We start from the raw sequence: 56,741 nt of genomic DNA on the forward strand, positions 1-56,741 counted from the left end.
CTGATTTCGGACTTCTTTTGGACATATGAAAACTCCCTCTATAGTTTCTAGTGAATTTTTGTTTTTTCACTGTCCACTATAGGGGGAGTATATCATGTTCTTCGGTGGGTTATTTTATCGTTCTGAAAACCACTCTTCTCGCAAGATGCCATATTTGACGCTATCATAGTAAATCCCCTGCCAATAGCGCACTTTGCGGATGCAAGCTTCCTGGGTCATACCGAGTTTGGTCGCCAGTTTCATCATGCCAGGATTGCAAGACCAGCTGGTCAAGCCCACCCGCTCAATCTCTGGAAAATCGTCAAAGCATTTCTCAATCCATTGAGACAGAGCTGTGGAGCCAATCCCTGCTGACCAGAGGTTCTCGTCATAAATGACTAAACCGATTTCCAACCAGCGAGTGGCCTTATTTTCCCAGTAGCGACCAAGGGTACCAACGACTTGACCATCCACAAAAATCCCCCAGGTCTTGTCAGGATTGGTCAAAGACGGGTCATCAGCTAAAAGTTCCTCAACTGTCTGACAGGGCTTGTATTCTTCAAAGTAGGGAGCGTTGAAGTCTGCCCACTTGGGCTTGTCTTGGGTGAAACCGATTTGCCGAATGATGTCGATATGATCTAGAGTTAAGGGGGCTATGGTGATTTGGGACATGCTAATCTTCTCTCAGTTTTAATTGGAAATCCAAGTACCCCAGCACAAAGAGGGACAGTTGGTGGTATTGGTCGTCGGTCAGGTAGGTGCGGGAGCTGGTTTCGCTAAAGATGATAAAATCACTAAAAGCAGACACTGGCAAGGGCTGGGTCAAACGGCGGAAATCGGAAACCTTGGCATACCAGGGATTGCTCCAGGCCGCAAAAGCATAGCCAGGCGACTCCCGCTGAAAGGGCGGACTGGCCAGTCGCCCAACTGCTAGCAGCTGACCAGCATAGGTCTCATAGAGATTTTGCTGGTTTTTAGCGTAAGCCAAAACCTGGTCAAAATCCTCCACCTGACCCTCAAAGGAAGCAATCTCTGCCACCAAGCGCGCCATGTGGGCCACCGCATTTTCCGCACAGGTAAAAAAGATGGTATCGCCCATCTGGCTGTCCTCGTCCACTGTCCAGACCTGAGGCGTTTCCTCAAAGTGCAGAATGTGGTCGATGTTGGTCAAACCGTCCGAGTAGTAACGGTCAATCAAATCCTCCAAGGTCATGGGGGAAGTAAAGGTCATGATAAGGGGCATGGAGTGGTCCTTTCATTTTTCTATACTTATAATATGTCACATCTAATATGTCACATCATCACGGTAATGATAATATCGTTTAATAGGATAGAAGAAAAGTTAACAAACCTTCCACTACCAATCAGGTACACTGGTACCATAATGGACGACCTTATCATCTTCAAAATCTAGATAAAAAACACGCCAGTCAAATACCAAATCAATCACAACCTTATACTCAAAAGCGTTTCTTGTGACAGTATCAGGTTCTCCGAGCAACTCTTGGACCTCTTCTCTTGTCATTCCTTCTAACGAATAGTCACTTACCAAGCTGTCGACAAAGGTATATCTCTGTTGCCACTTTGTCTGTTCCCACGCTTCAGGTGTAAAAGATTGCTGAGGGCGAAACCATACATTTACAATCCAAGCACCCAAAAGGAGTATAGACAATAGCAATATCGCTTTAATCCACTTTGACTTCATTGGTTAACTCCTCACCCCATCGCTTTCAACTCTAGCACCATATCTCGGATTTGGGCGGCCAGTTCGAAGTCGAGGAGTTCTGCGGCGGCTTGCATTTCTTTTTCCAGTTTCTTGATGGCGGCGGTCCGTTCGGTCTTATTCATAGCCGAGTAGTCAACCGTTTCTTCTGCCACTTCGGACTTGCTGGACTTGGTGATGGCAATGAGGTCACGGATTTCTTTCTTGATGGTTTGTGGGACGATGCCGTGTTCTTCGTTATAGGCCATCTGGATAGCCCGACGGCGGGCGGTTTCGTCCATGGCCCGTTGCATGGAATCGGTCACCTTGTCAGCATACATAATCACATGGCCTTCCGAGTTCCGAGCCGCCCGACCGATGGTCTGAATCAGCCCACGCTCGTTGCGGAGGAAACCTTCCTTATCCGCATCGAGAATGGCGACCAGACTAACTTCTGGCACGTCAATCCCCTCACGGAGCAGGTTAATCCCAATCAGCACATCAAAGACACCCAGTCGCAAGTCACGGATAATCTTCGTCCGCTCCAAGGTCTTGATGTCGCTGTGCATGTACTTGACCTTGACGCCCATTTCCTTAAGGTAGTCGGTCAGGTCTTCTGCCATTTTCTTGGTCAGCGTGGTGACAAAGACCCGCTCGCCTTTTTCTGCTCTGCTATTGATTTCGCCCAAAAGATCATCCATCTGCCCCATGGTCGGACGGACCTCAACTTCAGGATCCAGCAATCCTGTCGGCCGGATAATCTGCTCGACCACGGTCTCGGTCTGTTCCATCTCATAGTCACCGGGGGTCGCCGACACATAGACAATCTGATGGACGTGGCTCTCAAATTCCTCACGGCGAAGCGGGCGGTTGTCCAAAGCCGATGGTAGGCGGAAGCCATAGTCGACCAGCATCTGCTTGCGGCTTCGGTCGCCGTTGTACATGCCCTTGATCTGGCCCATGGTCATGTGGCTCTCGTCGATCATGATAAGGAAGTCCTCTGGGAAAAAGTCCAACAGGGTATAAGGCGGTTCGCCCTCTGCTCGTCCATCCATGTGACGAGAATAGTTCTCCACGCCATTAGTGTAGCCCATCTCCCGCAACATTTCGATGTCGTAGTCTGTCCGCTGCTTGAGCCGCTGGGCTTCTAGGAGTTTGCCTTCTTTTTCAAACAGTTTGAGCTGGTCTTCCAGTTCGGCTTGGATTTTAGAGATAGCGTGTTCCATGTGGTCTTCATTGGTCACGAAGTGGGTGGCAGGAAAGATAGCCAAATGTTCCACTTCTCCTAAAACCCGGCCTGTCAGGCTCTCAATCTCACGGATGCGGTCAATCTCATCCCCAAAAAACTCCACCCGAAAGGCATGCTCGTCTCGGCTGGCAGGGAAAACTTCCACCACATCACCCCGCACACGGAACCGTCCCCGCTGAAAGTCGATATCGTTGCGCTCAAACTGGATATCCACCAGAGCGTTAAGCAGATCATCACGGGACATCTCCTGACCAGGACGCAGGCTGACCACGCTGTCTGAATATTCCTTGGGCGACCCCAAACCATAGATGCAGGACACCGAAGCCACCACGATGACATCATTGCGCTCCAAGAGACTTGACGTAGCTGAGTGGCGGAGCTTGTCAATCTCGTCATTGACCGAGCTGTCCTTCTCGATGTAGGTGTCGCTGGAAGGCACATAAGCCTCAGGCTGATAGTAATCATAGTAGGATACGAAATACTCCACCGCATTATCAGGGAAAAATTCCTTGAACTCGCCGTAGAGTTGACCAGCTAAGGTCTTGTTGTGGGCGATGACCAGGGTCGGCTTGTTGACACGGGCGATGACCTGACTCATGGTATAGGTCTTCCCTGTCCCTGTCGCCCCCAAGAGAATCTGGGCTTTCTCACCGCCCTCGATGTTGTCCACCAATTGCTCGATGGCCTGGGGCTGATCGCCAGAGGGAGAGTATTTGGAGACTAATTTGAATTGGTTACTTGTTTTACGGTCAATCATAGTGCATTTCCTTTTTTAACTTTCTTTTATTGTATCACAGAGTAATGTAAAGAACCTTGAAAAATGAATCTTCCTAACCTCTGAGTAAGCTATTTTTCTCAAATATTAGAATTTTCATCAAAATTTGTCGTTATCTGTTAAAATAATGCTTAGAGTTAGGCCCAAAGGGAATACCTCTATGTAGGAAAACAATCAGACAAGGAAAACTTAATGTTAGAAGAAAAATTCATAATTGTAGAAAAATCTCCAGCTCTAGAAAGGAAGGTAGTCACTATTCAAGGTTCAAAAAACAGTGCCTTAGGCATTGTGGCTGCCGCTTGTTTAAATGATGCTGAGGTCCAGTTAAATAATGTTCCAGATTTAAGAGATTTTAGAATAATACGAGAAATGCTTAGAAAAAATGGCATCAAATTTGAAATGAAAGAAGATTACTGCCTGGTAGATTCTTCTAATTGCAGCAGCTATCAGCTAGACTACGCCATAACAGCGGATTTCAGAGCTTCCTATTATTTTATTGCTCCTATTCTGAAGAAATTTAAAAAAGTTTCTCTGGCTTTCCCCGGTGGAGATGATTTCGTCTCAAGACCAATAGACCAACATTTTAAAGGAATTAAAAAGTTAGGAGGCATTATTGAAGAATCTAAAGATCAGTATACCGTTTATGCAGACAAACTAATTGGAAACGATATTCATTTTGATTTGATAACGTCAGGTGGTACAATGAACATCATGCTTATATCTACTTTAGCAGAAGGAAGAACCGTAATGACTAATTGTGCAACTGATCCTGAAGTGGTTGATTTAGCTAAACTACTGAACAAAATGGGACACAGAATTGTTGGAGCAGGTACACATAAAATTACAATTTATCCATCTAAAACAAAAGTAAACAAAAAAATTGTTCATACTGTTATTCCAGATAGGCTTATTGCAGGAACTTTTTTAATGCTCCCAGGAATTGTAGGGGGGGAAATCACCATTTCAAATGCTGTTCCTGAGCATCTCGAATCACTCATTTATACTTTAGAAGAAATGGGACTGCAAATATCTTACTCAAAAGAAGGGCTAACATCCAAAAAAATCGGACCTCTTACGGGCCATAGATGCGTTACAGGTATGTATCCATTATTTGCAACTGATCTTCAACAACCGCTCACAGCATTAATGTTGTATTCAAATACAGATAGTTCCGTCCAGGATAACGTCTATTATCATAGATTTAGTCACGTTGAAGAATTATCAAAACTTGGTGTAGACTTAGTGAGAAAAGATAACATCGCCTATGTAAAAGGAAATAGTTTTCAGAAATTGAAAAAGGGAGTTAGCGTCAATTGTCGCGACGTAAGAGCTGGTACTTGTTTATTACTAACCGCTTTAGGAATCGATGGCGAAACCCGACTATACGATATTAAACACTTATTAAGAGGTTATGAAGATATTGTAGGAGAATTAAGCAACCTAGGTATGAAAATACGATTCTCTTCATAAACTATATCTGTTGAAACAAGCAAATACACCTTATATTTTGAAAGAAAGAAGTTAGAAAAATGCTTCCTAATTACGGTCAAATTTTTAAAGAATTTCGAATAAATCGCCACTTCACATTAAAACAAGTTGCTAATGAGCATGTTTCGCTAGCTCAGTTGTCAAAATTCGAGAGAGGAGAAACAGACTTATCTCTAACAAAATTTATTTCAGCGTTAGATGCTATAAATGTACGGGTAACCGAATTTATGGATAGAGTTAATAATTACCAACGCATTCAGCAAGCAGAAACAATGAATAAGATGCTATCCTATTTTTATAGAGGAGATATTGATGGATTAAATAATTTAATTGCTATCGAAAAAGAAAAATCCGAAAAAAACTTAACAACTTATCGCCATAGACTAAATGCGATCATGTTTAAGGGAGCAATTGCTCAATTAGAGAACCATCATCAGATGGAGTCCTCGGATTTAGAATTTGTTTCAGATTACTTGTTTAGTGTTGAAAACTGGGGTGTAGATGAAGTTTTATTAGTTATCAATCTAGCTAGCTTTTATCCGACAGAATTGGTAGTTATGCGAACAAGAAAAATAATTGAGAATAAAACATTCTATCAAGAACTCCCTAAGAATCAAAAATTAGTTGAAGAGGTTTTAATTGATACTGTTTTACTTTGCTTATCAAGGAAGGAGCTAAAGTATGTACCAGAATTTATAGACCACCTCTCATCAATGCTAGAAGGTGAAAACAGCGCTTATCGTCGGATTATATTCCACTATATAAAAGGCTTTTATAACTATTTAAAGGGTGATAATTCTGGACTAGCATTAATTGAAGAAGCTATCGCAATGTTAGAAACATTGAATTATCCTCTTAGGGCTAAATACTACAGAGAATTCTTTAAGCGCAATCAGTCATAGATTTATTCTTGATTCTAAATTGTTCAAATTACTTTTGAAAGGAAATATTATGAAACCAATCATTTCAAAGACTCCCGCTGTTCCTAAGATGAGTCAAAAAGATATTGAATACCTAACAGACCTTATTTTTGGTCCAGGATGTGAACCAGCTTTATGTGATGCCTTATTCATATTTAGCGGTACACATCATGGACATTGGCAAAAAGCAATTGAAGCATATAAGAAGGGCTATTGTCAAACAATTATTGTAACAGGTGGAAAAAGTTTGACAGGAAAACCTCATCCAGATTGGAAGGGAAATACTGAAGCGGATGTTATTGTCTCGCACTTACTTAAAGCAGGTGTTCCCCAAAATTGCATTGTGTCCGAAAACCGATCGACTAATAGTCTCGAAAATGTTATCCATGCTAAGGAAATATTTAATTTTAACTCTATTCAATCGCTAATGGTTATTTGTAAATCACACGCTACAGGTCGCCAATTACGAACATTAGACAGGCATTTACCTAAAGATATAAAATTCATTCCATATTCTTTTGATACAACTTATCAGGATGTAAAAATAACCCGACACAATTGGATGTTATCCGAAGTTGGAAAATCTCGTGTGTGGGGCGAGTATCTAAGGATTAAATTATACGGCGAAAGAGGAGATATCACCTCCCCAGAATCTTATTTATTCTAAAGATTCAAGCTAGTCATTTTTTAATTGAAAGAAAGAAGCGACTCTGTACAGTTGATTTGTTTTACGTTTAGTTTAACTTCAATCCCACTACAGCTCACCATCAGCATGCTATTTCTTGAATCTAGTACTTCTTCACAATTGGCTGAAAGTCGGCCCAAAAAATAAGGACGACCAGCACCAATATGGTAAGAGTTGAGACAACTTCTTCAAAGACGATAATCTCATAGAATTTACTTTATGGACATCAACTATTCTGCCGGTTACAACAGTCATAACATTTCCTCCTTATGAAAAACAGCATATAATCATCCTTTCGTTCTCATTGGAGCTACTAAACTCTAAGACTAGAACAACATTATGTCATATCTTCTAACATAAAGAAAGGTTTTGATTTGCCTTTATTTTCAGAATTTGATATAATAGACCACATGTTCACAAAAAGGAGTTCACTATGAAGAAAAGATTACTAGCAGTTATACTAACCCTATTCCCCATATGGAGCCTGTTTTTAGGCCAATCCGTTCAGGCAGAAGATACCATTGATATCGTTTTCGACTCTACTTATGCCCCCTTTGAATTTCAAGATGCTAATGGAGAGTATAAGGGGATCGATGTTGCTATTATCCAAGAGGTCGCCAAACGCTCTGGCTGGAAGACTGAGCAGACCTATCCTGGTTTTGATGCAGCTGTTAATGCCGTTCAAGCAGGACAGGCCGACGCCATCATGGCGGGTATGACGATCACCGAGGCCCGCAAGGAGGTGTTTAGCTTCTCTGACCCTTATTTTGATACTTCTATCGTTGTTGCCACCCTATCCAAAAACAAGGTGACTGCTTATTCTGATTTAAAAGGTAAGACCGTCGGTGTCAAAAACGGGACCGTTTCACAGACTTTCCTAGAAGACTTGAAAGATAAGCACGGGTTTACCATCAAGACCTTTGACACTGGAACAGAGATGTATAATAGCCTCAGCGCGGGTGCTATTGATGCTGTAATGGATGATACCGCTGTTATTCAGTACGCCATTAACCGAGGACAAAATTTAGCCATCAATATGGAAGCCGAATCCGTTGGTTCTTTTGGTTTCGCCGTCAAAAAAGGGAGCGCCAATGAAAGCTTGATTGCAGATTTCAATAAAGCCTTGAAAGAAATGAAGGCCGATGGCACTTATGACAAAATCTTGGCAGAGTACATTGGAGACAGCGACAGCGCTTCAAAAATCCCTGCCTCAGCAACACTTGCCTTGACTGGCAATGCCCTCAACAAGGCCAAACCAGTCAAAGCTACCTACACCATTGTCAGCGATTCATCCTTTGCTCCTTTTGAATTCCAAGACGATTCCAACACCTATGTTGGCATTGATATGGACATCATCAAGGCCATTGCTGACCACCAGGACTTTAAGATTGAGATTCAGAATCCTGGCTTCGATGCGGCACTCAATGCCATCCAATCCGGACAGGCGGACGGTATGATTGCAGGGATGTCTATCACAGACGAACGTAAGGAAACCTTTGATTTCTCAGATGCCTACTATACTGCAAATGCGATTTTAGCTGTTCCTAAAAATAGTGATATTAAAACCTATGAAGATCTCAAAGGCAAAACAGTCGGGGTCAAAAACGGAACTGCTTCTCAAAGTTTTCTAGAAGAAAACAAGGACCAGTACGGCTACAGCATCAAGACCTTCTCAGAAGCGTCAGCCATGTACGATTCCCTCAACACCGGGGCCTTAGCCGCTGTCATGGACGATGAGCCTATTGTCAAATACGCCATCAACCAGGGACAAAATTTGGCAACGCCAATTCCAGGAACCCCAATTGGCCAATACGGCTTTGCCGTTAAAAAGGGAAGCAACCCTGAGCTGATCGAGATGTTCAACAATGGTCTCGCAGCCCTTGTGGAGTCCGGTGAATACGATCAAATCCTGGCTAAATATTTCGCTGAAACAGAAACAAGCACAGGCAAGGGCGTGGATGAAACAACCATTCCTGGCCTTCTCAAAAACAACTGGCAACAGCTGTTACAGGGACTCGGCATCACACTTGCACTAGCCCTGATCTCCTTTGCCATCGCCATCCTCATCGGGATTATCTTTGGTCTCATGGCTGCCAGTCCCTTTAAAATTCTACGCGTGATTGCGTCCTTCTTTGTCGATGTGGTCCGTGGCATCCCTCTGATGATTGTGGCCGCCTTCATCTTCTGGGGCATTCCAAACTTGATAGAAAGTCTGACCGGCCAACAAAGCCCAATCAATGATTTTGTGGCGGGTGTCATCGCCCTCTCCCTCAACTCAGGCGCCTATATCGCAGAGATTGTCCGAGGAGGAATCGAAGCGGTGCCTGCTGGCCAGATGGAAGCCAGCCGCAGCTTAGGGATCCCTTATGGCAAGACCATGAAGCGAATTATCTTACCTCAGGCAACTAAAATCATGTTGCCAAACTTCATCAACCAGTTTGTCATCACCTTAAAAGACACCACCATCATCTCCGCTATCGGTTTGGTCGAACTCTTCCAAACAGGTAAAATTATCATTGCACGAAACTACCAATCTTTCCGTATGTATGCTATACTAGCAGTATTGTATCTCATCATCATTACCTTGCTAACACGTTTAGCCAAAGGTTTAGAAAAGAGGAATAAGTAATGCCAAAACTAAAAATTGATGTTCAAGATTTGCATAAATACTATGGTGAAAATGAAGTCCTGAAAGGCATTACTGCCCAGTTCTACGAAGGCGATGTGGTCTGTATCATCGGCCCTTCTGGCTCTGGTAAATCAACCTTCTTGCGTAGCCTCAATCTTTTAGAAACAGCGACCAGTGGCCATATCATTGTCAACGGCTACGATCTGACCGATAAAAAAACCAAGGTTGATGAAGTTCGTGAGAATATCGGCATGGTTTTCCAGCACTTCAACCTCTTTCCACATATGAGCGTCTTGGACAACATTACCTTCGCTCCTATCGAGCACAAGCTTATGACCAAAAAAGAGGCTGAGGAATATGCCCTAGAACTTCTCGACAAGGTCGGCCTCTCAGACAAACGAGATGCTCGGCCAGAGAGCCTCTCTGGTGGCCAAAAACAGCGTGTTGCTATCGCCCGTGCCTTGGCCATGAAACCTGACATCATGCTCTTTGACGAACCGACTTCAGCCCTTGATCCAGAGATGGTCGGCGACGTGCTCAATGTCATGAAAGACCTCGCCCAGCAAGGCATGACCATGCTGATTGTGACCCACGAGATGGGCTTTGCTAGGAAGGTGGCCAACCGTGTCATCTTTACAGACGGTGGCGAATTCCTAGAGGATAACTCGCCAGATCAGATTTTTGATCATCCGCAACACCCGCGTTTGAAGGACTTCTTGGACAAGGTCCTCAACGTTTAAAACTTAAAACTCCCCCTCTTATTCCAGGTCTTCCTAAAAAGAGTAGGGAGTTTTCTATTGTCCAAGGAGAGGTCTGGCAAACTTTAACCCTATCATTAAGAAAGTCAAGCACACCAACGAACATCCGCTAATACTCAAAGAAAATCAATCTTGCTAAGAAGAAACCACATTGATAAGAGAACTGGACTTCATCGGAGCGAGTTGGCAAAAGCTATCTTTTATTTTCAAAGAGTATAAATCCTCTATCTTTCACACAGGTAAAGGGAGCTAAGCTCCTCGATCAGTCCATTTTCACACGTAACTCCACACAAAACCACCACACCATGCGCCGATCTGATCCTACACATCATGTGGTGGTTATTTCTAGTCTAAAGTGGTGGATTCAAGTCGTTATCAGTGACATCTTTTGCTTCAATCACCTCAACCGCTTTATTGCTAGTGTCTTTTGATAGGAAACGATCTAGCAATTGCTTGCCTTTTTGCTGGAGGGCTTGCTTGTCTTCCTTGCTCAAGGAATTGTAGGCGATCCCTGCCATTGTTGCCATCGTCAATATCTTTTGGAGTCCATTGGCTCCTTTTTTGGCGCCTTTTGCCATAAGATTACTTCCTTTCTCTTTTTTCTGCCTTGTAATCCTCAATCATGCCTCTAACGACCTGAATGGCCGGCAGTACAACTGTCACGATTTGGATTAAACGTGTTAATTTACTTGTTCTAGGTGCCCTTTTTACCATGGCTTTCCTCTTTTCTTACGTCTCTTTAAGGGATGGCGACAATTTTTGTGTCAACTGTCCCACCAAGTGTTTTAGCTTGTCCAAGTCTGATTCTTGCTGATGAATCATCTCAGAAATTTCGCTATAAATGGCTCTAATTTCTGTTTGTTGCCGAAAATCATCCAAGAAGGCTATTGCACATTCTCTGGAAATTACAACTGCTCCCTTGCCATGATGAAGGGAGACAACACCTCCATCCGCCAACAATTTCAAACCATTTCTAACGGTCTCACGCGAAACACCGTAACGCCTTCCCAGCTTAACCATTGAGTCCAGCTTAGCACCGACGTTTATCTCTTGACGGTGAATCAAACGGGCAATAGATACTGCTATCGTCTCATAGCTTGAAACCTTATGTTTATCATGCAGAATAATCACCACCTCAACTTTGTTTTGACCATTTGACCTGGAGGAACTAGAGCCTCCAGGATAGATGTTGATTAAATTCTGCTGTCTTTAGCGAGATCTTCCGAGCAAGAAAGAAACAACTGCAACAACGATGACCGCCCCTAAGATAGAGGGTACGAGAGCCATACCTGCTAGGCTAGGGCCCCATTCGCCAAAGAGTGCATGTCCGACAGATGATCCGACTAGACCAGCCAAGATATTAGCAATCCAGCCCATTGAGCCACCTTTTTTGGTAAGCGCTCCTGCGATAACTCCGATAAGTGCTCCGACAATAATTGACCACAACATAGTGATTCCTCCCTTGTCACAGAAACAACATCCTTTACAAAAGTGATTGGTTCCTTTCGGTGTGACAACTTTCTTTTTTATTTATATTGTCATTATAGACTAGTTTTTATCCTTTGTCAACTATTTTATATCTTTGACAACATGCTTTTTAAATAGAATTGTCTTTTGTTGTTAACTGATTTCTTATCTTTTCTAAAATGTGCTTAATAGGAGATGATTTTCCTCCTAAAACGTGCTACAATAAGGAAAAGCTTACTTTATAGAAGAAAAAATAAGGATAAGGCAAAGGAGGCCAAATGCCAAATCGTAAAATTATAAAAACATCCAAATTTCAACAAATCGCCCTTGAAGTTGCCAAAAAAATCGCCATCGGCGATTACCCTGTTGGAGAAAAAATCAAGGCACGGTCAACCTTAGCTGCTAGCTTCGGTGTTTCTCCTGAAACGACACGACGGGCACTAAACATCTTGTCAGACCTCCACATTGTCAATCTTAAGCACGGCAGTGGCGCTGTAGTCCTTTCAAAAGAGAAGGCTATTGAATTCATCGAAGATTTTGAAAGTACCAACGATATCGAAACCCAGAAAAAACGGATTCTCGAGAAAATTGATGAGCAGGAACTCCAATTAAAAGAACTAAAGGGGCTGGTGTCTGTCTATGTCGAGCAGACCAAGTTGGTCAACAAAAAATACCCGCTTGACCCTTACGGCCTCAAGCTTTCCAACGATTCCGACTTGATTGGCATGCAGTTGCAAGATGCTCAAATCTGGCATAAGACCGGCGCGACCATCGTTGCTATTGAGCGTAAGAACGAACTCCTGCTCTCACCAAGTCCCTACCAAGCCTTGCAAAAGGATGATATCGTCTATTTTATCGGAGATGAGCCTAGTTACGCTAGAATGGCCAATATTTTCAATCTAAAATAAATCACAGCCACTGGACTGATTGCCAGTTGCTTTCGATGTTTCTCAATTAGGCACATCAATAAAAACTAGTGACAACTAATTTCAAAAAAAGACCTGTCTTTTGATGGTTTTTAATTGACATTTCCTAAATTTACGCTATAATGACACTATAAAAAATATCTCAAGTTGTCACTTATAGGTAAATTCTTTATCAGGTAGGCAACCTAAAAATGGAGGACAAGCTATGTCAACAGAAAACATTTCTCAAAAACTAGACCAAACTGCATCCGATCTCACTGAGGCAGTTACCCCAGCAGCAGACCTAGGTCAACAAATCATCAAAGAAGTCAACTCACGTTCTAAGGATAATTCAGATAGCGACCTTGTTAGCAGCGAAGACGCTAACCGCTAAGCAGCTCAACTATTACACTCAGAGAAAAGCAATCTAGCCTAGGAAAGGAAGCTGATGATAGGACTGGGGTTGATCGAAGTCGGTTATCAACAGCTCTCTTGATTTTCAAAGAGTATTAAATAAAAATCTCTACCTTGTCATCAAATCAGGTAGAGATTTTTTCTTTTATTCACTCAGAGATAATAATCGCATGGCACGCGCAAAATAACTGTCATCCTCTTGAATTTCTTTTTTCTCTGCTTTGAAAAGGGCCAGATCATCAGTAATGATGCCATTAACAGGACTCTGGAGATAATTGGTCATCGTTGAGCGTTCATTGATCGTCCAAACATAGACTTCCTTGCCTTCTTGTTCTGCTTGCCACATGCTGAGATCATTATAGGAAAAATCTTCAATCACATAGAAGTCAACTTTATGTTGGTCAAATACGCCAAACTGCAAGGGAATCACATAACCTGTCTTAATTTCAGGGGCCTTACGTTCCAGCTCCTCCATGACGGCTAGATTTAAGGACATGACCTTGTCGGTAGGTCTCAACCCAAGAGCCTTCAAACGCTCAATCACTAAATCCACATAATTGTCTGGCTCATGTCCGTATGGTTTCAACTCGATTAAAAGCGGCTGATTAAGAGCCTTAGCCTTCTGAAAATAGGTCTCCAGTCGATCGATATGACTGCGGAACTTCCCTTGATGAATCGGCAATCCGTCGAGATCAGCCAACTTGCTTTCAGACACCTTCCAGTCAACACCTGCTAGCCTTCCCAGTTCATTGTCATGAATGACGACCAACTCCTGATCAGCAGTCATGACCACGTCCATCTCAACCAGATCTGCTCCCTTTTTATGTGCTGCTTCCAAGGCTTCAATCGAATTTTCAACACCAGCAGTCACATCCCCTCGATGAGCAATCATCAAGGTATGAGGATTTAAACTCGTCAGATAAAGTTGCAAACCATTGGCTACCAAAAAGAGAACTGTCATAAAAACCAGGAGTAATCGTGTCCACTTCGGGTATTTTTGAGCTTTGGCTTGCGCTACCTGCAGAGTGACATAGGGGTAATCTGCTTCTTCTTCATCTTTCTTAAACAAGAAAACGAGTAAGACCTCAATGATGATTAATTTATTGGCAAAAGTCACAGCATAACGACTAAGCCTAATCAGAGAATAAAAGAGCGTTTGAAGACCTATGTTGCTCCATGTACTGTCCAACCAGCTAAAGAAAAGGGTTAGTGGAATAAAGAAGAGTGCTCCTCCTATCATTAAAATTACGGAGAGAGTAAAAATAGCCAGCAACCAATAACGTTTATCCTGCCGTGTTAGACGCCAACTTTCCTTCATATTTTGCCAAGGCGTTCGAGTATTGACCACTGAAAGCGGCAACACATAAATCAGACGAATATTAAGGTAGAACACAAGGGACATAACCCCATAGTAGAGCAAGCTCCCTTGGGTCGATTTGGTCAATTCACCCGTAATAAAGGCTGGGATCCTGAAACGGTCTAAAAGACTAGAGGTTAACCCCAAATTTCCCAAGGGAATCATCAGGATCAAGTAAGCCAAAAACAAGAGCAACTGCGGACCACTTAACCATTTTAACTTGATGAGGCTGGTGTTTAGCATCTGTCGAATGGGGAAATAACGGAAAGATCGCGTCACCATATAAATCAAGCAGATGAATTCAAAAAAGATAAATCCAGCTAGCAATAAAAAGTAGAGAACTAAGATAAAGAAGGGTCCTGTTTGGTTGAGAATGTCCAAAATGTTATCCTTGGTCAAATTGGTCACGCCAGCCAGTCGCAGGGCCAACCGAAACACAGCTGCTAGGCTATATCTCCCAACGGTGGCTAAAAAGACTTGAAGGAATATAACGGTTATGAGGTAGAAGGATTTGTTTTGAGAGAGATTTTTGAGAGAGGACTTGATTAGTCCTGAAACAGAATACGACATAGGATCCTTTCTAAGCATTCCTATCAAGAATGCACAATTCTTGCAAAACCTGCTTTCAATTCTTCGTTGGCTGTTTCTTTCATATAGTACTTGTCATCTGGCATGCCACCTTGGTTCTGGGCACTGTAAAGAACGATTGGTGCTCCGTCAGCTCGGATAGTGAAATAATAGGTATGAACCTGATTGCCACCGTAGGAATAACGGTAAATCGCGAGAACCTGATAGTCAGAATTCCCTGTTCCGTCCTGAGAAAACTCTGTTGTGACATCCTGAACCTGATTCAAGCGGACACGATTTTCTAGCACAAATCCTGTTTCTTGGTGCGTGATGTCTTGATAACCTGGCTGGTTCATCGCATTTCCCCAAGAAACCATGAAAGAAGCCAACTGTTCAGCCTTTTGATTAGACCAGAGGACTAATGGCTGACGCTTTTCAGCTAGTTTAGCTAAAAGTCCCTTGACCTTCGCCGCATCTTCTGGTCTTAGGGCTAAGCTGACATTGTCCAAGTCAGACGCTTTGGCCTTGCTAGGCTTGGTCTCAAAGACTTGGTCCTTAACCTTAAATTTAGCCTTAATCTCAAGGGCTTCCAACCCAAAGGTTTCAATTTCAGCTTCCAATCCTTGAGCAACCTCCTTCTCATTGATGAGAAGGCTTACTTCTTCTAAATCCTCTGTCTTAAACGGCAGATGGGCTGTGATGGTCTGACGGCTTAATTCAAGTGGCAAATCCAATTGGTTATGACTGGCCTGGTCTAAATCGAGGAAAATTTCTGTCTTGACAGAGCCGTAAGCGGTCTGACCTTCTACTGTTACATCTTGTGGAAGAAAGGGCAGAGTCACTACTGGAACCCTCTCTCCTTGCTCAACAGTCTTCCCGGCAATGCGTAGATCCTCGAGATCACTGGTCGCTGTCAACTCCAGCGGATAGGTCACAAATTGATAATCCGGGAATAGTAGCCACTTCTTCCCAGTTTCTTGTAGCCCTAATAATTTATTGCCATTAGCATCGCTGTAAGGGGTCTTAAACCGATCTATCGCCATGCTGTCCAAGATTTCTGAGAGACTTTGCTCCTGGCTCTCTAAATAAATGACAAAATCCTTGGCATCTTTCTCTGTCCAATCTCGACCAGTTTCTGACAATAAGTCTGCTACGGTTTCGTAGTCATTCTGATTGATCGCCTTGACTAGCGCATCTGCTTTTACCTCTGGTTTAGTCTGGGTCTTCCCATAAAAATAACCAGCTAAAAGCAAAACAGCCAAAAGACCTAGAGCTACTTTAAAAAAGGATCTCTTTTTCTTGGCACCTTTCTCAAGAGGGACTCCTACTGGCTCAAACACTGCTTGACTGCCCTGCGATGACTCAGTAGATACAGGCTCAAGATCGTCCGCCAAAACACTTTCCGATTCAGTCGAAGTTCCTTCAACTACCTGACCTGCGATGGTCTTTATCTGTTTAAAATCAAAATCACTAGCCTTCCCCAGTTGAAATTCCTCTGGACTCGGATTCCGCCCAATGACCTCCTTAAATAAAGCTGCCCATCTTGCCTGCTTAGACATTTTAGTATCCTCGTTTCATTACTTCTTGTCCTTATTATACCAGATACAGGCCAAAACCCCTACCTCTTTTTTAAAAAAGTGAACATCAAAAAAGGCTTGAAATTTCTTTCAACCCCTTCTAATGGTCTTAAAGGATAGCTCGTCTGGCTATTGCCGCTTCTTCTATCCCTGTTCTTGCTCTTTCAGCCTTTTTTCCCGTTCCAAACGTAAGGCACGCTTAGGGTTCAAACGATTAAAGAGTTCTTCTAGCTTCTCAGCATTCCACACGTCCGCTGCTGAGACAAAGTTTCCATCCTTGTCCTTAAAGGATATGGGTTTATCGCCCATGACTCACCTCCTGTTTTTTATGGTAAATGGCTGAGCAGGTCATCGATTTCCTGGCTACCGATAGGATCACCTGCCTGCTCAAATAGGCTTTTAGCTTGATAAAGATGGGCAGAGCTAGATAAGATTTCCCCCAGCCCCCGATAGGCACAAGCCTGGGCAATCCAATCATCTGTGCGTAGGGCATGGTCTAGACTGGTCTGCATCACCTGTTCAGCTCTGCCATGTTCCCCTAAAAGATAAGCCAGATAGCCAACTTCATAGAGATGAACGGCCCAGACCAAGTCATCACTGGCAAAATGCTGGGCAATAAGGGCACGCTCCAAATCCAGCTCTGCCATGGCTGACACATAATCCCCCAGCTCCCGATAGACCATGCAGAGTTGGTGGTGGGCAATGTGCTGCTCTTTAAACGAGCCTTCTGTCACAGCCTTGGCCAGATAGTTCTGATAGGACTGCAAGGCCTGGTTATAGTCCTTGAGAGCCGTGTAAACATAACCGTAGGTGGACAGGTAGGTATAGTAAACCTCACTCTCAGGGGCAACAACCAAACCATCCAGAAGCAAAAGCGCCTCTTCCAGTTGCCCCTTGTCCATCAGGTCAAAAGCTTCATAAATTTGGTCTAGCATAGAAACCTCCTTAAAATAGGGCAACAAGTCACAAAATTGGTCTATCTTACCGCTTTTGCGTCGTTAGCAAAGTGGCTAAGCAAGTCGCACCACACTCACACTGTCAAATTCCACCTTAGAGCTGATAACCACTTCACCTGCTCGTTTTCGTATATCTAGGACCGGACCTAAAACTCCAACTGGACTCCGTACCTCGCTTTTTCGTTTTCAGGCTCGGGTTGATAAGGTCCCCCAGACCTTATCAATCCACAAACTCAAACTCAAAGTTGCCGATGCGGACGGTATCGCCATCCTTGGCGCCACGTTCACGAAGGGCTTCGTCAACCCCCATGCCACGGAGCTGGCGGGCAAATTTCATAATGGACTCGTCACGCTCCATGTTGGTCATGACAAAGAGGCGTTCCAATTTCTCACCGGACAATACCCATGCCGCATCATCGTCACGACTAATCTCAAACGGACGCTCATCTGGATTAAAGCCGTAGTAGGCCTCTTCATCAGCCATATCTTCCTCATCGTAGAGCAAGAACTCGTCTGTCTTATCCAAGAGCTCTGCGGTCGCTTCCAAGAGGGCATCCAAGCCTTGGTGGGCAATCCCTGAAATTGGGAAAATCTGTGGCAACTCATCGAATTCATCATAGTTTTCAGCCAACTGCTCCTTGAAGAGCTCCAGATTCTCAGCCGCCTCTGGCATATCCATCTTGTTGGCCACGATGATTTGCGGGCGCTCCATCAAACGTAAGTTGTAGGTTTCCAACTCATTGTTGATAGCTACGTAGTCCTCGTAAGGGTCACGGCCTTCGCTGGCTGACATGTCAATCACGTGCAGGATCACACGGGTCCGCTCGATGTGACGGAGGAACTGGGTTCCCAGACCCACGCCCTGTGACGCCCCTTCAATCAGACCTGGCAAATCAGCCATGGCAAAGCTCTCACCAGACTTGGTGCGGACCATGCCTAGGTTAGGCACGATAGTGGTAAAATGGTAAGCACCGATTTTGGGCTTGGCTGCTGACACCACACTGAGCAGGGTTGATTTCCCAACAGACGGAAAGCCAACCAGACCAACATCCGCTAAGATTTTTAATTCTAATTGAAGTTCCCGCTCCTCACCTGGTTCCCCGTTTTCCGCAATCTCTGGAGCAGGGTTTTTGGGGGTGGCAAAGCGAATATTGCCTCGGCCGCCACGGCCACCTCTTGCAACTATAAACTCTTGCCCATGCTCCACCAGATCAGTCAACACCTTGCCTGTCTCTGCATCTCGAACCGTTGTTCCTTGCGGCACTCGAATCACTAAATCCTGAGCTCCTCTGCCATGCATGCCCTTGGTCATGCCTTTTTCTCCGGCTTGGGCCTTGAACTTGCGATTGTAGCGGAAATCCATCAGTGTCCGAAGACCTTCGTCCACCTGAAACACAACTGAACCGCCTTTACCACCATCACCGCCCCAAGGACCGCCATCCGGCACATATTTCTCACGGCGAAAAGCCACCATGCCATCGCCACCTTTACCTGCCTTGACCGAAATTCTGGCCGTATCTAAAAACATGCTCATTCTTACTTCCCTTTCTTAGAAGAATTTTCTAAGTCTTCCATCCTGAAAAAACAGGCTAATCCATTTTAGATTGCTCTTTGGCTGATCTATCCTGGCTCACCTGCTCACTATTTTCTATATTTCCTTAAAATAAGGTATTGATTGCCGAAGCTACTAAACTAAAAACTGTCACAAAAACCATGATAAGCACAACTGCCATTGTCAACTTTTCAAACGCTGTTTTCTTCTTCTTTTGTTCACCAAAAGCCATAATCTGTTCATTCTCCTCTGACGTCAATATAGTTTGAAACATACTGATTATTTTACAGACCCAAGTATCTAAGTCCTTTATAATAGCCCTATTCTACCATGTTTCAGCCGATTATTCAAACGTTTTTCTCAAAGATTTGATAGATGATCTCAATTTCTAAAGCAAGGGGCTGATTTTGTCGTAATACCAACCAGACTGTGATATCATCACTAAACTTCCTAGAAATCTTGATAGCCTTCGGCCACACCTTATCCTAGTCCACTTGGTAGGCAGTCTCCTCCAATAATTGGTAGAGAGCCCCGATTAAGTTTGAAGTCCCAGCAAAACGACAGGTCTCAATCTCGACAGGGGTTATCATATCCCCAATAAAAGGAATACTGGAAATCATGGCCAGGTACTGGCGGCGGATTTCTTCCACGACAATCGGTTGAGCTGAAATGCCACCTCCGATAACCACACGCTCTAAGTCAACGATAGCTTGTTGGTTATAGATCACTAGGGCAATATGACGGCAGAATTCTTCAAAAATTGGCCAAATTCCTTCCTGTCGGGCATTGATAGCTTCAAAGACCTTTACACCATCCTTCTTATCTTCTAGATTTAACAGCTCAGATATTTTCATAATCATCTGGACAGGCGAGTACTTAAAGCCTGCTACATCCTCTGGGCAAAAGCGCTTATCGTTAAAGTTAAGGAAGGAGAGCTCACCTGCCTGGAAATGACTCCCTTGATGGAGTTGCCCCTTGAGGATAAGACCGCCACCCAAGCCAGTCCCTAAAATCAAGGCAGAGCCATTGGTCACCCCTTGAAGATTTCCCTGCCAAAGTTCTGCCTGAGCTGCCGCCTTGCCATCGTTGATAACAGCAGCAGGCTTGCCCGTCATTTCCTGTAAAAAGCCTTTGGCATTGAAACCGTGCAAATAAGGGAGAGCACCCCCAAAATAAACGGTGCCATCATGACTATCCACCTTACCCGGACAGGACAAGGCCACCCCTGCAACTCCTGAATAGCTCCTATAGATTTCAGTCAGAATCGTCTTAAACTCAATCAGCTTTTGAGCCAACTGCCCATCAGGTTCCCCAAACTCTGCTGCCGGGGTCGGCCGGGTCCCCTGCTCCACTAGCTGCCCCGCCTCTGTCATCAGGGCATATTTAATTAAAGTTCCACCAACATCAATAGAAAGATAATGTGTATCCGTCATGTTAAGCTCCTTCTTAAAAAGGCCAGCAATGCCAGCCTGTTATCTCTTTTGAAAAGATTATTATAGCACATTTAGGTTAAAGTAGGGGAGTTTTTCTTGCTTCTAAATCCTTAATAATTTGAGGGTATTCTTGATCTAGTTTATAAAACCACAGAATAACTAGCGACACAACCGTCAAAATCAGTGGAATATAAATGTATGCAATATTAACAGAATGAATCGCTGCTGCGGTTTGTGTAGCTGCAGAGCCATCGTATCCTCCTGCTGCCATAACCCATCCTAAAATAGCTCCTCCTAATCCTGATCCAACCTTAGAGCCAAACGATGATGCAGCATTGGCCAGCCCTGCTGTACGTATCCCTGTTTTCCATTCGCCATACTCAATCGTATCGGAAAGCATTCCCCACATACAAGACGCCGCAAACCCGCTACCGATACCTTTAATAACATTGGCAACTAAAACTAAGCTGTAGGTACCTTGGACCATAACCAACGCAATATAAGACAACCCTGTAATCCCCATACCAATGAGGAAAGCATTTCTCTTGCCGATTTTCTTAGTTAGGGGAGCAACGTTGCAATTTGAGCAATTGTGCCAGCATTCCCAAGTGGTGTTACCAAATTTTGATCCTTTAGAACTGCTTTTGCAAAATAAACAGCTGAACCACCATTAACTGTTAATGACAAGTACAGGAAGAAAATTAAACCTGCCATCATCAACCAGTATTTGTTTCTAAAGAGAGCTGCGAATTCAACTCTAATATTTGTTTTTTCTGCTTCTACTTTAGGCTCTTCGACAACACGCTCATGAGTAAAGAGGAAATTGAAGAGGAAAATCGCAATTGTCATGATTCCAAAAACAAGAAATGTCATTGTCCAAGCTCTAGGTGTATCACCAAAGAAATGCACAACTTTAAGCGTAAATGTATTGATAAATAAGGTTCCTGCTGTAGCAAGCAACATACGGAATGTACCTAACAGAGTCCTTTCATATTGGTTTTGCGTCATCATAGCATTCATAGTTGCATAAGGAACATTGATTGCTGTGAAAATAACAGTTGATACCAGATTGTAACTTAAGAAGACATAGATCATTTTAAACGTATCTGTTGCATTGGCAGGTACCGAGAAAAGAATAACAGCCGATATAGCATAAGGAACGCACATCCAAAGCAACCAAGGTCTCGCCTTACCAAACTTTGATTTTGTACGGTCAACAATCAGTCCCATAAGGATATCACTAAAACCATCAAAAATCCGTGAAATCAACATAATAGACCCAACTACACCTGGATTAACATTAACAACATCTGTATAGTAAAAAACTAAAAAAACAGATATAGCAGAATAGACAATATTTCCCGCAAAATCACCAGTCCCATAAGCAAAGCGCTCTATAAAACTAAGCTTTGACTGTGGATCCAGATTGTACCCAATTCCTAAAGCATCTTTTTTTGTAGACATAAAAGAACTCCTTTATAAAATATTATTTTGTTGTTTCGATAATTTCCAAACCCCAAGGTTCCAATTTAAGTATTTGTCCCTCTTGAACAAGATCTGCTTCTAATAATGCCTGCCCACTGATAGGTGACGCTACTACCTTTTCCTGGTTAGAATAGTTTAAAATATAAGTAATCGTATTCCCTGCATCATTTTGACCTTTTTTAACCACAATAGGAAAACGATAAGGTGATAATTCATACGAAAATTCTTTCTCAAAAATCCATTCCAAAACATGATTCAAGTCCATTTGATCAAGCATACAAGCGATATAAACGGCCTGACCATAATCATATGAATTAAGTGTAATTGCTGAAGCTGATTGAGTTTGACTATACCCGTATGTTGCTAAAGATTTAGCTGTATCTGGTTTAAGATACTCCATAAAGCCACGTACCGGTACTGCTGCTTCAAAGATTTCACCGTCCAAAACTTGACCCGTTGGGATGGTAAACTGGTTATACGTCATACCGAAGACCTTTTCTAAATTTTTAGGGGTACCTCCATAAGAAATTTTCAGATGTTCATTGGTAATGGCTGTTTTAAAGCTAGCCAATAATTTACCTCCACGTGAAACAAACCTTCCCAATTCCTCATAAACACTGTCCGGGGCAGCATATAGCGCAGGTACAACTAAAATCTCATAATCACTCCATCCATCGTGATCTGGCGAAACAATATCTACTTCTATATTCAACTGATATAGCGCTGTATAGTAATGACGGACGACATCATTGTAAGTCAATGTCGATTGGAAAGCAGCATTCATATCAATAGGAAACCACTTAAGTCCTGTGAGCGCTTCATTGCTTACCAATAGTGCTACTCGATTCGATTTTTTTAGATTCACTAATTTAGGTGATAGTGCTTTAAGCTCTTGACCTATTTTTTTAGATTCATAATAGGTATCATTTTCTCTAAAATCATGACTGAGCAACCCCTTCCAATAGCTCTCAGCTGAGTTATGGATAGAGTGCCAATGCCAGTACATAACCGCATTCGCTCCAGATGATAGATGAGAGTATGCTTGTAGCCGTAGTTGATTCTTAAATGGTGTCCAAGCTGGAAAACCTTGTGCCTGTGTTTCTAGAACCAAATAATTATCCTTTTTAAGATTACGAGTACTATCACCTCCAAATGCAATTTCCATACCAGTTAATTCATCTTGAGTTGGATGGTAAATATCACAGCCTGCTACAGTGATAGCCTTAGCAGCCTTGAAATGGTTGACATCCGGTTGAACACCGTAGGAATAACCTCTCCATTCAAAATCAAAATTTTGTGTAATAAACTGATCATCTTGCGTGTATTCGGCTACAATATCAGCTTGCCACTGTAAAAAACGATCAACCAATAGCCGTTGAAACTTCTCAAACTCAGCTCCGTAACTCCCATTAATCGTTCCATTAACATCCGGTAACTGTTCCCAAGAATCAATTCGATTACTCCAATAATCTAATCCAAATTCATGGTTGAGTTTACTTAAATCATGATTAAATTTCTCTTTAAGATAAGCTCTAAAGTCATTTTGAACGTTTTTACTTGATGTACCATAAGCCTTAGTTTCATTATCAATTTGAAATCCTATAACATGCTTACGATGGGCAGTAACCTCCATGAGTTTTCGGATAACACGCTCCGCATAGTAAAGATAAGTTCGATTCGTAATATCCATAGATTGTCTCGGTCCATAAAGAGCCCGTCCTGTCCCTTTGCGATAAACCATGACATCCGGATCAAGCTCCACTAGCCAATTTGGTACAGCATAAGTTGGCGTTCCTATAATAACATCAATTCCCGCCTTCTCCATTTCATCTAGGACATACTCGACCGTTGAAAAGTCAAAGATTCCTGGAGATTTTTCATAAGTAGACCAAGTTGATTCTGCTATTCTAACCGTATTAATACCAGCTTCCTTCATCATCTTTATATCTTCTTGAAGCCGATCATAGGGAAGATATTCATAATAATAGGCAACTCCGTAAATAATTTTTTCCATTTTTTCTCCTATTTAAATATTAGACTTTGTATATCAAGACTACCTTCACCTTCAAATACTAAATAGAGAGCTGTTTTATCACTGATAGGTAGCTGACCTTTTCCTTCTACACTATACCATTCCTTATCTGATAGAATGTCAACAATCGCTATTGCTTCTCCTTCCAAATCTGTTTTTACGAGGACTTGTCCACAAGCTTCTCCTCGGACTACCAAGCTGATAGACGTGGGCTTTTCAAATGTAAAATATTTATAGCCTACCCAAGCTCCTGACTGAAGATTATGTATATATTGACTAACTTCTTGATGACCATCTGATTTTTCTTGGGTGAAACAAGGATGTTCATGTCGCTCATCACTTTCAACATCGATACTCTTTTTAGCGCCATTTGGTCCAACTAGGTAGCAGGCAATAGAAGCTGGATAGACTCCCTGACCTAACAATGGGCCTCCATTCAGACCGCAGCTGGTCAAATCAGCAAATCCAAAGCGTCCCGTTTCTGTGTCGTAGCTAATTTCCTCAGCAATGCCTTGACGAGAAAATTCTGTGTAATCTGTCTGTCGATGACCAAATACATAATATTTCCCATTAACATATGTAATCGAGCCATGATTGTTGCCCCAATATGCTAAAGGTTCTAGCCGACCACTAGGATTCCCAAATTCTCCATTGGAATGAAGAGAGCCCCCATAGATAAAGCCACGATCTGGGTAATCACTTATGGCATAAGCTAGCTCATGGCTTAAAAATGATGAATAAATGAAATAATATTTCCCATTAAATTTACGGATTGAGCTTGCTTCATAGAATTCATGTCCCTCAAAATCAGTACCTACCCCATCCCAAACATTCGGAATAAGTTGTTTAGGTTCTGATTTGAGTGTCAGCATATCGACATCTAATTCAACAACATGATTCCCCCGATCTCCCAGATTGTAGCCAAACATTTCTTCAACTTTATCAATAAGTTCTTGCTTAGCAGCAAAGCCTGTATACAGCCAAACTCGTCCATCATCTACCAGAACTGCCGGATCAAACTGGAACGGATCAGACGGTACAGATCCATAAATCGTTCCATCCTCATGCTTTACCGCTCCATAATATTCAAATGGCCCAGCAGGATTATCTGCTACTGCTACAGAAACTTGACTGAGGAAGTCCATACCGTAATAGAGATAAAATCTCCCATCAGGTCCTTGTACAACATCGGGTGCAAACATGCTCATTTTACCGTCTAAATTGGCAGGATCTTGAGTCTTACAATAAATTATCCCCTCATACCGCCAATCACTCAAATCATTAACAGGTACTGAATAAGTGACGTAATCATTCAAGCAATACCACTGACTTCCAAAGGAGTCATGGCTTCCATAGATATACAAGCGATCTCCAAAAACTTTTGGCTCACCATCTGGCACATACTCATTCAGAGGCAAGTAAGGATTAAATACTTGTTTTTTCATCGTTTAACCTCATTTCTATGATTTAACACCTTTATTATAAAACGTTTACATTTTAGGGTATATCATTTTTTTACTTTTTCTGGTACAATATAACTATCAATTAGTTTAGCGAGTAAATTAACCATGGACAGAAAACCTTTACTAACATTCATATCTAAAAAATTACATCTTCCCATTATAGAATTTAAAGGCGAAGAGATCATCGCTATTTACAATGAAAATCCCGAACTCTCAAAGCATCTAGAGTTAGAAAATCTTAATTTATCTATTTTTCACTCTATTTCCTATCACCCATATCCATATATCTTTGAATTGAGTAATAATATTGTATTCACTTATATCTCTGCTGACCAATCTAGTTTTCTACTAGGGCCTTGTTTACTGAAAAGCGAGCTAAATCTTTTACATTCCTTACCCGTCCAGACCAAATTCGAAACAGAGATTATCCCAGACGTTAGACTTGAACTTCTTCTTGAATTAGGCTGCCTTCTATTTAATTGCCTAAAATCAACTGACACTACTACCCAAGAAATGCTTTCTTATAATGTCAAACTGCCTCTCAATATCACAAAGTCCCATTTTACTCAGCAATATTACACTAGCCAGGAGCAACAACTTAGCCATAATTCCTACTACCAAGAAGTCCGGGAATTTAACAGTATTGAGGAGGGAAATCTTCTCAAACTACAAGAAAGTTGGAATGAAGATTACGGTGGTGAAATCGGTATTCTCGCAAACGATAATCTTAGAAATACAAAAAATCTTGCGATTGTAGTTATCACTCTCGCAAGTCGCTCTGCCATGCGAGGTGGCCTACATCCTGAAATAGCCTATACGATGAGTGATAATTTCATTAGGACTGTCGAATCTTTTACATATGCTGATGACATCATCCAATTTATACGCCAAGCTGAAATTGAATTTACCCTGATGGTACGGCAACATAAAGTACAGACTGAATCTGGATCTAAAGATAACTTAAACTCTTCCTATTCACATCCTTTCGTGAAAAAAGCCCGACAATATATCGGACTTCACCTCCATCAACAAATTAAACTACAGGACATTACTGAATCCTTGAATTGTTCTATTTCCTATCTCTCTTCTTTATTCAAATCAGAATTAAACATGAGTATACAGACATATATCATCTCTGAAAAAATAAACTATGCAGAACTCCTGCTAATCTATTCTGATAAACCACTAAACGAAATTGCTAGTAGCCTAGGTTTCAGTAGCCAAAGTTACTTTGGCAAAATTTTCAAGAAAAAAAACCACTATTCCCCCCTGAAATTTCGACAAAGATTTGGATACTAAAAAATAGGGTTAGAAGCAATTACCCTACTTATGCTCCAAACTATAAATCATAAATCCTTCTATCACGTTTATTAGGAGTGATATTTTTAAGACTTGAATAATAAAAACTTCAAAAACACCATTTTGCATTAAAGCACTGAAATAGACCTAGAAAGTTTTTTTAAAGTTATCGTCTAAATTAAAAATAATTTAGCTAATCATCTTCAACATCTTGCTTTACGCAAACTCGCTTACTCCCACTCCTCTTCAAAGATAGTTACCATTCAGTTACTTTTTTCAAAATATAAAGGCAGGAGAGCCAACTTAGGGCCGTCCTGCCTTTTTGTCTATTCAATTCCGATTTCTTTTTTCACTACATCAGCGATTGTGTCAACATAATAATCCACTTCAGCGTCCGTCGGAGCTTCTGCCATCACTCGCAGCAACGGCTCTGTTCCGCTTGGACGAACCAAAATCCGTCCGTTACCATTCATTTCAGCCTCCATTTGTTCAATGATAGCTGCAATAGCTGGAACTTCCATGGCCTTGTCCTTCATGCTATTTTCCACGCGGATATTAACTAATTTTTGAGGGTAGATAGTAACCTGGGCAGCCAATTCAGAGAGTTTGAGACCAGTTTCTTTCATGATCTTGGTCAATTGCACAGCAGTTAGCTGGCCGTCTCCAGTTGTATTGTAATCCATGAGGATTACATGCCCAGACTGTTCACCCCCGAGGTTAAAACCAGACTTACGCATTTCCTCAACCACATAACGGTCTCCAACAGCTGTCACTGCCTTAGAAATACCATGCTGGTCCAAGGCCTTATGAAAACCAAGGTTAGACATAACTGTCGTCACAATAGTGTTCTGGGCTAAAAGTCCTTTTTCAGAGAGGTGTTTGCCGATGATAAACATGATCTTATCCCCATCGACCAACTGACCCGTTTCATCCACTGCGATTAAACGATCCGCATCGCCATCAAAGGCAAGCCCCAAATCAGCGCCCTTTTCCTTGACCAGTTCTTGGAGGTTTTCTGGATGGGTCGAACCTACGTTTGCGTTGATGTTAAGGCCATCCGGCTTGTCACCAATCACTGAAATGTCCGCCCCCAAGTCAGCAAAAACTTGGCGTGCACTCGTGGAGGCCGCTCCGTGAGCAGGGTCTAGAGCAACCTTCATGCCTTCCAAATCCTGACCTGTAGAAACCAAAAACTGCTGGTATTTACGCAGGCCTTCTGGATAATCGACCAGGGTGCCTAAACCTTGGGCGCTGGGCCGCGGCAGTTGGTCCTCATCAGCATCCAGAAGGGCTTCAATCTCTGCTTCCTTGTCATCGTCCAATTTAAACCCGTCATTGCCAAAGAACTTGATGCCATTATCCTGGGCAGGGTTGTGACTGGCTGAAATCATGACACCTGCGCTAGCCTTCTCCGTCCGCACCAAATGAGCCACCCCTGGCGTTGCGATAATCCCCAGAGTATAGACTTCAATCCCGACAGACAAGAGGCCTGCCACCAAGGCAGACTCTAGCATCTCACCAGAAATTCGGGTATCTCTCCCCACAAACACACGCGGTCGCTCAACTTCATGCTGGCTGAGGACATAGCCCCCAAAACGCCCTAACTGAAATGCTAATTCCGGTGTTAATTCACGGTTTGCTTCACCGCGAACCCCATCTGTCCCGAAATATTTCCCCATTGTTACATCATCCTTTTCTTAATTATTTTACTTATACTAGGTTAATAAATTAATCATAACATAGCTTTATCTCATCAACTATTACCTTTTGAGACAATTTGGTGACAAGATAACAGATTAATTACTTGCTTTTTTGACCTTAATCACCATAGTAGTCTCTTCTGGTGATATTATGGCTGGCAAAAGATTCCCCTCAGCGTCAACAGCTTTTAACGTGACTGTACTCGTGATATTTTCAGAAACAGTCTGGTCACTTGGTAGGGTCGCTAAAATATGATCAATCTTAGCCATCGTTGACTCATCGGTCGTCACTTCAGCTTCAGTTACCTTGGTCGCTAAACTTGAGATAGTAACGCCTTCTTCAATTTGATCTGCCGCAATTTCAGCTCGAATCGGAAGTGTCCTGGTCACACGTTTCCCAATCTTAGCTGTAATTGAAGCAGGAATGACCGTTGCATTAACCCCAGTTGGGAGGTTCTCAATTTTTAGAGGAATATCATGACTCCCTGACTCAAAGTCATTCAAGTCTGCTGTAACGATAAAACTACGCGTCGCTTCTTGACTTTCCTTTTGGAGGGTCACTCGATTGGAAGAGGTCAGCTGAACAGTCACGTCAGAGGCAAAACCTGAAATAAAATAGGCCTCATTGTCATAGCTCAAATTGATTGGAACATTGTAAATAGTATTGGTAAAGGTTTCTGAACTAGAGGTCTTGGCCGCCGATGTCGTCTGGAAATTACTCAGCGAAGCATAAAGGAAAAGAAAGAGCGCCAAGACAAATGAAACTGCTAAATAATAGCTCCGTTGCCGTTTACTGATCATTTGCTTCCCCCTTTCCAGAACTGAAACCAACGCGCTGATCGACTGGACGAAGACTGCTCAAACCCAAACACGCGCTCCAGCTCCTGCTTAAACTCTTCTCTGCTCAAATCATGCTTGAAGACCCCTTGATGGGTGACTGAAATATTTCCCGTTTCTTCTGAAACAATGAAAGTAAAGGCATCCGTCTGCTCAGATAGGCCGATTGCCGCCCGGTGACGCGTCCCAAATTCCTTTGAAATCTGACTGCTGTCTGAGAGTGGTAAGTAAGCGCTCGCTGCTGCTATCTTATTGTTTTTCACAATCACTGCGCCGTCATGGAGTGGTGTATTAGGTATAAAAATATTAATCAAAAGCTCGCTTGAAATATCTGCATCCAGGGATATCCCTGTACTGATAAACTCTGCCAAGGGCTTTGTCCCTTCTACCGAAACCAAGGCACCGATTTTACGAGGCGCCATATAATCGGTCGCTTTGACAAAGGCCTGAATTAACTTTTCCTCATCCGTCAAACTGTTGCTTGAAGAAAAAACAGTCGCCGTCCGTCCTAATTTTTCCAAGGCCGCGCGAATCTCAGGCGCAAAGATAACCACCGTTGCAATAATCCCGTAGGTAAAGATTTGACTGAGCAAAAACGAAATGGTTTGTAAGCCAAAGATACTAGCAATGATTTGGGCAAGAATAAAAAGACCTACGCCGCGCACCAAAGTCACAACCCGACTTCCCGCTAATGTCTTGATAAAAAAATATAAAATAGCTGTTACCAAAGCAATATCAACAATATTCACCAGTAATCGCCAAGGGCTATCGACCAAGGTCTGCCAAAATTGTCCATTATTTTGCCATAATTGACTAAAACTCATCCACCGCTCCTCTCAATCGTATCTCTTCATAAAACAGTGTCCTTCTCCATTATATCATTTTTTCTGCATGATGGATATGAGAAATTGTGGTAAAATAAGATTATGAAACTACAAACATTATTTGGTATTTTAGCTGGCAAGACCAGCCAATTTTTACTGCAAAAAATGGGACGTGGGTCCACTTTCCCAGGAAAAATAGCCCTCAAATGCGACCCCAAGCTCCTAGAGACCCTCTCCAAAGACTATGAAATCATCGTCGTCACAGGAACCAATGGTAAAACCTTGACCACCGCCCTAACAGTTGGCATCCTCCAAGAAGCCTATGGTCAGGTCTTGACCAATCCTTCTGGTGCCAACATGATCACAGGGATTACGGCTGCCTTTTTATCTGCCAAGACTGGAAAATCTGGCAAGAAAATCGCTGTCCTTGAAATTGACGAAGCCAGTCTGCCTCGGGTCACTGAATTTTTGAAACCTAGCCTCTTTGTCTTTACCAACATTTTCCGGGACCAGATGGATCGTTTTGGAGAGATTTATACCACCTACCAGTTTATCCTTGATGGTGCAGCCAAGGCTCCTCAGGCGACTGTCTTGCTCAATGGCGACAGCCCTCTGTTTAACTCTAAACCGCTAGTCAATCCTGTCAAGTATTACGGATTTGCTACGGCAGAAACCGAACCAAAACTGGCTCATTACAACACCGAAGGTGTCCTCTGTCCTCACTGTCACCACATTATTCAGTTTAAGATGAACACCTATGCCAACCTCGGCAGTTACATCTGCCCCAACTGCGATTTCAAGCGACCACAGCTGGATTACGCCTTGACAGAACTGAGTCAATTGACCCATACCAGCAGCAGCTTTATCATTGATGGACAAGACTACCACATCAATGTTGGTGGGCTCTATAATATTTACAACGCCTTAGCTGCAGTTGCTGTTGCCGAATATTTAGGAATCGCTCCGGAAACGATTAAAAAAGGCTTTGAGAAAAGCCGAGCTGTCTTCGGTCGTCAAGAAACCTTCCAGCTAGGTGACAAATCTTGTACTCTGGTACTCATTAAGAATCCTGTCGGTGCTAGTCAAGCTTTAGAGACAATAGCACTGGCTCCCTATGATTTCAGTTTATCTGTGATTTTGAACGCTAACTATGCAGACGGTATCGATACCAGCTGGATTTGGGATGCTAATTTTGAACGTGTGACCGATTTGCCAATCACAGAGATTTATACTGCTGGCGATCGAGAATCTGAAATCGCCCGTCGTCTAAGAGTAGCTGGTTTTGATGAAACCAAAATGACCAGCTGTCAGTCTCTTGAGGACCTCCTCAATCAGATTGAGCAGAGCACAACACCAAACGCTTATATCCTTGCCACTTACACTGCCATGCTCCAACTCCGAGAGCTCTTGGCCCAAAGGCAAGCCGTCGGAAAGGAGATGATTTAATGGTTTACACTTCTTTGCAAAGTCCTGAAGGCAACTATCCTTACCGTCTCCGAATCGCCCATCTTTATGGGGATTTGATGAATACCTATGGCGATAACGGCAACATTCTCATGCTCAAATATGTGGCAGAAAAACTTGGAGCCCACGTAACGGTGGACATTGTTTCCATCCAGGACGATTTCCAGCCTCAAGAGTATCAGCTGGTCTTTTTCGGTGGAGGTCAAGACTACGAACAAGGGATTATCGCAGCCGACCTTCCTTCTAAAAAAGCAGCCCTGACCCAATATATCGAAGACGATGGTGTTCTTTTAGCCATCTGTGGTGGTTTCCAATTCTTAGGCCAATACTACGTCGAAGCTAGTGGTAAACGCATTGACGGCCTAGGAATCCTTGGGCACTACACCCTCAACCAAACCAATAATCGCTTCATCGGTGATATCAAAATTCATAACACAGAATTCAACGAGACCTACTATGGCTTTGAAAACCATCAGGGCCGCACCTTCCTCTCAGAGGATGAAAAACCGCTCGGTCAAATCGTCTACGGCAAAGGCAATAACGGCGAAGACGGGACAGAAGGCCTGCACTACAAGAATGTCTTCGGCTCCTATTTCCATGGTCCCATCCTATCCCGAAATGCTAATCTGGCCTATCGTTTAGTAACCACAGCCCTCTACAAGGCTTACGGACCTGATATCTCTCTACCTTCCTATGAACAAATTCTCAGCAAGGAAGTTCCAGAAGAGTATGCTGATGTCAAATCAAAGGCCGAATTTGAAGCTTAAGTGCCCAAGGCAAGGTCAAGACTTGAAAAAATAGTGAAAAATTGCTATAATTTTCAGAAAATAATCGTTCGAGGTAAACTAAGATGAGAGACGATATCAAAATCAATGACCGCGCAGCTGAAATTAGTCCAAAACTGATTGAAAAACTGGAGACTATTTACGATCCTGACATTGAGCTGGACATCTACAATCTTGGGTTGATTTATGAAATCTCCTTAGATGAAGAGGGGACCTGCCATCTGGTCATGACCTTTACTGATGTCGCTTGCTCCTGTGCTGATACCTTGCCAGATGAGATTATCAGCTCCCTATCAAAAATCGATGAAATCCAAAAGGTTCGGGTAGAAATCGTCTGGTCACCTGCCTGGAAAATCACTCGCATCAGCCGTTATGGCCGCATTGCCCTAGGGATTAGTCCTAAATAAGGCTTTTCTTCTGTTGGAATAGTCTAAAAGTACCTTTATACACCTTGAAACACAGGAGTGAGATCAGTTCTTCTTTACTAAGCGGAATTTGTCTCATTCCTTTTTAGCAAAACTATTCTTCCTTTTATTCATAACATTCTCCCAGGAGGTTTTATGCCAAAAGATTCCCCTCAATCTTTGTCAATCAACTGGAATATGCTCTGCCTAATTCAGTTCTGCTTGGCCATTCTGGTCATTTTACTGCATGCCGGTCGGGTCTTTCCTCAAGATAGCCTTCACTTTATCCAGAAGAGTCTTTTTAGCCGCACCGCTGTTCCCTTTTTTGCCATCAGCTCCAACTTCTTCTACCAGCATCAACTAGTACAGGGACATACTCCGCTTAAACATCTCATCTTTTCCCTTGGGAAAACCTACCTCTTTTGGTCACTGCTCTTCCTGCCATTTGCCCTAATCTATCTGGCACATAAGGCTATCCCCTTAAGCCAAATACCTCTGGCACTCCTTGTCGCTCTTTTCTATACTGGGACCTGTTACCACCTGTGTTACATTCCAGCCTTTTTAACAGGCTATAGTCTTATTCATTTTTTCCGAAAATTTCTCACCCTCAAGACCTGCCTCCTCATCAGTATCATCCTCTATTGTTTTGGGCTTTTAGAAACCTACTCAGCCTACACAGCCGGTAGCCGAATAGGAGACCTCTATCAAGCCTATCGGAATATATTCTGGACAGCACGCAATGGGATCTTTTACATGCCCGTCTTTATCTGTCTTGGTGAGTTGGCTTATTCATTTTATTTTAAGAAGGAAAACTCCTATCCCCTAAAAACTGGCCTTATCCTTTCTATCTTAGCTTTTGCTCTGGAAGGCTGGATTATTTTCCAAAATCAGGGGATTGATAAAAATTTCTTTCTAGCCCTCCTGCCTTTGTCCTTTTTCCTCTTTTCTTGGACCATTCAAACACCGCTTCTCAAGCAAAAAAATTACCAGACACTCCGACTCCTTAAACCTCTCAGTCGTTACTATTATTTTATCCATCCACTCTTCATAGAAATGGGGTTTCTTCTTTTTCCATCTCCTCATCGGCAGGATTGGCAAGAGGGAATCAAAGTTTTCATCCTAACCCTAATCCTGACGCAGGTTTTTGCTTGGATAACAGTCACCTATCAGTCGAAAAAACTTAGATAAATAGTTTGTTCTGACAAAAATGCCCAAAATCAAGACTTTGATCACTTGATTTTGGGCGTTTTTTATAATCTTATTGTCCAAATGGGAACAACTGTGCTTTTTCCCTATGGTTTTTTCTAACTTAAGCCTTGCCTGATTTGTCCAGACGCCAGAAGTCTGTCACAGCCCCCTTAGCGGCTGAAGAAACCGTGTGGGCGTACTTACCAAGAACACCACGTGAGTAGAGCGGTGGCAAGACCGTCTCAGCCTTACGGCGCTCAATTTCCTCATCTGAGACATGCATAGTGATTTCTTTCGTGTCTTGGTCTACCGTTACTAGATCTCCGGTATGCAGGTAGGCAATAGGACCGCCGTCTTGCGCTTCAGGCGCAATATGTCCAACCACGAGACCATAGGTTCCGCCAGAGAAACGGCCATCGGTCAACAGGGCCACCTTATCGCCTTGCCCCTTACCGACAATCATAGACGATAAGGAAAGCATCTCAGGCATACCTGGACCCCCTTTTGGTCCCACAAAACGCACAACAACCACATCGCCATCAACGATATCGTCGTTCAGAACCGCCTCAATCGCCTCTTCTTCCGAATCAAAGACCTTAGCAGGACCTGTATGGTTACGGACCTTAACTCCAGAAACTTTGGCAACTGCCCCATCTGGCGCCAAATTTCCTTTGAGGATGATGAGCGGACCATCTGCCCGTTTTGGATTGTCCAAAGGCATGATGACCTTTTGACCTGGTGTCAAGTCTGGGAAGTCAGCTAAGTTTTCAGCAACCGTCTTACCTGTACAAGTGATCCGATCGCCATGCAGGAAGCCATTAGCCAACAAGTATTTCATAACTGCTGGCACACCACCTACCTCATAAAGGTCTTGGAAAACATACTGACCAGACGGCTTCAAATCTGCCAGGTGAGGCACGCGCTCTTGGAAATCATTGAAATCTTCCAAGGTCAAATCAACATTAGCCGCATGCGCCATCGCCAAGAGATGGAGAGTTGCATTGGTAGACCCACCGAGAGCCATAGTCACCGTGATGGCATCTTCAAAGGCTTCGCGGGTCATAATGTCAGAAGGCTTGATTCCAAGTTCCAACATCCGAACCACAGCACGACCAGCCTCTTCAATATCGGCTTGTTTTTCTGCCGATTCTGCAGGGTTAGATGACGACCCTGGAAGACTCAGTCCGATAACCTCAATCGCTGTCGCCATGGTATTGGCTGTGTACATTCCTCCACAACCACCAGGCCCGGGGCAGGCACTACACTCAATAGCCCGAACTTCTTCTTCGCTGATGTCCCCGTTATTCCACTTACCGATTCCCTCAAAGACCGATACCAGATCGATGTTCTTACCGTTGAGGTTTCCTGGTGCAATGGTACCACCGTAAGCAAAGATCGCCGGAATATCCATATTGGCCATGGCAATAGCAGAGCCGGGCATGTTTTTGTCACAGCCACCGATAGCGATAAAGGCATCGACATTGTGCCCCCCCATAGCTGCCTCAATCGAATCTGCAATAATATCACGCGAGGTCAACGAAAAACGCATCCCCTGTGTCCCCATGGCAATTCCATCCGCAACAGTAATGGTTCCAAACTGAACTGGCCATCCGCCCGCATCTTTCACGCCTTCCTTGGCTAACTTACCGAAATCGTGGAGGTGGATATTACAGGGCGTATTTTCTGCCCATGTCGAAATAACACCGACGATTGGCTTATCAAAATCTTCATCAGTCATGCCTGTCGCTCGAAGCATCGCCCTGTTAGGGGACTTGACCATGCCATTATAAATATGACTTCTAATCTTCAACTCTTCTGCCATCTGACTCTCCTTTATAAAGTCTTTTTCTCCCTTCTATTATAGCAAAATTTCCTGATTTTAAGAAGTAGTTTGAGAAAATATTTTCTGAATTTTACAAAATGTTCTGACATTAAGGCATCAAAAAGAGAGCAAGTTCTCTCTTGCCCCTAAAACAGGCTCAGTATAGACGTGGCCACTCTAATCTTAGTACCACATGGAATTCTATCCCACATCACACAAAGGAACATAGATGATATTGCTGAAATATTTTCAACTGGCATTGATGTCTCAAAAGTAAGTCATTTCGTAACTCCTTTTTATCAAAAACAATCGCTAATACTCTGAAGGATAAAACAAAAAACGTTGAAAAATCAACGTTTTCCGCAACGATCTGAAAATACCAGACGTCAATATGGAACCTAGGGGGATCGAACCCCTGACCTTTTGGCTGCCAGCCAAACGCTCTCCCAGCTGAGCTAAGGCCCCTTAATATCTATTATGTGTTAAAATCTAGCACTATCTTCCAAAGATTTTTTTGTCTGAAGACCGCTGGTCCCTGTCGTGCGCTTGAAACATACGATAGAAAAGACCATCAATTGTCATTGATAGTCTTATTTTAGCGAATCTGTTTAAAATTGTCAATACTTTTATTGCAATCAATAGTTCAATCTCACCTTAATGCCATCCTGATCTGTGATAAAGGCTGCCTGCTGCTCTAACTGAATGTCCCAGCCAGCTCTTTTGGCTCTTAGAAGGCATAACTTATAATCTGTTTCCCTGTCAAAATCAATACTGTAGTAGGCCAGCCCTCTCATCCCTTCTCTGCGTTTTAAGAGATTGGGACCCTCCCATTCATTGACCGCCAAATGATGGTGGTAAGTGCCAGATGCCAACCAAGCACCCGTTGGAATGGAAAATTTATCTGCCACTCCAAGAACATCTTGAAATTGATCAGACGACTTCTGACTGGAGGGGCTTTGCAGGTGGACATGGCCCATACGGGTTCCTTCTGGCATCCGATAGGGACCAGAAAAATCTGTCAGCTCAAAGAGCCCTCGTTCATCTAAACTTTCCGTTTTGCCTATGATCTTCCCATCGGGGTGGATATCCCAAGCTTCCTGAGGCAGGTCACGGTAAATTTCAAGGCCATTGCCTTCAGGATCTTGCAGATACAGGGCTTCGCTATAACCGTGATCAGCCCCTCCTATCAGAGGAATCTTATTGATTAAAAAGTGACGAAATATCTGGGACAAGGCTTCTCGACTGGGCAATAGAATAGCTAGGTGGTAGAGCCCCGAAGCCTTCGATGGCATGGTCTGATCCTCTGTCTTAATCAGACGGACGAGTTCCAAAGTTCCTACTCCTAAAATAGCCTCTGTTTCACTGCTAGAAAAGACCGTCATTCCCAGTACCTGTTGATAAAATAGGACTTGCTTTTCTAAGTCAAACACGTTCAACGCCACATGACCTAATTCAAAATCTGATTGGTACAGCATAGTAATCTCTCTTTCTATGCTTTTAGCTTATCACTAATTAGTAAATAAAGCAAGAAAAAGAACTTATGAATCATCCACAGAATAATCTTTCTCTGACGAAGTTGCCCTTTGCTGCAATACCAGCTATAGAGAAAAGTAGCGAAGTAGGTCCTAAACCTTAGACAAGTACTTCTTACGGTAAAGCAGACTTAAAAGGGCAAACCCTGCTATACCCAGCCCCAGATAGATGAAGCTAGATAGAGCAACGCTATGGGGAAGCAAGGTCATGGTCAGCGTTCCAAGTGGCATGAGCAAGATGGCTAAAGTAAAGATTGTACTGAAAACTCGCCCTAAGTACTGATTGGGCACACGACTTTGAACTTGACTGAAAAAATGAATATTAAACATTGTCAAAAAAGCCTCAAAGAAAAAGTTGGCTGACTGGGCTAGATAATTGGCTACAGGCAGGGCAAAGAGAAGCAAGCTGAGGCCAGACAAGGCCAGACTACAGAGCAATGCTTCCATGGTCGATGGCCATTTTCTGGCTAATAAGGCCCCACAGATGGCCCCAAGAGCACCTAAACTTAAAATGCTGGCGTAACTCCCCGTTTGCTGGTAGAGTTGGTCCGTAAAAGGGAGGAGGTAATTAAGCCCAGCAATAAAGGCATTGACACCAGATGCAACCAAGAGGAGGAAAAAGACCTCTCTTTCTCGGACAATGAAACTCGCTCCTTCCTTGATATCCAGTAAAATACGCTTGACAGACGCAGGATCTGGACTATCCTTTGGCGCTGGTTCTGCTACGTCAATCCACCAAACCAAAAGAAAGGAAAGGACAAAGCTCAAACCATCGATGACCAGGGTCATTTGAAGACTGGTCAAATGTGCTAAGGCAAAGGATAAGAGCGGTGCAGATACGCTGATGATTTTTAACACGACTTCTAAGCTTGAATTGTAGGACACCAAATCTTCTTTAGCGACCACCATTGCGATATAGGACTTATTAGCTGGGCTGGCAAAGGCAGACGATATGGCCAGAATAACATTGACAAACAAAAGAGCATAGAGCATCACCCCATCATTTGAAATCAGGGCAACACCAAAGCACAAGAGAGCACAAAGAGCGTCCGTCACCAACAGAATCTGGCGACGCTTGAAGCGATCTGCAACAGCCCCACCAAAAGGGTTAAACAAAAGCGAGGTTACTTGCTCTGTCAGCTGGTAATAACCCAAAAACTGCTGCCCTATTGCCCCCATTGAAGCGATCCAAATCGTGTTGCCGTAGTCGTAAACCACATTACCAATTTTATTGACTGCCCTACTGGCAATCAGTTTAACCATAGTCTTATTCATCACTAAAACCTCCTTTTCTCACAGACCTATTATAGCCCGTTTGAAAAGGAGGTTGAACTTTTTTGCATATTTGTAAATTAGGCTTCCTGAATCCATCGCTCAAAATGCGCCTGATAGGTTTTGGCATGATGGTCTGACCCCATCCAAGCAAAACTTTGAATGGCATGCTCCATATCACTTATCCCGCTTTTATCTCCTTGTGCCTGCTTGAGAAAGCCTTTGACATAGAGATAAATCAGGCGGTGATAGGCCTTGCGTTCATTGGTGATTAGCGGTGCTAGCACCTTGTCATAACGGCTGGCATGGCCTAGCTCTCCACGCTCCACCATGGTCTCCATCACATTCAGTAGCGTTGTTTCCACCAGATTTCTGTGGGTGGCAATCTCTTGGTAAAATAGTTTGCGCTTGACGACCTCATCGACCATCCGACAGATACTGGCCGTGTCATAAAAGCGATAGAGGTTGCCGATCAAAATCAACTCATTAATCTGCCACTGCTCGGTGCAAAAGAGATGGTCTGACACCAGGTCCAAATCAGTCTGTGTCAGAGGCCGACTGCTGTCCAGCTCTGCTATGGCCCCTAGAAAGAGCACACGGTTCAAGCTAGCCAAACGGTTGTTAGGGTCCGTAGCTAATTTGTCGTCTTCTGCTGCCACCATCGCCGCCAGACCAGCTAGATTCCTTTGGTAATGGTACTTGGCCATCTGAGCCATGAGGCGAATCTGCTCAATCCGCTGGTAGTTGTTGACCCGATCCATAAACTCATCCGCTGTCAACCCGATCTTCTCCAAAATGTGAAGGAAGCGGCTCAGAGACAGGTCCGACCGGCCGCACTCAAAACGAGACAGTTGGGCAACTGAAATCATCTCATCTGCCACGTCCTGCAAGGTCAGCTGGCGATTGAGTCGAAACTCACGAAAAATAGGACCATAGTCGGGCATGGAAACTCCTTTCGTCTAGCGTATTAATGGGGTAAGCGCTCTAGTCCTCCAACTCCTCATTCAAGGTCTCCCACTCCTCCATAGTGTCAGCTTGACGGCTAATATCATCGAACTACTTCTGCGGCCAATCTTGAAGCCAGGCATCTTCAAGCAAGTCGTCCCATTTGTAGTAGACCTGGTCACAGGTGATGTGGTACTCGATGAGGGAACCACTTGTATCCAATTGACAATAGGTTTTGACTAGCTTGGCAACGGGGTCAAAGTTAAAAGACAAGACCTCAATAACTTCTTTGAAATTGTCCAAAGAAATCTAGTAACCATCAGGTGCATAAGCAACGATGGCATCAACCAAACGGGCATTGACCATCTCAACCTCAGCTGGACCAGTATGCTTATACCGGCCTGTTGGATTGAGGGAATGGGCAGCAGAGACATCAAAACCATCTGCGAAACGCCAAACGAGGTTATCCCCAATGAAAACATCAGTCAACAGAGCCTCATGCAAGGTCAAACAATCGTCTGTCGTGACAACTTTATACACTTATTCCAACTCCTCACTCAAGGTCTCCCACTCTTCCATCAGTTCCAGTTGCTGACTGTCCAGCACATCTAGCTCTTTCTGGAGGTCGGTCAGTTGGCCGATGTCGTTGGTGGTCAGCATGGCTTGGTTAATCTCTGCTTGGCGGTTTTCTAGGGTTTCTAGCTGGTTTTCAATCTCGTCGATCCGGCGGGCTAATTTGCGGCGTTCTTTTTGGTCTGCCTTTTGGGACTGGTAATCGCTAGCGCCAGCGGATGGGGTGTCAGTTGGGCTAGCTGCTATCAGCTGAGCAGCTTGATGTCTAGCTTCCTGCTCTGCTTTTTTCTCCACATAATAATCATAATCGCCCAGATAGAGGGTCGAGCCGTCTGCTGAAATGTCAAGGATTTTGGTAGCAACACGGTTGATAAAGTAGCGGTCGTGGCTGACAAAGAGCAGGGTGCCGTCAAAGTCAATCAGGGCGTTCTCCAGGACTTCCTTGCTGTCGATATCCAAGTGGTTGGTCGGCTCGTCCAGCACCAGGAAGTTATTGTTTTCCATGGAGAGTTTTGCGAGGAGCAAGCGCGCTTTTTCACCGCCAGACAGCATGGCAACAGACTTTTTGACATCATCGCCAGAGAAGAGAAAGGCCCCCAGACGGTTGCGAATCTCCACCTCTGGCGTGGTCGGAAAGGCGTTCCAGAGCTCGTCCAGAACAGTGTTGGTCTTGGTCAGGGCCGACTGGGTTTGGTCATAGTAGCCCATCTCGACATTAGCCCCCAGGACTGCCTCGCCCTCAATGAAGGGCAGTTGCCCGACCATAGACTTGATCAGAGTGGTCTTGCCAATACCGTTTGGACCAACGATAGCAATAGCGTCATATTTTCGGACGTCCAATGAAATAGGCTTTGCTAAGACCTCATTGCCATAGCCTATGGCGACTTGATCAAGGGTCAGGACCACATTGCCAGAAGATTTCTCTGACCTGAAGGTCATATTGGCAGATTTTTGCCCAGCTTGGGGCTTGTCCAGTCTCTCCATCTTTTCCAATTGCTTGCGTCTAGACTGAGCCCGCTTGGTGGTCGAGGCACGGACGATGTTGCGGTTGATAAAATCTTCCAGTTTAGCAATTTCCTTGGCCTGTTTCTCGTAGTTCTTGGCTTCCGTCTCCAGTTTCTGGGCCTTGAGCTCCATAAATTTGGAATAGTTGCCTACATAGCGGTCAAGAGAATGCGGGGTCAAGTCCAGCGTGATGGTGGCCACCTTGTCCAGGAAATAACGGTCGTGGCTGACGATAATCAGGGCCCCTTGGTAATGGGTCAGGTAGTTTTCCAACCAGGCAATGGTTTCGATATCCAAGTGGTTAGTCGGCTCGTCCAGGACCAGCAGCTCTGGTTTCTCCAAGAGCATTTTGGCCAGGGCAAGACGGGTGTTCTGCCCGCCAGACAGTTCGGCAATAGGAGTCTCCCACATGGTCTCGTCAAACTTAAAGCCGTTTAGGATCGCACGGAGGTCCGCTTCGTAGGTAAAGCCACCACGACTGCGGAAGTCCTCCGATAGCTGGTCATAGTCTGCCATCAAGCGATCAAAGGCAGCACCTGTCAGCTCTGCCATTTGTCCCTCCATAGCCCGCAAACGCGCCTCCATTTTTCTTAGGTCATCAAAGACAGCCAGCATCTCGGCGTAGATGGTCTTGTCGGATGAAAAGCGACTATCCTGGGCCAGATAGGAGAGAGACAGGTCACGCTTCTTGCTGATGTCGCCAGAGGTCGGGGCCTCCTCGCCCACCAGAATCTTGAGCAGGGTGGACTTGCCGGCACCGTTTCGGCCGACCAGGGCAATGCGGTCGCGCTCGTCCACCTGGAGGGAAATGTTATCAAAAAGGACATCGCCCGCAAAGGAGCGTTCAATCTTGTTGGCTGAGAAAATAATCATGGGTCTATTATAGCACAAAAAGCAAGGAAACATCCCTGCTTTTCTCACCATTTATCAGCTTTTAGGGCCTTGACCAAGTCAGGAGTCATCCGTCTGGTGCTACGGACTGCTTTGACACCGTGTTCTTGCAAAAAGGCAATGGGGTACTGGTCATCTGGAAAGGTCGCTAGGCACTCCAGCACCATCTCCTGCCGATCAGCATGGAGCTCCACCACCCGACAGGCATAGCGCAAACAGCGGTAAGGGGCTGTCAGATAAATGTAGACCACGTGCCCAACAGCCACTCCTTTTTTCTGGGGCCAAGGCACAAAGCGACTAGCCGCAAATTCCTGGTCAATATCATACAATTTGGGGTTAGCTGGAATCAGCCAATAACCATCAGTCACAGCTGCCTGTCCCTGACCTTGGGCGACCAACTGACGGCTGGTCGTCACCAAATCAAACAGTTCCTCATCTGGTAGGCCACCATTCAAGACCACCGTTACCCAGTGGGTCTTGTTCATGTGGTAGCTGGGGTAAATGCTAGGTTTAGCCAGCAAACTGCCCTTATCGGTTGGGTTAATTTTGAGATTAACGACTTCAACAGATGCTGCTAATTGGTCAGTTGAGTAAATTTCCTGTCCCAAGTCTAATTTCCCAAAGGGCATGGTCATAGCAAGGAGGTACCACTTCTGATTAGCTGGATGACGGAAGGTGAAAATTCCCTTGAAGCGCCCAAACTCCTCTGGCGCGTCATTATAGGCTGTAGCCAGATATGCTTCCAGTCGATAACCTTGTGAGGATTGGAGGGCCTTCTCATAACAGCAAACTCCTGCAATGCGCTCCAAAAGTTCCTGATAAGCTTCGCGAACTTGGCCAACAAAGGCCCCTACTTGATTGGTTCTAAAGGCAGTGTATTCTTCGCCTAGATCTGTATCCATCAGCTGACCAAGCAGTTGGCCTTGCTCTGTCACCTGTATGCGAGCTTCGAATTGGCCATCTAGGAGAGTTTCATGATAGCAATACTGGTCCGATTCTCTTTGAAAACCAAAAGCCAGTAGCTGGTCTTGGTCAAAGGTCTTATCTTGGAAAATCTGCTCTTCTACTAACATCTTTATAAAATATTATCAAATTCTTCTCGAACAGCTGTCGGCCAGACGCTGGACTGGACCTCACCGATATGCTTTTTACGGAGCAGGAACATGGCCAGACGGGATTGACCGATACCGCCACCAATGGACAGAGGAAACTCGCCAGCCAAGAGAGACCGGTGCCAATCAAAATTGAGGCGCTCCACAGTGTTGGTCAAGAGGCACTGATGGCGCAGGGCTTCCTGGTCGACCCGAATGCCCATTGAGGACAATTCAAAGGCTGTTCCAAGTTCCTCATTCCACACCAAAATATCCCCGTTCAAGCCCTTGTAGCCCGCTTCAGAGGGCGTTGTCCAGTCATCGTAGTCAGGAGCTCTACCATCATGCGGTTTACCGTCTGCCAACTCGCCACCGATCCCGATTAGAAAGACCGCACCGTACTCCTTGGCGATGGCATTTTCCCGTTCCTTGCTGGTCAAGTCCGGATAGCGGGCAACCAAGTCTTCCGTGTGGATAAAGGTAATCTGCTTGGGCAGGACTGACTCGATATCATAGCGGGCTTCGACTGCTAACTCGGTCAGGCGGATAGCCTTGTAAATCTGCTCCACAGTTTCCTTGAGATAGGCCAAATTTCTTCGCCCTGTTGGAATGACCTTTTCCCAGTCCCACTGATCCACATAGACCGAATGCGTCGGATCTAGTGAATCTTCATCAGGTCGAAGAGCCTTCATGTGAACAAAGAGACCTTCTCCTTCATTGAATCCGAATCGTGCCAATGTATGGCGTTTCCACTTGGCCAAAGAGTGCACAACCTCATAAACCGCGTCAGGAATCAGTTTGACATGGACGGTCACAGCATTTTCTACCCCAGATAGATTATCCTGCATACCATCGCCAACTCGGCTAAGAATCGGTCCCTGCACCTCAACGATATCCAACTTATCAATCAAGTACTGGGTAAAGGTATTTTTAACAAATGAAATTTCTTCTTGCTGATCAATAAAACTTTTTTTCATAGGTACCCTTTCAAAAATAGATAGACCTATTGTACCACTTTTCAAAAAAAAAGAAAGATGAAACCAGCTGATGAGGCTCATTTCATCATTTTTCTTATTTAAATGCCCCTAAAATCCCTAATCCTTTTTAAAGCTGTTGCCAAACTTTCGCTTTGTAAATCAACCAAACAACAATAGCCAACAGGGCAAGCAAAAAAACAAACCTGATCAAGCGCGATAACCATCGCCAGAGGACTATAAGAATCAGGCTAGCTACCAACCAGGCCCAGGAGGAGGTCTCCAAGAAGTCTTCAAAGGCTAAAAAACTGTTGTTGGTCAAGCTTTTTAACCAATCTGGTGCATAGAGTGCATATTTTTCGGCAATCCCTGAAGTCTCTAAAAGATTTGAAACGGTAACTCTCAGCCAGATAAAGAGGCTGCTATTGAGCAAGAGCAAGAGCAACTGCTGGGGATAAAGATGGGCTAAATAACGTAAGGTTTTCATGGCTTACCTCCTTGGATTGGTCCTTTTCGGTGACACGAATCTATAGGCACCGTTTTTTCTAATCTCTGCTAAAAATCAGCCCTACAATCGTAGGTTCCATCATAAACAACCAATCTCAAAAAAAGCTTAAACCTTCTAACAGGCCATTTTCTTGCTTAAATCCAGCAAGCTACTAGTGAAGAATAAGGAGGTACCAATTCTTAGACTTACGATAGGCGCTCTTCCTTGACGTAGTTAATCGGCAACAGCTCCAGGAACACATTTAGCTGCTGCTCCCAGTAATACCATTCATGACGGCCTGGCGAGGTCCGATAATCAAGCTCTAGGCCCAGTGACCGAAAATCCTTGATTGCCTTTTGATTGGTCTCAAAGAGAAAATCCTGCTCACCACACCAGGCGTAGAGCTTGGTTCCTCCGTCAAAGCCTTTGGCTGCGATCAGCAGATTATTGTCACTGGCCTCAAAGGCTGAATCCTCGCCAAAAATCCCCTTCCAGTAGGCAATTTCTTTCTCGCTATCTCCTCGTAGGCTGGTATCAAATCCTAAGGCACCTGAAAATGACCCTGCGTAGGCAAAGCGATTGGTCAAGAAAGCCAATTTGAAGGCACCGTAGCCTCCCATAGACAAGCCCGCGATAAAGGTCTTCTCACGCTTTTGCGTCATTTGGGGAAAGAAACGCTTCAAAACCTGAGGCAACTCCTCAGCAATCGCATCATAATAATCAACCCCGTAGGTCGTGTTGGTGTAAAAACCATTTTCCGTATTGGGCATGACGACAATCAAGTTAGTTTTCCGAACCAGCCGTTCCAAACTGGTCCGAGACCGCCACGACTGGTGGTTCCCTCCCATACCATGCAAAAGATAGAGCACCGGGATATCCGTATCTGGCTCATCTGGCTCCAGATAATCCCTATCTGGGTAAATCACACTGACCTGGCGATACTGTCCCAACACTTGAGATGAATACTCTATTTCAAAAACAGCCATAAATCTTTCTCCTTTAAAAATGTAGGTAAATAAAGAACCTGTATCTCAAAAGTAACACATCAACCATGAGGCTAGGAGCACAGACCCTTTTAGGTTGGCTTGCTATTGCTCCTAAACGATCAAAGCTCAGGCTGAGCTGAGCTAAGACCAGGTCCCCCAGTCTCTTCCATATATTCTGCTACTTTTAAAAATACAGGTTTTTTCATGTCTAGCGGACTTCCATCAATACAGGAAGCACAGCTGGCCGACGCTTGGTCTGGTCAAAGAGGTATTTGCCTAATTCATCACGCACCAAGTTTTTCAGCTCTGCCCATTCGAACTGATCCTTAGCCAAATAGTCTTCGACTGCACGATTGGCTAATTCAGCCGCCTCACTCAAAATATCCTTGCTCTTTTTCACATAGACGAAACCACGTGTATGAACCTTAGCCTTGGCAATGAGTTTCCTCTGCTTGCGGTTAACCGTCATCGCCACGATGAAAATACCATCTTCTGAGAGAATCTTACGATCCCGCAGGACTACATCGCCCAAATCACCAATGGCCTGGCCATCCAGCAAGACATCCCCTGTCGGCACAGAACCGCTATGTAAGAAGTCACCGTCTTCGTACACCATGACGTCACCGCGCTTCATGATGAGGATATTTTCAGGTAAAATCCCCACCTCTTGCGCTGCATCTGCATGGGCAGCCAACTGGCGGTACTCTCCTTGAATCGGGAAGAGGAATTTTGGCTTCAGGATATTGATCATCATCTGTAGGTCACGGAAATTGGCATGACCTGATACTCGCAGATTATTGGTAACAGACTTGACTTCACCGCCTGCCTTGTAGATCAAGTTCTCTACCCTAGCCACAAAGGCTTCCTTGGCTACTGTCGGTGTCGTTGCAATAAAGACCGTATCCCCTTCTTTGATGCTGATATAGCGGTGACGACCAACAGCCATCTTACGAAGCCCTTCCAAAGGCTCACCGATTCGGCCTGTCTCTAAAATCACCAACTCGTGATCTGCAAAACGACTCAGATCCTTGGGCTTAATCATCAAACGTTCGTTGGAAATCTTAAGTTTATTAAGCTTCATCGCTGTGCGGACAATATTTTCCACGTCAAGCCCCGTCAACAGTACCCGTCTGCCGGTCACATCAGCGGCATCAAAAATCTGCTGAATCCGTGACAAGTTGCTGGCAACAGCCGCCACAATCACACGCCCTTGGCAATCACCGATGACGTTGGCTACTTCGTCTGCCACTTCACGTTCGCTGGCAATTTGGATCTTACTGTCCGCATTGGCCGAATCACTAAGCAGGGCTAGGACCCCTTCACGGCCAATTTCAGCCAAGCGAGCCAGATCCGTCTGATAGTCCTCGGTCGCTGCCTGGTCAAATTTGAAGTCGCCAGTGTAAACAATATTGCCAGCTGGCGTTTTAAAGACCAGCCCCAAACTTTCTGCAATCGAGTGGGTGGTCTTAAAGAAAGACACTTCCGTCACCCCAAAATCAATCTCAGTCTCGGCATTGATAACATGAAAATCGTTAAAGGACTTGGTCGGGGCATAATCTTTGACCACTAACTTAGCCAATTCAATCGTTAACTCCGAACCAAAGACAGGCACCTTGACCTTGGCCAACAAATAAGGCAAGGCTCCAATCGCATCCGCATGCCCGTGGGTCAGAAAGACCCCTGCCACTCGGTCCTTGTTTTCTTGGAGGTAGTCCATATTTGGGATGACCAGATCCACTCCCAACTGGTCATTTTCAGGGTATTTCAGCCCCGCATCCATAACAAAAATCGTCTCTTCAATCTCTGCCAAATAAAGGTTCTTCCCATTTTCACGAACCCCACCCAGCGCCATAATTTTAATCTGCTGCATTGTTTCTCCTTTTTCTTGTCGGACTTTCTAAAGTCAGGAGGCTAAGTGCCGTCCTCCTAAAAGATCAGACAAGTCCTTGTTTTCTTTACGACGGTCCTCGGTCGCCAACGGTTTGACCAAGTCGCTAACAGTCTAATCCCTCTAAAATCCAGATGAAAGTCAACTGAAAACGGACTAGCCTAGACATTTCCTAGCGCTATTGGTTTTCAATGTTTTTCACTCAATTGCCGAGGGATGCTGGCAAGCTCTCCTTGCCTATCCCTATTATTATACCCTATTTTTGGTCTAAAAACAAAAGTGGAGTGGGGCAAAAATCAATGATAAAAACTAGTCCACAAAGAACTAGTTTTTTCCAAGTTTATTTTAGATGATAGTAGAATCAACTGCGGCACCTTGTTCTTCAGTGTACAATTTCTTATCGTAAGCACGGATGAACGGGTAGTATACCAAGAAGGAAGCCAAGGCACACACTAAGGCCACTGGAATAGCTTTGACATCTGCTGTTCCTAGGAATGCACCGATACCAACTGGTGTTGGCCAAGGCACATTGGCGATAACTGGACGAATCAACTGCAAGGAATTAACCACATAGTAGATTGTCGCAGAAGCCATTGGTGCTAAGATGAATGGAATAGCCAGCGCTGGATTATAAATGATAGGAATACCAAAGATCAATGGTTCGTTGATGTTAAAGATACCTGGTACCAAGGAAGCCTTACCGATAGCACTCAACTGCTCAGACTTAGCACGTGTTGCCAACCAGATACAGAGACCTAGAGTTGCCCCAGAACCACCAGCGATAACAAACATGTTAGACCACTCACCAGCAACCGCAAAGTTAGCACCTGCAGCATTGGCAGACATATTGGCAAGAGCGATTGGGCTAACAAAGGCAAAGACGATATTGGCACCGTGGATCCCTACAACCCAGAGCAACTGCGTCAACAGGTAGATGATCATGATACCGATCCATGAGTTGGTCAAGCCAGATACGAAACTAAATGGAATAGCGATGACTTTGAAAATGTCTGTTCCCATAGCGATAAGGGCACCGTTGAGAATCAAAACAAAGAAAGCTGTTACAAAGCTTGGGATCAAGGCAGTAAAACCACGAGAAACTCCTTCTGGAACGGCATCTGGCATCTTGATAACCCAGTTATTTTTCACGCAGAGACGGTAGAGTAAAACTGCCACAACAGCCATGATGATGGCCGTAAAGATACCAGTCGTCCCGAAACGAGACACACCGTTCCCCATAGCCCAACCATCTACAACAACTGCGCCTTCTTCTAGGTTTTGAATGGCCTTCATCACACCACCATCAAAAATCAACTGAGGCACTGTCATGATAAAGGCAAATAGCGACAGCAAGGCACCGTTAATCGGTGTCAAATTCAATCCTTCTTCATCGGCATAGATTTTAGTTAACTCGTAACCCAAAGCCAAACAGAAGTAAAGCGACAAAGAGCCCATGGTTGCATAGTTAGCAATCATATACAAAGATGTAAACTTATCAAATGAAGCAGCGAAGATATCGCCAACGAATGGCCAAAATGAAAATGCTAATGGAATAATAGAGAATACCAAGAACATTGAGCCAACGATAGTGAATGGCACTGCTGCCATACCTGCTGCCGTAATTGCACGAACCACCTTAAACTGTGCCAATTTCCCCATTGGCCCCATCACGTGGTTCTCTAAGAAACCGAATAATCCACCTTGATTTTCCATGTGGATAACCTCCTCCAAAAATTTTTTATATTAGACAAATTTTTCTAGTTGCTTGATCCGCTGATAGGCCTTGTCCTTATTGTCCGCAATAAGAGCAATCCGCCTAAGATTCAACAGAGCAAGCCCAATACCAAGCAACCAGATCAGAGATAAAAAGACCTTGGTAGCTGGTGAATCACTGAACACTGGATAAAGCAGTGTCAGTTGTTTTGGCAAGTGGCAAAGCGCCAAGAGAATGACCAATAAGAACAGTTGAACCTGAAAGAATCGTTTGGTCCAAGCTAAGTAAACCTGATCCGTACCGTACATTCTAACCTGCTCAGCAATAGCCAAAATGCTCAGGGCTAACAGGCCGATCGGTAAAAGTCCATACCAATTCCAATTGAAACAAATGGCTAGCAACCAGTAAAGGTTGGCGAAGAAGAAGCCTGCTAAGGTATAGCGAATCAAGAGATAGCGGCTAAACTTGGTACTCTTCAAGGCCGCCTCTTTTCTAGCCTGCTCCGCTTCTTGCTTTCTAATGGCCTTTGAATGAATCGCTTTTGTCATAAGATTCTTCCTTAAGGCACGCGCTTATAGAGTTCCAACATTTCAAGAGCGACTTCTCTCAAGGTCATGGTGGTCATCAAGTGGTCTTGGGCATGGACCATAATAATTTCAATCTTGATCTCTGTCCCGCCAGCATACTCGTGCAAGAGCTTGGTCTGGGCTTGGTGGGCCAAGAGCAATTCCTTGTTGGATTCTTCTAATTTTTCTGCAGCTAGGTCATAGTTGCCCTCACGCATGGCTGCAAATGCTTCATGGACAATAGTTCTTGCGTTGCCGCTGTTTAAGATAATCTCAAAGGCAACAACTTGCACATCTTCTGGATTCATGATTCTCCTCCTACTTCTATCATTATGTTTCTAAAGGCTTCAAAAGTCTGGCAAGCCAAGAGTTTTTCTTGGATCTCTGGCCGATCAACTAAGTCGACAATCGCCTTGGTTAAGACCTTTAAACCATCGTTGCTTCCCTTGCTCAGTGCAGGGAGGAAGATAAACCGTATCTGATCAACCCCCTCTTCCCAGACAAGGCCTTTGGGAATCAAGGCCACTGCCATTTTCAACCGACTAGCGACTGGCTTGATCGGATGCGGAACCGCAATCGCTTCACTAAAAAGGACAGAGCTGAGCTGTTCTCTCTGGGCCATCAAGTCCAGCATACGATCAACAAATGCTTCCTCCTCATCACGGCCTAATCTCGCAACCATCTCACGCAGTAAGGCGTTTTTGTTCGCCCCCCCCGAACCTTCTATCAAGAAGGTATCCGCTGAGAAGTAGCAATCAAAGAGTTGAGCAAAGCTCTCCTGCTCTCCTGCTCCTACTTGCTCAGGACGATAGCCAGAACGGGCTAGGGTTTCAATTTGCTGGCGAATCTCATGCAACTCTTCTTCTTTCAGGAAGACAGAGGTTGTAAAGACGGGCACATTGAAGATCAGATTAGACAAATCGATGGACGAGATAATGAAATCAATGCCCTGTAACTTCTGGTCTGTGATCTCATAGTAGCCAATCACATCCACTATATGCACATACTGACGGAGTTCATTCTCGATACGGCTGCGAAGCATCTGAGCCGACCCATAACCTGTCGCACAGATCACAAGGACATTATACTTCCGCGACTCTTTGAAACGTTCCTGAGCAGCCATAAAATGAAGAGCCACATAGGCAATCTCATCCTCGGACAAGCCATAGGTTGCGAAGGTTGGCATCTGCCTCAAGATGTTTTTGGCCAAGTCAAAGGTAGGCAAATAATTAGCCTTGATATCTTCCAGAAGTGGATTTTCCAGAACAATTTGATTGGCTAACCTCAGATAAAGGGTTCCTAGATGGGTCATCAGACCTTCCATAAACTGAAAATCACCTGTCAATCCAGCAATTTCAATATTATCAGAAGCTTCAAGGCTTTCTACCAATTCCTGCCGCATTCGCTCGATATGGCTTTCTTGGCTGTCGGTCTGACTCAACTGTCCCTTGGCCAACAAGTGTAAGGTGATATAAGCGACTTCTTCTTTGGGAAAATCCAGCCGCGTTGACAAGCTCACACGTTCCAAGATATTCTTAGCCGCTTGGTATTCCTTGCTATGTGTTTGAATCAGTTGATCTTCAATGGCAGAAATTTTAAACCCTTCTGCCAATCGCCTGATAGCCAGAGCGATATGGACCACCAAGTTTTGGATGACAAAGTCGGACAATTTTAATTGCGCTTCTCGGCACTCGTCTAAGACGATTACGGTCAGGGCCTCAAAGTTAATTTTTCCGTAGACCAGCTCATCTCCCACATACTGGTAGAGGCTTTGGAAAAAGCTACTGTTGAAGAAATAGTCCATGATGAACCGCCTGATGGCCTGCTCATCTCCCTTGACATAGACGCCCCTGTTGGCCTTGCTTTCAATGCTCAAGCCATAAGCTTCTAAATCCTTACGGATTTTCTTGAAATCATTGGAAAGGGTCGAACGACTGACGTAGAGCTCCTCCACCAGATCGTCAAAGTAGAGATTCTCCTGCTCTAAGAGCAGCTTGTTGAGAATGTAGCTATGACGGTCGTTGAGGTCGACTTCCTCTGTATTTTTGAAGAGTGGGTCTGTCGGCTGGAATTGTTCCGAAAACTGTCGATAACGGACTTCATCTGCAAACTCTAAGCGATAGCCCTGACCTTGCTTGGATAACAGTGTGACACCATCGATTGCTTCCAAGGCATCCACAATGGACCGGATATAGGTCCTAATGGTACGGTCCGAACAGGACAGATGCTCCGCCAGAGCCATACTAGTGGTAAATTCTTCCTTATGTTGCAATAAATACTGGACCAGTCGTTTTTCCTTATTGGTTAACATGTCCGAGCCTCCATTTCATCAATCAGACTCAACTTTACCATAGTTTCCTTAGAGGCAGCTAAATGGCTTAGATGTTTTCTAAGATTAGATTTGCCATTTTCTCAATACCCATCGGAATTGGAATGTAAGCTTGTGGTGGAATTTGAGCAATCTTGCGACCATTGCGCTCAGCTGCTTCTGAGAACTGTTTGTAGTACATCTTGGTTTGAGGGCTTACCAGGTAAAGATCAAATGTCCCAGCCTCAATAGCTTTGCCACCTTCGTTGGCATTAATCGCATCCACTTCGATTTCATGACCTTTTGATTTCAAGAATTCTGTCGTCTTTTTAGCCATCAAGGAAGAAGACATGCCTGCTGCACAAATGATTAACGCTTTTGCCATAATAATAGCTCCTTTGAGTAATTTTTTAAGATAGTCTTATTGTATACTAAAACGTTTTCACTGTGAATTTAGATTTTTTCCGCATTGATACGGAAGTTCCTGGCGGAAATTTCCGCTTCTCCGACCCATGCTCACGAAAAATCAAGCGAGACCAAGACAGATGGTTAATCTCAAATCTGACAGAACCTTAGTCAGCATCTGGACTTGTTTGCCAAGAAATAGTCTCAATGTCCTTCCAGACGTCATGAGGAAGCTCATAGTCACGCTGCCGCCCACTTCTTACGCCAACTCGTTTTTTCAAAGCAGTTGCTTGCAGACCTGCAAAGAATTGCTTTGGTCAATCAAGATTCTCTCATCTCCTTGGCCCCTAGCCCTTCTAAAATAAGATCTGCCATCAGGGCAATTCCTTTCGGAACTGGGACATAGGCAGGACCAGGGACCTGGACAAGCTCTTTCTGTTTTTTCTTAGCCAGTTGGTCCAGAGCTTCAAAATACATGCGAACCTGAGGGCTCAAAAGATAGAGATCATAGGCAGCAGATTTTTCCAATTCTGCCTTACCGTGACCAACACCTCTAGCAGTGACTAAAATATCCTGTCCTCTTTCTGCTAAATACGCTGTGACCTTTTTAGCCATCAAAGAAGAAGACATCCCGCCAGCACACATGAGTAAAACCTCTTTGGCCATATCCCTCTCCTATTTATACCTGATTTTATAGACCAAGATAATCCCAGACAGGACAAAGGAAACAGCATTTGCCATAATCAGCGGTAAATCCCCAATCCTAATCCCGTGGCAGAGCCATAGGAAAATCCCCGTTACCTGCATGGCATACATGCCCAGGGAAATGCCCGAGGTATCCTTGGTCTGAACAGTCTTGATAACCTGCGGTAGAAAGGCCAGTGTCGTGAGACAGGCCGCAATAACTCCAATCATAACATCTCCTTAAAGAGGAGCGAGCCTGCTAAACCCGCTCCTGTCTATTTTCCAATTTCTAAATGATTTCGCCATTGCTTGCAATGACCGTCTTGTACCATCCAAAGGATTTTTTAGGAGAGCGTTCGTAAGTGCCCTGACCTTCATCGTCTTTGTCAACATAGATAAAACCGTAGCGCTTGCGCATTTCACCCGTCCCAGCAGATACCAAATCGATACAGCCCCAAGGGGTGTAACCCATGAGATCGACACCATCTTCGACCACTGCTTTTTTCATCTCCTTGATGTGAGCCCCAAGGTAGTCAATGCGGTAATCATCATGCACCATGCCATCCTCTTTCACTTGGTCAATGGCGCCAAAGCCATTTTCCACAATAAAGAGCGGCAAGTGATACATGTCTGTAAACCAGTTGAGGGCGTAACGCAAGCCCTCAGGATCAATCTGCCAGTCCCATTCAGAAGCTTTGACATACTCATTCTTAACCAAATCTTCCGTCTCTAGGTAATCATAGTGAGGGTTATCACGGTGATACGAAATGGCAAAGGACATATAGTAACTAAAACCGATATAGTCAACAGTGCCTTCTAACAAGTCTTGCTTGTCCTGATCGGTAATATCAATGTTGAATCCTTTGCGCTCCCAATACTTAAAGATGTGTTCTGGATAGAAGCCATGAACGTGAACATCTGTAAAATAGTAGCGTTTTTGCATGGCCTTCTGGGCCAAAAGAATATCCTTAGGATTGCAGGTCGCAGGATAGATAGGGCACATGGCAATCATGCAACCAATCTCAAAATCAGGATTGATGGCCTTACCGATTTTCACGGCCTGGGCAGATGCGACCAACTCGTAGTGGGCTGCCTGATACATGATTTCCTCACGATTTTCACCTTCTTGGTAGACAATGCCAGAGTTGGTGAAGGGCGCAAAATCTTCTTGGTAGTTGGCTTGGTTGTTGATTTCGTTAAAGGTCATCCAGTATTTCACCTTGTCCTTGTAACGCTTGAAGCAGACTTCCGCAAACCGCACGAAGAAATCAATGGTCTTACGGTTCCGAAAACCTCCGTACTCCGTCACCAGATGGTAAGGCAACTCAAAATGCGACAATGTAACAACAGGCTCAATGCCATATTTCAAACACTCCTCAAAGAGAGCATCGTAAAACTGCAACCCTTCTTCGTTTGGCTTCAGCTCATCTCCCTTAGGGAAAATCCGTGTCCAAGCAATGGATGTCCTAAAACACTTGAAACCCATTTCCGCAAAGAGAGCGATATCCTCCTTGTAACGATGGTAAAAATCAATCGCCTCATGGTTAGGGTAATACTTGCCTTCAAGAACTCCTGGCGTAATCTCACGCGGAACACCGTGACGGCCAGCTGTCATGACGTCCGCCACGCTGATTCCCTTACCACCTTCTTGCCATCCGCCTTCTAATTGATGGGCTGCTACAGCACCGCCCCAGAGAAAACCTTCTTTAAATGTTGCCATACGGCACCTCCTCATTTGATGATCGTCATACTGCCATTATACTCTCCTGAAAGCGATAGCAACATAGAAGTTTTTTCCTTAACGATACGGAAAAAGGAGCTAAACACCTGGTTCAGCTCCTTTCACAGACTTATTTTAAAACACATGCCCGATCGCGTATTTCTTAAGCGGGACAACAATGACTGACTTAGCAGGAAGTCCTGTTTCATTCATAATTAATTGACGTAGCTCAACATCTGAGATGCTGCTATTAACAATCACCATGTCCCCAACTGTCTTGACCGGTGTCAAATGCTCCTGAAAAGCAGGCTTGGTCAAGTCTGGGACTCCATCTTTAAAGTGGATTTGGTATTGAGTTGTTTTTTTGATTTCTTTTTCAGTTGTCATACGGTTCTCTTTCTGGTCTTTTTAAAAGACATGCCTTGCTGAGGGCACCATGTCCCCTTTGTCTGAATCACGGTAGGAAGCTGACCTTAAGCTATTCTCTCTTCCATAGGCCACCCATTCCCCTTACTCCATTAAAAGGCAAGAACTCCTGGAGGGTCTGAAAAACAGGGGTAACCCGGTTGTGTGCAGGCTGCTCGTCTGGCTAAAGATTGGCTTTTTCTAGCAATCATCCTAATTCCCTCCTCTAATTTTTAAGTCAATTATACAGGAAGCGATTCCAAAAGTCAAGAAAAGAATTAAGGCATAACTTCTCCTCACCTTTAGCTTTCATGTCAATTACATAAAATCAGTCAATCAACAGAAAGGAGTTTCTAAATCAGAAAAGAAGAGCTTCCCAAGACTATTAAGGGAAGCTCACTCTTCAATTTCTTCTTCAAAATTCTAGCTAAACAGCTTATTTTTCATCACGTTGGCGATTTTTAGCCAATTGACCTAGCGTAAGAACTGATAATGCTGTAAGGCCGATTGTTGCTGCAATACTTACTGAATCACCAGTTGATGGAAGATTGCGACGTGCACCCGAATTTGGTACCACACGAACAGTAGAAGTTGATTGCCCAGTTGATCCTCCAACCTTATTAGAAGTAGAGTTGGTCGGCTCGATTTGATCAGAAGGTGCCTCCGGAGTCGTTGTCACTTTCTTATAGACATAAGTAATCGTCTTATCCTTGCCTGCTTCTACTTTTCCTGTTGGTGAATCTGATCCCTGTTTAGGTTCTTTTTGAACTAAAACATAGGTCACTCCATCCTTGATAATTTTCTCAGGACGATTGGTCGATGTTGTTGAATCGTAACCAGTACCTGCCTCTGTCCCACTCGGTGCAATCGGATTTGGTGTTTTAATGAGATTGCCATTTTCATCCTCATAGTAAACAGTAACAGTACCTGCTTGCTTGATTGGCGTTTTCTTCTCAACCTTCTTATAGATATAAGTGACAGTCGTTTGGCCTTCTACAACTACTCCAACTTCCTTATCTCCATCCTTGAATTTAACCAACTCATAAGTATCACCTTCAAAGGTAATTCTCGATGGCTTATTATCTTTGGTATCGTAAGGACTAGAAACATCGGCGTCCTTAGTATCCGTTACAGGAGCCTTGATTTCTTTTCCTGTCTCATCAACATATTTAACGATGACTGATCCTTTAGGAGTCGGCGCTGGTGTTTCAACCTTCTTATAGATATAAGTAACGGTCTTCTCACCCTCTTCAACTGTACCAGTTGACGGAGCTCCGGTCTCATCTACCTTCACAAATGTGTAACCTGGGAAGTTCCCTACGCTAGTAGAATAGTCTGAACCTACCTCGCCATCACGAACCACGTCGCTTGGGCCTTCAAGAACAGTACCATCTTCTGTGATGTGACGAACAAGGACGGAACCGGTCTTAGGATCTGGAGTCGGTGCTGGTGTTTCAACCTTCTTATAGATATAAGTAACGGTCTTCTCACCCTCTTCAACTGTACCAATTGATGGAGCTCCGGTCTCATCTACCTTCACCAGAACATAACCCGGGAACTCTTTCGGAGTTGTTGAATA

At 44.1% G+C, this 56,741-nt stretch carries 54 protein-coding genes, 1 tRNA gene and 1 pseudogene; 12 read left to right on the forward strand and 44 right to left on the reverse strand.

Going from position 1 to position 56,741, the window contains the following annotated elements:
• Positions 1 to 114 precede the first annotated feature (114 nt).
• The 4 genes from ABID29_RS07820 to uvrB all read right to left on the reverse strand — a co-directional run bounded on the left by ABID29_RS07820 (position 115) and on the right by uvrB (position 3,687).
• Positions 115 to 651: a GNAT family N-acetyltransferase gene (locus tag ABID29_RS07820; RefSeq protein ID WP_354365601.1), complete on the reverse strand. Its 537-nt coding sequence runs from the start codon at positions 649 to 651 to the stop codon at positions 115 to 117.
• A gap of 1 nt (position 652) precedes the next feature.
• Positions 653 to 1,222, reverse strand: a complete 570-nt coding sequence (locus ABID29_RS07825; protein ID WP_354365602.1) for a hypothetical protein — start codon at positions 1,220 to 1,222, stop codon at positions 653 to 655.
• Positions 1,223 to 1,336: 114 nt separating this feature from the next.
• The gene (locus ABID29_RS07830) at positions 1,337 to 1,684 is read right to left on the reverse strand and encodes a hypothetical protein (protein ID WP_354365603.1); all 348 of its coding nucleotides are present in this window, start codon (positions 1,682 to 1,684) and stop codon (positions 1,337 to 1,339) included.
• Between the two features lie 11 nt (positions 1,685 to 1,695).
• On the reverse strand, positions 1,696 to 3,687 hold the full coding sequence (gene uvrB / locus ABID29_RS07835) for an excinuclease ABC subunit UvrB (protein ID WP_354365604.1): 1,992 nt from the start codon (positions 3,685 to 3,687) through the stop codon (positions 1,696 to 1,698).
• A 210-nt stretch (positions 3,688 to 3,897) separates the two neighbouring features.
• On the opposite strand from uvrB, the gene ABID29_RS07840 reads away from it, so the two are divergent.
• From ABID29_RS07840 to ABID29_RS07860, 5 genes are all read left to right on the forward strand, one after another.
• Entirely contained in the window at positions 3,898 to 5,175 is a 1,278-nt protein-coding gene (locus tag ABID29_RS07840; RefSeq protein ID WP_354365605.1) for a UDP-N-acetylglucosamine 1-carboxyvinyltransferase, read from the forward strand.
• 59 nt (positions 5,176 to 5,234) lie between these two features.
• On the forward strand, positions 5,235 to 6,095 hold the full coding sequence (locus tag ABID29_RS07845) for an Rgg/GadR/MutR family transcriptional regulator (protein WP_354365606.1): 861 nt from the start codon (positions 5,235 to 5,237) through the stop codon (positions 6,093 to 6,095).
• 49 nt (positions 6,096 to 6,144) lie between these two features.
• Positions 6,145 to 6,780, forward strand: coding sequence for a YdcF family protein (locus ABID29_RS07850; RefSeq protein ID WP_354365607.1), 636 nt, complete (start codon positions 6,145 to 6,147; stop codon positions 6,778 to 6,780).
• 451 nt (positions 6,781 to 7,231) lie between these two features.
• Complete coding sequence (locus ABID29_RS07855; protein ID WP_354365608.1) at positions 7,232 to 9,427, forward strand: ABC transporter substrate-binding protein/permease; 2,196 nt, start codon at positions 7,232 to 7,234, stop codon at positions 9,425 to 9,427.
• A complete protein-coding gene (locus ABID29_RS07860; protein ID WP_354365609.1) occupies positions 9,427 to 10,167 on the forward strand; it encodes an amino acid ABC transporter ATP-binding protein in 741 nt (246 codons plus the stop codon). Before ABID29_RS07855 ends, ABID29_RS07860 begins: the two co-directional genes overlap by 1 nt.
• A 368-nt stretch (positions 10,168 to 10,535) precedes the next feature.
• Here the strand turns inward: ABID29_RS07860 and ABID29_RS07865 are convergent, their stop codons facing one another.
• From ABID29_RS07865 to ABID29_RS07880, 4 genes are all read right to left on the reverse strand, one after another.
• Entirely contained in the window at positions 10,536 to 10,763 is a 228-nt protein-coding gene (locus ABID29_RS07865) for a hypothetical protein (RefSeq protein WP_354365610.1), read from the reverse strand.
• A 4-nt stretch (positions 10,764 to 10,767) separates the two neighbouring features.
• Positions 10,768 to 10,899 carry a hypothetical protein gene (locus ABID29_RS07870; protein ID WP_354365611.1) on the reverse strand — a complete coding sequence of 44 codons (132 nt, stop codon included), beginning with the start codon at positions 10,897 to 10,899 and terminating at the stop codon, positions 10,768 to 10,770.
• Between the two features lie 15 nt (positions 10,900 to 10,914).
• Positions 10,915 to 11,316, reverse strand: coding sequence for a winged helix-turn-helix domain-containing protein (locus ABID29_RS07875; protein WP_354365612.1), 402 nt, complete (start codon positions 11,314 to 11,316; stop codon positions 10,915 to 10,917).
• Positions 11,317 to 11,394: 78 nt separating this feature from the next.
• Entirely contained in the window at positions 11,395 to 11,634 is a 240-nt protein-coding gene (locus ABID29_RS07880) for a GlsB/YeaQ/YmgE family stress response membrane protein (RefSeq protein ID WP_354365613.1), read from the reverse strand.
• Between the two features lie 296 nt (positions 11,635 to 11,930).
• Here ABID29_RS07880 and ABID29_RS07885 point away from each other — a divergent pair, with 296 nt between their 5' ends.
• Both ABID29_RS07885 and ABID29_RS07890 read left to right on the forward strand, forming a co-directional pair.
• Positions 11,931 to 12,560 carry a TrkA C-terminal domain-containing protein gene (locus tag ABID29_RS07885; RefSeq protein ID WP_354365614.1) on the forward strand — a complete coding sequence of 210 codons (630 nt, stop codon included), beginning with the start codon at positions 11,931 to 11,933 and terminating at the stop codon, positions 12,558 to 12,560.
• Between the two features lie 223 nt (positions 12,561 to 12,783).
• Positions 12,784 to 12,951 (forward strand): hypothetical protein, encoded by a 168-nt coding sequence (locus ABID29_RS07890; RefSeq protein WP_354365615.1) that lies wholly within the window; start codon positions 12,784 to 12,786, stop codon positions 12,949 to 12,951.
• 165 nt (positions 12,952 to 13,116) lie between these two features.
• Here ABID29_RS07890 and ABID29_RS07895 read toward each other — a convergent pair whose 3' ends face one another.
• The 10 genes and pseudogenes from ABID29_RS07895 to ABID29_RS07940 all read right to left on the reverse strand — a co-directional run bounded on the left by ABID29_RS07895 (position 13,117) and on the right by ABID29_RS07940 (position 25,375).
• A complete protein-coding gene (locus tag ABID29_RS07895) occupies positions 13,117 to 14,898 on the reverse strand; it encodes a glycerophosphodiester phosphodiesterase (RefSeq protein WP_354365616.1) in 1,782 nt (593 codons plus the stop codon).
• Between the two features lie 23 nt (positions 14,899 to 14,921).
• Complete coding sequence (locus ABID29_RS07900) at positions 14,922 to 16,454, reverse strand: DUF4767 domain-containing protein (protein WP_354365617.1); 1,533 nt, start codon at positions 16,452 to 16,454, stop codon at positions 14,922 to 14,924.
• 162 nt (positions 16,455 to 16,616) lie between these two features.
• Positions 16,617 to 16,781, reverse strand: coding sequence for a hypothetical protein (locus ABID29_RS07905; protein WP_354365618.1), 165 nt, complete (start codon positions 16,779 to 16,781; stop codon positions 16,617 to 16,619).
• Positions 16,782 to 16,798: 17 nt separating this feature from the next.
• Positions 16,799 to 17,407, reverse strand: a complete 609-nt coding sequence (locus tag ABID29_RS07910; RefSeq protein WP_354365619.1) for a hypothetical protein — start codon at positions 17,405 to 17,407, stop codon at positions 16,799 to 16,801.
• A gap of 241 nt (positions 17,408 to 17,648) precedes the next feature.
• A complete protein-coding gene (gene obgE, locus ABID29_RS07915) occupies positions 17,649 to 18,962 on the reverse strand; it encodes a GTPase ObgE (RefSeq protein WP_354365620.1) in 1,314 nt (437 codons plus the stop codon).
• Positions 18,963 to 19,086: 124 nt separating this feature from the next.
• A complete protein-coding gene (locus ABID29_RS07920) occupies positions 19,087 to 19,212 on the reverse strand; it encodes a DUF4044 domain-containing protein (RefSeq protein WP_354365621.1) in 126 nt (41 codons plus the stop codon).
• A gap of 253 nt (positions 19,213 to 19,465) precedes the next feature.
• Positions 19,466 to 20,413, reverse strand: coding sequence for an ROK family protein (locus ABID29_RS07925; RefSeq protein WP_354365622.1), 948 nt, complete (start codon positions 20,411 to 20,413; stop codon positions 19,466 to 19,468).
• Positions 20,414 to 20,489: 76 nt separating this feature from the next.
• Positions 20,490 to 21,877, reverse strand: a pseudogene (locus ABID29_RS07930) (MFS transporter).
• Positions 21,878 to 21,899: 22 nt separating this feature from the next.
• Entirely contained in the window at positions 21,900 to 23,912 is a 2,013-nt protein-coding gene (locus ABID29_RS07935) for a beta-galactosidase (protein ID WP_354365623.1), read from the reverse strand.
• An 8-nt stretch (positions 23,913 to 23,920) separates the two neighbouring features.
• A complete protein-coding gene (locus tag ABID29_RS07940; protein WP_354365624.1) occupies positions 23,921 to 25,375 on the reverse strand; it encodes a family 43 glycosylhydrolase in 1,455 nt (484 codons plus the stop codon).
• Between the two features lie 123 nt (positions 25,376 to 25,498).
• Between ABID29_RS07940 and ABID29_RS07945 the strand changes: the two genes are divergently transcribed.
• Positions 25,499 to 26,692, forward strand: coding sequence for a helix-turn-helix domain-containing protein (locus tag ABID29_RS07945; protein WP_354365625.1), 1,194 nt, complete (start codon positions 25,499 to 25,501; stop codon positions 26,690 to 26,692).
• Between the two features lie 326 nt (positions 26,693 to 27,018).
• On the opposite strand, the gene glmM is transcribed toward ABID29_RS07945, so the two are convergent.
• The 3 genes from glmM to cdaA all read right to left on the reverse strand — a co-directional run bounded on the left by glmM (position 27,019) and on the right by cdaA (position 30,053).
• Entirely contained in the window at positions 27,019 to 28,371 is a 1,353-nt protein-coding gene (glmM, locus tag ABID29_RS07950; RefSeq protein WP_354365626.1) for a phosphoglucosamine mutase, read from the reverse strand.
• A 117-nt stretch (positions 28,372 to 28,488) separates the two neighbouring features.
• Complete coding sequence (locus tag ABID29_RS07955) at positions 28,489 to 29,193, reverse strand: CdaR family protein (RefSeq protein WP_354365627.1); 705 nt, start codon at positions 29,191 to 29,193, stop codon at positions 28,489 to 28,491.
• Positions 29,190 to 30,053: a diadenylate cyclase CdaA gene (gene cdaA, locus ABID29_RS07960; RefSeq protein ID WP_354365628.1), complete on the reverse strand. Its 864-nt coding sequence runs from the start codon at positions 30,051 to 30,053 to the stop codon at positions 29,190 to 29,192. Before cdaA ends, ABID29_RS07955 begins: the two co-directional genes overlap by 4 nt.
• A gap of 102 nt (positions 30,054 to 30,155) precedes the next feature.
• Between cdaA and murT the strand changes: the two genes are divergently transcribed.
• The 4 genes from murT to ABID29_RS07980 all read left to right on the forward strand — a co-directional run bounded on the left by murT (position 30,156) and on the right by ABID29_RS07980 (position 33,894).
• Entirely contained in the window at positions 30,156 to 31,499 is a 1,344-nt protein-coding gene (murT, locus tag ABID29_RS07965) for a lipid II isoglutaminyl synthase subunit MurT (RefSeq protein WP_354365629.1), read from the forward strand.
• A complete protein-coding gene (gatD, locus tag ABID29_RS07970) occupies positions 31,499 to 32,284 on the forward strand; it encodes a lipid II isoglutaminyl synthase subunit GatD (protein WP_354365630.1) in 786 nt (261 codons plus the stop codon). The genes murT and gatD overlap by 1 nt, the downstream gene beginning before the upstream one ends.
• An 83-nt stretch (positions 32,285 to 32,367) precedes the next feature.
• Positions 32,368 to 32,709 (forward strand): metal-sulfur cluster assembly factor, encoded by a 342-nt coding sequence (locus ABID29_RS07975; protein WP_354365631.1) that lies wholly within the window; start codon positions 32,368 to 32,370, stop codon positions 32,707 to 32,709.
• 153 nt (positions 32,710 to 32,862) lie between these two features.
• Positions 32,863 to 33,894, forward strand: a complete 1,032-nt coding sequence (locus ABID29_RS07980; RefSeq protein ID WP_354365632.1) for an acyltransferase family protein — start codon at positions 32,863 to 32,865, stop codon at positions 33,892 to 33,894.
• Positions 33,895 to 34,015: 121 nt separating this feature from the next.
• On the opposite strand, the gene ilvD is transcribed toward ABID29_RS07980, so the two are convergent.
• The 23 genes from ilvD to ABID29_RS08095 all read right to left on the reverse strand — a co-directional run.
• Positions 34,016 to 35,716 (reverse strand): dihydroxy-acid dehydratase, encoded by a 1,701-nt coding sequence (ilvD, locus tag ABID29_RS07985; RefSeq protein WP_354365633.1) that lies wholly within the window; start codon positions 35,714 to 35,716, stop codon positions 34,016 to 34,018.
• 392 nt (positions 35,717 to 36,108) lie between these two features.
• A tRNA-Ala gene (locus ABID29_RS07990) sits at positions 36,109 to 36,181 on the reverse strand.
• A 170-nt stretch (positions 36,182 to 36,351) separates the two neighbouring features.
• Complete coding sequence (locus ABID29_RS07995; RefSeq protein WP_354365634.1) at positions 36,352 to 37,191, reverse strand: VOC family protein; 840 nt, start codon at positions 37,189 to 37,191, stop codon at positions 36,352 to 36,354.
• Between the two features lie 150 nt (positions 37,192 to 37,341).
• Positions 37,342 to 38,523: an MFS transporter gene (locus ABID29_RS08000; RefSeq protein WP_354365635.1), complete on the reverse strand. Its 1,182-nt coding sequence runs from the start codon at positions 38,521 to 38,523 to the stop codon at positions 37,342 to 37,344.
• Between the two features lie 77 nt (positions 38,524 to 38,600).
• Positions 38,601 to 39,464 carry an Rgg/GadR/MutR family transcriptional regulator gene (locus ABID29_RS08005; RefSeq protein ID WP_354365636.1) on the reverse strand — a complete coding sequence of 288 codons (864 nt, stop codon included), beginning with the start codon at positions 39,462 to 39,464 and terminating at the stop codon, positions 38,601 to 38,603.
• Positions 39,465 to 39,576: 112 nt separating this feature from the next.
• A complete protein-coding gene (locus ABID29_RS08010; protein WP_354365637.1) occupies positions 39,577 to 39,768 on the reverse strand; it encodes a hypothetical protein in 192 nt (63 codons plus the stop codon).
• A 6-nt stretch (positions 39,769 to 39,774) separates the two neighbouring features.
• Entirely contained in the window at positions 39,775 to 40,005 is a 231-nt protein-coding gene (locus ABID29_RS08015) for a hypothetical protein (protein WP_354365638.1), read from the reverse strand.
• Positions 40,006 to 41,916 (reverse strand): ABC-F family ATP-binding cassette domain-containing protein, encoded by a 1,911-nt coding sequence (locus tag ABID29_RS08020; RefSeq protein WP_354365639.1) that lies wholly within the window; start codon positions 41,914 to 41,916, stop codon positions 40,006 to 40,008. It lies immediately after the preceding gene.
• Between the two features lie 44 nt (positions 41,917 to 41,960).
• Positions 41,961 to 43,007, reverse strand: a complete 1,047-nt coding sequence (locus ABID29_RS08025; protein ID WP_354365640.1) for an MmcQ/YjbR family DNA-binding protein — start codon at positions 43,005 to 43,007, stop codon at positions 41,961 to 41,963.
• A gap of 2 nt (positions 43,008 to 43,009) precedes the next feature.
• On the reverse strand, positions 43,010 to 44,002 hold the full coding sequence (gene asnA, locus ABID29_RS08030) for an aspartate--ammonia ligase (protein ID WP_354365641.1): 993 nt from the start codon (positions 44,000 to 44,002) through the stop codon (positions 43,010 to 43,012).
• Positions 44,003 to 44,129: 127 nt separating this feature from the next.
• Positions 44,130 to 44,486: a hypothetical protein gene (locus ABID29_RS08035; protein WP_354365642.1), complete on the reverse strand. Its 357-nt coding sequence runs from the start codon at positions 44,484 to 44,486 to the stop codon at positions 44,130 to 44,132.
• A 206-nt stretch (positions 44,487 to 44,692) separates the two neighbouring features.
• A complete protein-coding gene (locus ABID29_RS08040) occupies positions 44,693 to 45,472 on the reverse strand; it encodes an alpha/beta hydrolase (protein WP_354365643.1) in 780 nt (259 codons plus the stop codon).
• A gap of 208 nt (positions 45,473 to 45,680) precedes the next feature.
• On the reverse strand, positions 45,681 to 47,342 hold the full coding sequence (locus ABID29_RS08045) for a ribonuclease J (protein ID WP_354365644.1): 1,662 nt from the start codon (positions 47,340 to 47,342) through the stop codon (positions 45,681 to 45,683).
• A 363-nt stretch (positions 47,343 to 47,705) separates the two neighbouring features.
• A complete protein-coding gene (gene celB, locus ABID29_RS08050) occupies positions 47,706 to 49,073 on the reverse strand; it encodes a PTS cellobiose transporter subunit IIC (protein ID WP_354365645.1) in 1,368 nt (455 codons plus the stop codon).
• A gap of 30 nt (positions 49,074 to 49,103) precedes the next feature.
• Positions 49,104 to 49,622, reverse strand: a complete 519-nt coding sequence (locus ABID29_RS08055; RefSeq protein WP_354365646.1) for a hypothetical protein — start codon at positions 49,620 to 49,622, stop codon at positions 49,104 to 49,106.
• Positions 49,623 to 49,633: 11 nt separating this feature from the next.
• Complete coding sequence (locus tag ABID29_RS08060) at positions 49,634 to 49,948, reverse strand: PTS cellobiose transporter subunit IIA (RefSeq protein ID WP_354365647.1); 315 nt, start codon at positions 49,946 to 49,948, stop codon at positions 49,634 to 49,636.
• Positions 49,945 to 51,951, reverse strand: a complete 2,007-nt coding sequence (locus ABID29_RS08065; RefSeq protein ID WP_354365648.1) for a BglG family transcription antiterminator — start codon at positions 51,949 to 51,951, stop codon at positions 49,945 to 49,947. The genes ABID29_RS08060 and ABID29_RS08065 overlap by 4 nt, the downstream gene beginning before the upstream one ends.
• A gap of 67 nt (positions 51,952 to 52,018) precedes the next feature.
• Positions 52,019 to 52,333 (reverse strand): PTS cellobiose transporter subunit IIB, encoded by a 315-nt coding sequence (locus ABID29_RS08070; RefSeq protein ID WP_354365649.1) that lies wholly within the window; start codon positions 52,331 to 52,333, stop codon positions 52,019 to 52,021.
• Positions 52,334 to 52,674: 341 nt separating this feature from the next.
• Complete coding sequence (locus ABID29_RS08075) at positions 52,675 to 53,019, reverse strand: PTS cellobiose transporter subunit IIB (RefSeq protein WP_354365650.1); 345 nt, start codon at positions 53,017 to 53,019, stop codon at positions 52,675 to 52,677.
• Between the two features lie 9 nt (positions 53,020 to 53,028).
• Positions 53,029 to 53,268, reverse strand: coding sequence for a SemiSWEET transporter (locus ABID29_RS08080; protein WP_354365651.1), 240 nt, complete (start codon positions 53,266 to 53,268; stop codon positions 53,029 to 53,031).
• A gap of 58 nt (positions 53,269 to 53,326) precedes the next feature.
• Positions 53,327 to 54,757, reverse strand: coding sequence for a 6-phospho-beta-glucosidase (locus tag ABID29_RS08085; RefSeq protein WP_354365652.1), 1,431 nt, complete (start codon positions 54,755 to 54,757; stop codon positions 53,327 to 53,329).
• Between the two features lie 135 nt (positions 54,758 to 54,892).
• Positions 54,893 to 55,144 carry a hypothetical protein gene (locus ABID29_RS08090; protein ID WP_354365653.1) on the reverse strand — a complete coding sequence of 84 codons (252 nt, stop codon included), beginning with the start codon at positions 55,142 to 55,144 and terminating at the stop codon, positions 54,893 to 54,895.
• A gap of 454 nt (positions 55,145 to 55,598) precedes the next feature.
• Positions 55,599 to 56,741 (reverse strand): MucBP domain-containing protein (locus ABID29_RS08095; RefSeq protein WP_354365654.1); only part of this gene is annotated, 1,143 nt, incomplete at its 5' end.

The organism is Streptococcus rupicaprae, assembly GCF_040545225.1.
In the GTDB taxonomy this organism is placed as follows: Bacteria; Bacillota; Bacilli; order Lactobacillales; family Streptococcaceae; genus Streptococcus; species Streptococcus rupicaprae.

Bases quoted from the DNA above. Each gene is read 5' to 3' on its own strand.
- ABID29_RS07820 (WP_354365601.1), bottom strand. From the start codon at position 651: ATGTCCCAAATCACCATAGCCCCCTTAACTCTAGATCATATCGACATC.
- ABID29_RS07825 (WP_354365602.1), bottom strand. From the start codon at position 1,222: ATGCCCCTTATCATGACCTTTACTTCCCCCATGACCTTGGAGGATTTG.
- ABID29_RS07830 (WP_354365603.1), bottom strand. From the start codon at position 1,684: ATGAAGTCAAAGTGGATTAAAGCGATATTGCTATTGTCTATACTCCTT.
- uvrB (WP_354365604.1), bottom strand. From the start codon at position 3,687: ATGATTGACCGTAAAACAAGTAACCAATTCAAATTAGTCTCCAAATAC.
- ABID29_RS07840 (WP_354365605.1), top strand. From the start codon at position 3,898: ATGTTAGAAGAAAAATTCATAATTGTAGAAAAATCTCCAGCTCTAGAA.
- ABID29_RS07845 (WP_354365606.1), top strand. From the start codon at position 5,235: ATGCTTCCTAATTACGGTCAAATTTTTAAAGAATTTCGAATAAATCGC.
- ABID29_RS07850 (WP_354365607.1), top strand. From the start codon at position 6,145: ATGAAACCAATCATTTCAAAGACTCCCGCTGTTCCTAAGATGAGTCAA.
- ABID29_RS07855 (WP_354365608.1), top strand. From the start codon at position 7,232: ATGAAGAAAAGATTACTAGCAGTTATACTAACCCTATTCCCCATATGG.
- ABID29_RS07860 (WP_354365609.1), top strand. From the start codon at position 9,427: ATGCCAAAACTAAAAATTGATGTTCAAGATTTGCATAAATACTATGGT.
- ABID29_RS07865 (WP_354365610.1), bottom strand. From the start codon at position 10,763: ATGGCAAAAGGCGCCAAAAAAGGAGCCAATGGACTCCAAAAGATATTG.
- ABID29_RS07870 (WP_354365611.1), bottom strand. From the start codon at position 10,899: ATGGTAAAAAGGGCACCTAGAACAAGTAAATTAACACGTTTAATCCAA.
- ABID29_RS07880 (WP_354365613.1), bottom strand. From the start codon at position 11,634: ATGTTGTGGTCAATTATTGTCGGAGCACTTATCGGAGTTATCGCAGGA.
- ABID29_RS07885 (WP_354365614.1), top strand. From the start codon at position 11,931: ATGCCAAATCGTAAAATTATAAAAACATCCAAATTTCAACAAATCGCC.
- ABID29_RS07890 (WP_354365615.1), top strand. From the start codon at position 12,784: ATGTCAACAGAAAACATTTCTCAAAAACTAGACCAAACTGCATCCGAT.
- ABID29_RS07895 (WP_354365616.1), bottom strand. From the start codon at position 14,898: ATGTCGTATTCTGTTTCAGGACTAATCAAGTCCTCTCTCAAAAATCTC.
- ABID29_RS07900 (WP_354365617.1), bottom strand. From the start codon at position 16,454: ATGTCTAAGCAGGCAAGATGGGCAGCTTTATTTAAGGAGGTCATTGGG.
- ABID29_RS07905 (WP_354365618.1), bottom strand. From the start codon at position 16,781: ATGGGCGATAAACCCATATCCTTTAAGGACAAGGATGGAAACTTTGTC.
- ABID29_RS07910 (WP_354365619.1), bottom strand. From the start codon at position 17,407: ATGCTAGACCAAATTTATGAAGCTTTTGACCTGATGGACAAGGGGCAA.
- obgE (WP_354365620.1), bottom strand. From the start codon at position 18,962: ATGAGCATGTTTTTAGATACGGCCAGAATTTCGGTCAAGGCAGGTAAA.
- ABID29_RS07920 (WP_354365621.1), bottom strand. From the start codon at position 19,212: ATGGCTTTTGGTGAACAAAAGAAGAAGAAAACAGCGTTTGAAAAGTTG.
- ABID29_RS07925 (WP_354365622.1), bottom strand. From the start codon at position 20,413: ATGACGGATACACATTATCTTTCTATTGATGTTGGTGGAACTTTAATT.
- ABID29_RS07935 (WP_354365623.1), bottom strand. From the start codon at position 23,912: ATGGAAAAAATTATTTACGGAGTTGCCTATTATTATGAATATCTTCCC.
- ABID29_RS07940 (WP_354365624.1), bottom strand. From the start codon at position 25,375: ATGAAAAAACAAGTATTTAATCCTTACTTGCCTCTGAATGAGTATGTG.
- ABID29_RS07945 (WP_354365625.1), top strand. From the start codon at position 25,499: ATGGACAGAAAACCTTTACTAACATTCATATCTAAAAAATTACATCTT.
- glmM (WP_354365626.1), bottom strand. From the start codon at position 28,371: ATGGGGAAATATTTCGGGACAGATGGGGTTCGCGGTGAAGCAAACCGT.
- ABID29_RS07955 (WP_354365627.1), bottom strand. From the start codon at position 29,193: ATGATCAGTAAACGGCAACGGAGCTATTATTTAGCAGTTTCATTTGTC.
- cdaA (WP_354365628.1), bottom strand. From the start codon at position 30,053: ATGAGTTTTAGTCAATTATGGCAAAATAATGGACAATTTTGGCAGACC.
- murT (WP_354365629.1), top strand. From the start codon at position 30,156: ATGAAACTACAAACATTATTTGGTATTTTAGCTGGCAAGACCAGCCAA.
- gatD (WP_354365630.1), top strand. From the start codon at position 31,499: ATGGTTTACACTTCTTTGCAAAGTCCTGAAGGCAACTATCCTTACCGT.
- ABID29_RS07975 (WP_354365631.1), top strand. From the start codon at position 32,368: ATGAGAGACGATATCAAAATCAATGACCGCGCAGCTGAAATTAGTCCA.
- ABID29_RS07980 (WP_354365632.1), top strand. From the start codon at position 32,863: ATGCCAAAAGATTCCCCTCAATCTTTGTCAATCAACTGGAATATGCTC.
- ilvD (WP_354365633.1), bottom strand. From the start codon at position 35,716: ATGGCAGAAGAGTTGAAGATTAGAAGTCATATTTATAATGGCATGGTC.
- ABID29_RS07995 (WP_354365634.1), bottom strand. From the start codon at position 37,191: ATGCTGTACCAATCAGATTTTGAATTAGGTCATGTGGCGTTGAACGTG.
- ABID29_RS08000 (WP_354365635.1), bottom strand. From the start codon at position 38,523: ATGAATAAGACTATGGTTAAACTGATTGCCAGTAGGGCAGTCAATAAA.
- ABID29_RS08005 (WP_354365636.1), bottom strand. From the start codon at position 39,464: ATGCCCGACTATGGTCCTATTTTTCGTGAGTTTCGACTCAATCGCCAG.
- ABID29_RS08020 (WP_354365639.1), bottom strand. From the start codon at position 41,916: ATGATTATTTTCTCAGCCAACAAGATTGAACGCTCCTTTGCGGGCGAT.
- ABID29_RS08025 (WP_354365640.1), bottom strand. From the start codon at position 43,007: ATGTTAGTAGAAGAGCAGATTTTCCAAGATAAGACCTTTGACCAAGAC.
- asnA (WP_354365641.1), bottom strand. From the start codon at position 44,002: ATGAAAAAAAGTTTTATTGATCAGCAAGAAGAAATTTCATTTGTTAAA.
- ABID29_RS08035 (WP_354365642.1), bottom strand. From the start codon at position 44,486: ATGAAAACCTTACGTTATTTAGCCCATCTTTATCCCCAGCAGTTGCTC.
- ABID29_RS08040 (WP_354365643.1), bottom strand. From the start codon at position 45,472: ATGGCTGTTTTTGAAATAGAGTATTCATCTCAAGTGTTGGGACAGTAT.
- ABID29_RS08045 (WP_354365644.1), bottom strand. From the start codon at position 47,342: ATGCAGCAGATTAAAATTATGGCGCTGGGTGGGGTTCGTGAAAATGGG.
- celB (WP_354365645.1), bottom strand. From the start codon at position 49,073: ATGGAAAATCAAGGTGGATTATTCGGTTTCTTAGAGAACCACGTGATG.
- ABID29_RS08055 (WP_354365646.1), bottom strand. From the start codon at position 49,622: ATGACAAAAGCGATTCATTCAAAGGCCATTAGAAAGCAAGAAGCGGAG.
- ABID29_RS08060 (WP_354365647.1), bottom strand. From the start codon at position 49,948: ATGAATCCAGAAGATGTGCAAGTTGTTGCCTTTGAGATTATCTTAAAC.
- ABID29_RS08065 (WP_354365648.1), bottom strand. From the start codon at position 51,951: ATGTTAACCAATAAGGAAAAACGACTGGTCCAGTATTTATTGCAACAT.
- ABID29_RS08070 (WP_354365649.1), bottom strand. From the start codon at position 52,333: ATGGCAAAAGCGTTAATCATTTGTGCAGCAGGCATGTCTTCTTCCTTG.
- ABID29_RS08075 (WP_354365650.1), bottom strand. From the start codon at position 53,019: ATGGCCAAAGAGGTTTTACTCATGTGTGCTGGCGGGATGTCTTCTTCT.
- ABID29_RS08080 (WP_354365651.1), bottom strand. From the start codon at position 53,268: ATGATTGGAGTTATTGCGGCCTGTCTCACGACACTGGCCTTTCTACCG.
- ABID29_RS08085 (WP_354365652.1), bottom strand. From the start codon at position 54,757: ATGGCAACATTTAAAGAAGGTTTTCTCTGGGGCGGTGCTGTAGCAGCC.
- ABID29_RS08090 (WP_354365653.1), bottom strand. From the start codon at position 55,144: ATGACAACTGAAAAAGAAATCAAAAAAACAACTCAATACCAAATCCAC.